The following is a 52,757-nucleotide window of genomic DNA, read 5'->3' as shown; positions in this document are numbered from 1 at the left end:
TCCACAGGAAGCCCGCAGGTCTTGATAAGCTGGATCACGACCGGGAGGCTGGGGATCGTCCCTTTATTCTCAATGTTGGCGAGATACCGCCACTCAATACCTACCATTTCCGCCAGCGCCTTACGCGCCAGACGCCGGGCTTTCCGCGCTGCCTTTACATCCGCGCCGAAAGTTTCAAAGCCGGGGCAATCTTCTACTTTCGCCATATAACATCACCCATTTACATTGTATAATTCATATTTGCCCAATGGAATGTTGCTATATGCAGGTAAATTAAACTTTATAATTCATGCACTTTGCTTATAAGTATCTGAAACTTCGATACTAAAGCAAACTGATCCGAGCCATTTTGAACATCCCATTTCCGTAGGAAGCACAAAAAGATTCTCTTTTAGGGGTCTTGAAAAAAATAGTCAACGTATTAGAATAGAGTTGACTGAAATAGTCAAAGGAGGTTTGAAAATTGTCTGCGGAAAAGTTTGAGGAATTACCGTCCGAAAAGAAAATGCGGATTATAAACGCAGGACTGGAATGTTTCGGGCAATACGGATATAAAAAGGCAAACACTGATTTGATTGTGGAAAAAGCAGGAATATCTAAAGGGCTGTTATTTTACTACTTCAAGAATAAAGAAGCGTTCTATCTTTACCTGTGCGATTTTTGTAGCAAAGTTTCATTAGAAGCAGTAGATGTAGCGAAAATGAGTGCCATAACTGATTTTTTCGATATGTTAGACTTCGGAATAAGAACCAAATTGAAAATATGGTCTGACTATCCTTATATGTATGATTTTTCGCTACGGATGGTTCTTTTTCAAGACGAAAAAGTTTCGGCTTCGGTTAATGATTATCTCGCTGAAAATTATAATGCCACATTCGATGAATACTTCAAGCACATTGACTTTTCGCTATTCAAAGAGGACATTGATCCGAAGTACATTTACAAAATGTTTTCGTGGTTATCCGAGGGTTATCTGTCTGAAAAGCATCGAACCAATCAACCGATTGTGTTTGATGAGGCTATTGCGGAATTTGAAAAATGGAAAGCAATGATTAAACAGATTAGTTATAAAGAGGAATACCTATGAAGATGATTGAAGCACACAACTTGACAAAAGATTATGGAAACCATAGAGGCATTTTTGATTTAAGTTTTACTGTTGATCAAGGAGAGGTTGTTGGATTTCTGGGATCAAACGGTGCGGGCAAAACAACGACCATAAGACATTTGATGGGTTTTATCCATCCCCAGCAGGGTATATCTAAAATATTTGATATGGATACGTTCTCTGCGGCAAAGCAAATACAGTCAAAGGTTGGCTATTTACCGGGAGAAATATCATTTTTGAATGATCGAATGACTGGCAATGAGTTCATCCGATTTATGATGGAAATAAAAGAGAATGTTTCCGCAGAACAGGTTCGACACCTCGTAGATTACTTTGAATTGGATACTCGTATCAAGATCAAAAAAATGTCAAAGGGGACAAAACAGAAATTAGGGTTAGTCGTTGCATTTATGCACAATCCATCTGTGTTAATCTTAGATGAACCGACCAGCGGATTAGACCCTATTATGCAAAATAAGTTTGTCGAGCTTATAAAATCAGAAAAAAGCAAAGGCAAAACGATATTTATGTCATCCCATATTTTTGAAGAAGTTGAAAATACTTGTGATAGAGTGCTGATGGTTAAGGATGGACACTTGATTGCCGATAAAGGTATCCAGAGTATTCGAGATACGAACAAAAAACATTACACGATTACCTTTGCAACCCCTGAACTTGCAAAGGCATTTACACAGGTTCATGCTGGCAGTACATTCGATGGAAATTACAAGGTATCTTTTCTGCTGGATAGCTCTGTCAATGATCTTGTGCATGAATTAGTACATTACGATGTGCAAGATATAGCAGTAAGAAACCAAACAATCGAAGAAGTATTTTTGCAGTATTATGGAGGAACTAAAGCATGATCCGCTCATTGATGAAGCAGGAAGTAAAAGCAAACTATAAATTATATATTGTTTTTTTGAGTATCATCGCAATGTATGCTGTCACATTGGTGGCAATGTATGATCCATCACTAAAGGACAGCCTGAAATCATTAGAGGAAAGTATGCCGGTTGTTCTTGCTGCATTCGGAATGCAGGATATGGGGACGACCTTGCTGGATTTCATCATTACATATCTGTATAAATTTGTTTTGATTGTTACACCGTTCATTTACAGTATCGTAATGTGCTATCGCCTACTTGCAAAGTATGTGGAAAATGGATCACTTGCCTATCTGCTAAATTCAAAGCATGGAAGAACGAAAATTGTTTTAACACAATGGGGCAATCTATTTTTGGGATTAGTCGTGATGATCTCATTCAATACAGGATTGATGATTGTATGCTGCTCCATGATGTTCAAAGGTGCGTTGGATATACCCCGGTTTTTAATACTCAATTTAGGCTTACTCGTCCTGCAATTATTTATTGCGGCGTTCTGCTTTATGTTTGCTTGCTTATTCACTGATGTAAAATATTCAATCGGCTGTGGGGCCGGGGTCATTTCGTTGTTCATCATTATGCAGATGTTTTTTTCCGTATATGATAGTGCCAAAATTCTTCTGTACTGCAATCCATTGAGTTTGTTCAACCCACAACAGCTTGTCAATGGAAATATTGTTTCGGTTATTAGTCTTGTGGTTTTGCTGGGATTAACTGCTATTTTCCTGATTATTGGATTGCTGGGATTTAGACGAAAAGATTTACCACTTTAAGAAAATATATCTATTTCCTGCCGGACGACGGCAAAAGAAAAAAAGCCGTCGTACAGCAGCCCTTTTCCCATGCCTGATTACATTACGGCGGCTTTGACAAAATCAAGGCCGCCGTTCTCTTTGCCCCTCAAACTGACGACGCCCTGACGCTGGCGGGATCGGCGGCCCACGGAGGGAGCCGCCATGAAGCAAAGAGCGTTTCGACAGAATACGACGGGGTATGTACCGTCAAAAAAAGCCCGTCCCCGGCAACGGGGACAAGCGGCCACGAATATGCACTATACCATGTAAATCAACTGCATATCGCTTCTGCTTTCGCCCGGTGGGTCTGCGACCTGCCGGGCGAAATTTGTTGTTTCCTGCGGCCCGCGCCACCGGCCAAAACTTTTTCAAAAAAATTTCCAAAAAGCGGCGTTTACCGGGTAGCTGACGGCCTTTCAAAAGTAACTTTGGCGGAAAGGGAGAGAACCACCGAAATCCCCCACAGAAAGGGGGTGAGAAGATGGATACGATCCCCCGCAATGACTTTATCCTGCGGAACCGCTATGACGCATTTTGCAAGGCGGTACTCCGCAATGAGGCCAAAGATTATCTGCATGAGATGGGACGGCAGCGCGACCGTGAAAAGTCGTTAGACGCCCTGACCCAGCAGGAATTGGACAAGCTCTCCACTGTGGATCAGTACCCCAGCGACAGCTACATTTTTTCGTCGCATGGATATGATTTGCTGATTAACAACGAGCTTGTGGCCGAGGCGTTCGCCAGCCTGCCGGAACAGGAACAAAGCATTTTGATTTTGCACTGTGTTCTGGAAATGGCCGACGGAGAAATCGGCAGCCTCATGGGAATGTCCCGCAGCGCCGTCCAGCGCCACAGGACAAGCACCCTGAAACAGTTGCGCGTGAAATTGATGGCGTTAATGCCGGGAGGGAGGTAACGCGGATGAAGCAGCCCACATTCAACGGCAGGGAGCTTCTGCCCCTTTCGGTGATAGAAGCCGCCCACGCTGGGGACGCAATGGCTATGGAACAAGTGCTGCGGTACTATGAGTGCTACATAAACAAGCTCTGTACCCGTACCTTGTACGACAGCAACGGCATCCCTTATGTGTGCGTGGACGAGTACATGAAGCGCCGTCTGGAAATCAAGCTCATTCATGCCATCGTCGTTGATTTGAAGTAACGACCCGGCCACGGAAACGGAAATCGCTTTTTACTCCCTTTCCACATTTCCGCCGACCCGCTGGCCGCAGGCTTGCACCTTGACAAATATGCCCGCAAGATAACGGCGGTGCATCATAGGGCAAAACGGACACATTCTGTCTGTGCCGAGCCGGGCGGCTGGTGCGCCATGAGGCTTTTCCCTACGGGAAAAGCGGAGCGAAAAACACAGGGCCGTAAAGCAAGTGTGGCAGCTTGCGGGCGACAACGTACAGGCGGGCGATACTCCCTTATAGCCACAGTCCGAGCGTTAAAAGCGTTGCAGGCAATGGGTAGGGCCGCGTGAGAACCACGCGGGGGTGAAAGTCCCGTGGAGCTGTGCCAGCAGCCGTCCGTTATGGCCCATTTTTGGCAACAAACAATGCCGTCCTCTTTCAGTTCGGAAAGGAGGACACTGTGATTAGTAGTGACGCGCTGGCCCGTATGCGTCAGCAAAATATAAAGGAGATCAACAAGGACGACCTTGTGGACATCCGTTCTGTTGTCGTTGATACGTCCTTGCCACCTGAACAGCGCATGATGGACTATCTGGAAAAAATCAAAAATCCCTACTGCTTTCGCTGTGGGGATGCGGTTGTTTCTATTCACTTTGCCGACAAGGGGAACAGTCTTGACAGCCTTCTCAAAAATTACTTTTTGGGGCTGAAAAGAAGCTGATTTTCCCGTCTTTTTATGCTATAATCATATTGTGATTATAGAGGATTGGAGGTATCGTGAAACGAGGCAGAAAATCTTCTAACAACACATTCACAGAGAACGGCAAAAAAATTTGGAAGTGCGGAAAATACAAACGGCTTTCCAAAGAGGACGGGCACGACGTAAGTTACAGCATTGAGAACCAAGACGCCATACTGGACTACTATCTGTCCCAGCACCCGGAAATCCAAGTGGTAGGCGACTATCAGGACGATGGCCGGACGGGAACCGACAGCGACCGGGAGGATTTTCAAAGGCTTTTGTCCGACATCTACGCAAAAAAAATTAACTGCGTAATCGTCAAAGACCTTTCCCGATTGTCCAGAAATGACTATGAATGCGGTCACTATTTGGAATATGTGTTCGTTTCTCTGGATGTTCGTTTTATCTCCGTAGAGCTTCCAGCACTGGACAGCTACCTGCGGCCCGAAGAAATCAGCAGCATTGCCACCAAGATGCAAAGCTACATGAACGACCAGCATTGCTACCAGACATCAATCAAAATCCGCAGCGTTTTGGATATGAAGCGCAGCCAAGGACAGTTTATCGGAGCTTTCGCCCCGTATGGGTATCTGAAAGACCCGAACGACTACCATAAGCTGATCGTCAATCCTGAAACCGCCCCTGTTGTGCAGGACATTTTCAGATGGTATGTATATGAGGGCATGAACAAAAACGCGATTGCAAAAAAATTGATTGATTTAGGTATTCCAAGCCCCACAGCCTATAAGCAACAGTTGGGATTGAACTATCACAATCCCCACGCGCAGACAGGCAAGGTCTATTGGAGCGACCGCACCATTGTGAATATGCTGAAAAACCCGACGTATTTAGGCCATATGGTACAAGGACGGCACCAAGTAAAAAGCTATAAGGTTCATACCATTGTCCCGATCCCGGAGGAAGATTGGTTCTGGGTGGAAAACACCCATGAGGCCATTATCGACCAAGAAACCTATGAACGGGCGCAGGAACTTTTGGAACGGAATGTGCGTACTTCCCCAAAAGCAAAAACGGTGTACCTGTTCTCCGGCTTTCTCCGCTGTGGAGATTGCAAGCGAGGCATGACGCGCCGGACTTCCAAGGGGTACACCTATTATAGTTGTAAAACGTACATTATGAAGAATAGAGGTTTATGCACCAGCCACACCATCCGGGATGAACTTGTGGAGCAGGTAGTCTTTGAAACCGTAAAAAAACAAATTGCCCTCTGTGAAACCCTTGCACAAATTATTGATGAAATCAACCAAGCCCCCGTAGTGCGTAATCAATCAACGAGGATCGAGAAGCAGCTTAAAACCAAAGAGCAGGAACTTCATAAGGTGACAAACCTTTGTGATAGCCTGTATATCGACTGGAAAAGCGGCGACTTGACGCGGGAGGAATACCACCGCATGAAAGCGAAGTTTGAAGAACAGGCCGAAGAAATCCGACAAACGATTGCTAATCTTCAAGAGGAACAGACCTTTGTTTCAAACGGTATTACTTCCGACGACCCGTACCTGCAAACTTTTTTGAAGTACAAGAACATCGACCATTTAGAGCGCGGTATTGTTGTTGCCTTGATTAAACAGATTAACATTTACGAGGGAAAACAAATTGATGTAGAATTTAACTTTGCAGACCAGCACCAACGGATTTTGGACTTTATCGAAGCGAACCATCCGAAGTTGAGTGTTGTCAGGACGGAGGCCGTCTAACCAGCGGCTTTCCTCTCCTGATTTTTCAGGCGCAAAGTTGTGTATAAAAGAACGAGGCTGTAGCCTCATCCAGTACCACAATGGGAGCATCCTTCAAAATAGCCCGGGCAAGGGCGACTCGCTGTGCTTCGCCGCCAGAGAGATAGGTTCCCTCTGTTCCGATCACGGTGTCCAGTCCCTGGGGCAGCTTTTCCAAAATGTCGCTGCATTGCGCGGCTTCCAAGGCAGCAAGAACCTGCTCTCGGCTGGCATTGGGGCGGGCTGCACGGACATTTTCTAAAATACTGGCCTTGAACAGTCGGTTATTCTGAAATACAAAAGCAACCTGATCCATCAACACATGCGGATCGATCTGGCGCACATCCACCCCGCCAACTTCCACAGTACCTTCGTCCACATCCCAAAACCGGGGGATCAGGCTGGCCGCTGTGGTCTTGCCGCCGCCCGAAGGGCCCACTAGAGCCACCGTCTCCCCTGGTTCGGCGGTAAAGGAAAGATGGGACAAGGCAGGGGTCTGCGCCCCGTCATAGGTAAAGCTCACGTCCCGAAACACTACTCGGTTGTCTTTGGGAGTCTGAGGTTTATCCGGCGCTGGCAAGGTAGGAGCGTCCATTACCGGCTGGATGCGGCCCAGGGCGGTATCAGCCAGCATCATGCCGGACGCAGCAAACATAATCCGGGCCAACGCCGTGGAAAGGATGGCTGAAAATACGGCATAGAAAGCAAAATTTGTTACAAAGCCCTCAAAATCACCAGTTGCCAGAGCCCCGGGCGCTAGAAATAGCACCACCGGCACCAAAAACAGAAAGGCCCCCTCAGTAACGGTTAGATTGATAGATTGCGGCACACGGCAGATATCACCCTGATAATGCTCCGCCTTGGTGCTGTAATCCTCAATGGCCTGCTGAAACGCTTTGAAGGAGTACACGGTCTGCTGAAAGATCTTGACCACTGGGATTCCCCGGACATACTCTGTGCCGGCTTTAGCCATCCGGTCTTGGGCCGCCTGGTATTCCGCCATCAGTCCAGCGTTTTTGCCACCCATCATGCTAAACATAGCTAGGATTGAGATCACCGCCGCCAGCAAACAAGCCACACCCATGCGCCAATCAAAAACCAACATCAGCGCCAGCATGGAAAGAAACAGAGTGAACGTACCCACGATATCCGCCAAATTGTGAGCCAGTAGGGTTTCTGTATCGGCAGCAGCGGCATCCAGTCGGCTGCGGATCAAACCAGACGCATTTGTGTCAAAATAACCTAACGGCGCCCTCATAACATGAGCCATACCCTGCTTGCGGATGTTGGCCGCCGTGCGAAATGCTGCTAAATGCGTACACATTAGGCCCAAAAAGTAGATCAGGATACCACCCACAGCGAAAGCAAAGGCTATCCAGCCGTAGCGTATGATGCTCTGAGCCTGTGTCCAGTCCGGAGATACTGCGATCAGATCCCTCGCTGCCAGCCAGATACAGATATAAGGTACCATACTGCACATCATGGATATCCCCGACAGCCCTAGTCCCAGAAAAGTAAGCCGTCTGTGGCTACCCGCATACCCTAGCAAGGCAGCCAAGGCATTTTGCTTTTTTTGCTTCATAAATATTCCTCCCTTTGGTTAGTTCATGCTAACTTGCAGTATAAAAGAAAGAGGGCAAAGCCCCTATCTTACTAAAAACCGATACAGCAGTTACTGGCCTATTAACTTCAGCCAGCCTGCAGTGTAAAAATCCCGCAGTTGATCCACATAGCACATGGCCCGCTCCTTGGGCATATCGTGGATAACAATCTCAAAGATGCCGTTGAACATCCCGCTAGCAATGATATGGCATAGTTGCTCGTCCAGTGTAGGACATACACGCCCCAAGCGGCGCAGTACCTCAATGTACTGAAGAGTATACTCCACCTCCACTTCCACCATGTTGTGAACAAAGCGCTCATAGCTGGTGCCTTCAGCCTTGCATAGCAACAACTTTACTGGCTCCCTGTGGTCGCAGATGTAGTCCACCATCCAATGGACACACTGACTGGATTCCAGCCCCATATGGTCCGGCTGCTCCTGCTCCGGCAACTCAGCAAAAGAAGTTTGAGCCTTCATAAACCGGCCCATCAGAGCGGCGGCGTGAGGCTCCACAATGGAGGCAAAAAGCGCCTCTTTGCTGGAAAAATAGCCATAGAACGCACCTGTGGTGACACCGGCCTGCTTCACAATCTGACGCAGGGAGGCCCCCAGAAATCCCTTCTCTGCAAACTCCTCCATAGCAACCTGTTGGATCCTCTCCAAGGTGGCAGTAGTTTTTTCTTCCATTTCTGCCCTCCGCATAACATCGTTATATAACACTGTTATCATAAATCACTCCTCTTGATTTGTCAAGAGGAGTCAATGGATTCCTTACTAAAATGGCCGTATCGCCCTGAAATCCCCTCCCGGCATGACAACAACATCTTGGAATAAATACATTTACCACTGGAAATATCTTACTCAACAGAGCCGGTATGAAACCTACATGGCAATACCTTGCAATTTTGTCTTACAAGGTGTATTCTATAGTTAGAATCACCTAACCGCTTAGCTGATCCTAACGCAGTTTGACCTTGCAGAATTGAGAAAGGATGAGAACCCATGTGGAAGTATACAATAGAAGTCAACGGAATGATGTGCGGAATGTGCGAGTCCCATGTCAACGATGCCGTACGCAAAGCTTGTCCGGTGAAAAAGGTTCGTTCTTCCCGTGCGAAATGTCAGACAGTGGTCATCTCTGAAGCAGAGCTGGACCCGGAGCTCATTGCAGCCGCTATCCGTGGTACGGGATATGATGTCGGCATGATCCAGAAGGAGCCCTTCCAAAAAAGATGGTTGTTCGGTTGATGCTCTGAGTAACAGGCCTCCCCAATTCCCGAATTCCCGGCGCGGAGGTCTTTCCCGATGGCTCTTTTGAGATTTTTGCATATCAGCAAAACGTACCAAGGGTCCTTTTTACCAGCAGCTTACTCCGACTGCACTTTTCTAAAATTATAGGCATTGCTTTCGATAGATATTGTGACAATGAGCAGCCTGGCTGCCACTACGCCCCAAGTATTGTACCAATATACAGTCAACCATTTTAGAGGGTCATAGATAATAGATATCTATCAAGTGTATAGCAAAACTCCCCAGAACCACCATGCAGCGGTTCTGGGGAGTTTTATAATCATAATCCAGCGACAATTCGCCAGACACAACAATATTTATTGTTCCATCGCAGCGTTTATGGCGGCAATGGCTCCATCAGACACAGCGGTAGCCACCTGACGAACCTGTTTGACTCGGATATCACCGGCAGCATAGACACCAGGAATGGCGGTCTCCATCTTGTCGTTGGTGGGGATGTATCCACCTTCCAAAGCCAGTTCTGTATAGAGTTCGGTGTTGGGGAGTATACCGGCATAGACAAAAATGCCGCAGCCGGGATCCTCTATCGTTTCGATGCTGCCATCCTGCTCGCTGGCAATCTCCAGCCGCTCCACCTGATCCTGCCCGTAAACGGCATGCAGGCGGGATGCCAGGCGCACCGAGATGTTGCCCACAGCGGCTACCTTTTGACGGAATTCCGCAATGCACCCCAACTGCTCTTCAAAGTGGACAATTGTCACCTGCTTTGCAAAACCAGCCAGATACAGGGCCTCTTTCACTGCACCATCGGCTCCACCCACCACATACACATTTTTTCCGGCATAGGCGGCGCCATCTCTGGCAGCATTCATGCCCATGCCCTTGCCGGCAAGCTCCTTCTCGCCGGGAATACCCAGTTTCCGCGGCGTGCCGCCGTTTGCCAAAATGATACGCTTGGCCTCATAGACGCCCCTGTCCGCGGTCACAGACTTAACCTCTCCCGTCAGCGCCACATGTACAGCCTCGGCCTGAACGATCTCCACCCCGGCCTGGAGCGCCTGCTTTTTCATCCGAGCCGCAAATGTAGCTCCAGTTTCCTGCTTCTCAATGGCAGTATAGTGCGTAACAGTGGAAACTTTGCCAATGATACCGCCCACCTGGGCTTTTTCCAGAATCAATGTACGCTTTCCACGACTAACTGCATAAATGCCTGCGCTGATACCCGCAGGGCCTGCTCCGATGATGATTATATCGTACATAGTCATATGCTTCCTTTCCATGTTACCGTCAAGAACAAACCAACAGCACGAAACCATTCTATGATCTGTTTCCGCGGGCTCCACCGTGGGTACAAATCCGTCCATTCGCCGAACATTCTCCCGGAGAACATGCTGCGGTGTGCTCAGATCATTGATCTCTGGTCGCGGATGGTCTGGGGATCTCGTTTCTATACGAGGCAGCAGTATCCAAAGAATTGGATTCCGGGGTGCTGGCCCGGTTTGATCTGGCGGAAACGCCTATGAGCGGAGCCTTCTACTTTGTGTGCCTAAAAGAGAACCTGTTTGCCGCCGATTGGATTCACTGGATGGAATGAGCTCCTGCCTTGGGGTGCGGCCTTCTATGGTATTATCCTAACTTCAATCCGATTAACAATCTTTGGTCTGAGGCAAAGGTTTTTTGCACAACTTCAAGTCAGATGCCTGGGCGAATTACCGAATACTATTCAAAATACTTTTTGCTTTTTGGACGGCATCCGATTGTTCAGGGCGGTCTCGTTCTTGTAAAAATTTGCTTTAATTCTGAATACTACTAAATCATTTTTCTAATTTCTAAATCGATTGCAAAAACGCGCCGCACAAATCGTGCGACGCGTTTTGTGCCTATGGCATCAGCAGCTCCAGCAGCTGCCGGATATTCTTCTTTCCGAAGGAGATCTTTTCCCCACTGTTAACCACCAGGCAGGGCACGCTCATCACTTGATATCGCTCCCTCAAATCGGGAAAGTGGTTCAAATCATATACTTGAGCGGAAATATCAGGATGAGCCGCAGCCAAACGCTGCGCCGCCGTCACCAGCTCCGGGCACATGGTACAGGAGAGGGACACCAGCACCTGAAGTTCCACCGGTTTCCGGATGGCCCGGATGGCCGCCTCAGTCTCCTCATCCAGAGCCTGGCCCGGTCCGGCCGCATTGTAGAGCCCCAGGACAAAGGAGGTAAACTCATGGCCTCCGGGCACGCCGTGAAAGGCCAGGCCTGTCCAGCTGCCGTCGGAGCGACAGATCAGGACACAGGGAAGATGCTCGACCTTGGACGGATCGCCCTGCTCCACCGACAGCTTGTCGCTCTGGGCAGCCAGCTCCTGCATATAGTGCTCCAGCTCGGCGGAGACAGGTGTTTCGTCCAAGCAGAGCCGCAGAATCAGGGAGGAAACCATCCGATCGAATACCGTGTGGAGCTGGGAGAGCATCTCCCCAGTAAACAGACCGTCTTTCGTCTGTGCCTGGGCCTCCGGTTCCGGTGTCCGGCTCTTGGGAGCCTGGGGCCGCAAACCGGTTTTCTGCTGCATGGCAGCGCACAGCCGCTCCAACTCGGTGGCAGCCAGAGCGCCGTCGCCCACAGCAGTAACCACCTGGCGCAGAGGCTTGACACACACATCACCAGCGGCATACAGACCATCCAATGTGGTCTTCTGGCTGCGGTCGGTAAGGATATATCCCTGTCCGTCCAGTTCAGCCAGACCACGGACCAGTTCGGTGGCCGGCTCATACCCAGCAAACACGAACACACCGAAGGTTTCCCCGTCCGCCGCCTGATGCTCCGTCTCCTGCCCGGTCTTGGTGTTGCGCATCCGGATGCTGCGCAGCGCAGTATCTCCGGAAACTTCCTCCACCACCGTATTGGTGAGAATGGTGATCTTCTCATGGTTCCGGGCAGCGTCCGCCGTGGCCTGGGCGCAGCTGAAGTCATCTCCCCGGATGAGGATGGTCACATGCCGGGCGTACTTGGTGAGAAACACGCTCTCCTCCGCTGCGGCAAAGCCGCCGCCCACCACAAAGACATCCTTTCCAGTGAAAAACTCTCCGTCGCAGGTGGCGCAGTAGGCCACGCCCCGGCCCCGGAACTGCTCCTCACCCCGGAATCCCACCATGCGGGGATGGGCGCCGGTGGCCAGCAACACGCCGAAGCAGCTCAGCGCCCCACGGCTGGTGCGGACGGTTTTCACATCGCCCTCCAGTTCCAGGCCGGTGACCTCTGCCAGCAGGAATTCCGCGCCGAAGCCTTCCGCCTGTCTGCGCATGGTCTCGGTCAGTTCAGCACCGCTGGTGCGCTCCACGCCGGGGTAGTTGACCACCTCCGAGGTAATGGTGATCTGTCCGCCGAAGCGTTCCTGTTCCACCACCACCACACGATAACGGGCACGGGCCAGGTAGAGGGCGGCAGTCAGTCCCGCCGGGCCTCCGCCGATGACCACCACATCATAGAGATGTTCCATCTGTTCCATAGCTTACAGCTGCCCCACCAGATCCAGGCTGGGCTTCAGGGTCTCGGCGCCGGGCTGCCACTTGGCGGGGCAAACCTCGTCCCCATGCTCCGCCACAAACTGGCAGGCCTGAACCTTCCGCAGCAGCTCGTCGGCATTACGGCCCACGTTGCCGGCGTTGACCTCGTAGGCCACAATCTTCCCCTCCGGGTTCACGATAAAGCTGCCACGCTCCGCCAAACCATCGGCTTCGATGTAGACCTCAAAATCCTTGGATAGGCAATGGGTAGGATCAGCCAGCATGGGATACCGGATCTTCTGAATACGCTCAGAGGCGTCATGCCAAGCTTTGTGGACAAAGTGGGTGTCGCAAGAGACTGCATAAATCTCGCAGCCCACCGCCTGGAATTTCTCGTAGAGGTTGGCCAGATCCTCCAGCTCTGTGGGGCAGACAAAGGTAAAGTCGGCAGGGTAGAAGAAAAATACGCCCCACTTGCCCAGAACATCCGATTTGCTAACGGCACGGAAGGTGTTGTTCTGATAGCACTGAACGGTAAAATCAGCAATTTCTTTCTGAATCAGGGACATAAGGCTTGCCTCCATTTATTATTTTGTTCGTTAGTTATAACTAACCTTGTGATGATTATACAGGACTCACAACCTGTCGTCAAGAGAAATTTTTGTAGTTGCCTATGGATCCCCCTGCCCTTTTTATTCTTACAACTTCAGATGGATCATTTTTACCATCCGCAAACGGTCTGAAAACAACATACTGATCCTTGTGGAAAATTGTAGGCCGTTTCTGGGGGTATGGCGATAGTAGGCTTCCTCAGCAAGAACCTCGACCCCGCCGCCGATTTTTTCGGCCAGCTCCACCGCTGAATTCACATAGAAGAACATCTCAGCATCCGCATGCCCCATCTGCTTCATATACTTCTTCCTCATCATGGTCATGCCGCTTTTGCTCACCGTGTCAAAAACAATCTCTATATCTCCAAACTGGCAGAGCATTCGGAACATTCCCAGGACTTTAGTATCTTGGAAATAGTGAAATAGACCGCCCGCAATGATCAAGAGGGGGGCATCTGGCACATCGGCTCGGACTCTCCTGATCCAATTCTCAGCAAAGGCATCACCAACAAGATAGACTTCTCTTTCTGCCTTTGGCAGCAGTTTTCGACGATATTCCATCACTTGTGGCAGATCCACAGCATACCAGAGTGTTCGTCCATTATCGCAACGATTATAGGTTGTTTCCAAACCGCATCCAATTTGGACAATCACACCATTTGGTTTGCGCGCCAGAAACGCCTGGATGAACCGATCCATATTGGCAGATCGAACAGCGGAGGCGATCAAGGTATACTGGCTCTGACTCTCCTGTTGCAGCACATTGGACGGCAGCTTTTCCTTCAGCTCAAGAGCCTTTTTATCATATAAGATTTGCGGGCAATGCTCACTGGCGTAGAGCCTGCCCAACATGGGGATAAATAGCGTATCTTCCACAACACCTAATTTGGGCATAGCGACTCCTCCTTCTTTTTAGGGATTCTTCCTGACAGCATATATAATGCAGCACAAGAAAATTCCATGGACAGAATTAAAAACTTCCTGTTTGAATCTTTCGTTGGGGTGTTAATCAGAGCGAGTTTTGATAAATTCGGTCACCAAGTCTATATAGTCCTCCAACCGCACCATCAGAGCCAAATGTCCACCGGTCAGCCTTTCAACTACTGTGGGGTTGGGCATCAGGTTAATTAGGTCATACTTACAGGCAGGGGTGAATGTTGTATCGTCTCTTGACAGAATCAACAGCACCCTACCTTCCCATGTAGCGAAATCATCCCGGGTCAAATCAAGGTAGTGCTTCGCGTCTATCAGAAAGTCGATCATATGCGCCTCATAAGGTTTAGTGAGCAGCTCCAGCATGGAATCGCACATTTCCTTTATTCCTGCCTTTTCCTCTGGCGTAAAGTCTTCCGTTGTGTTTTTCAGCACCATCCACTTCATAATCTGTTTAATGACGGAAAAAGGCAGGATAGACAGCCACTTTCTGAACTTCTGTTGGCCCTCAAGTATTCTCATCAGGTCCCGATACCCGGCCTCGCTCATGCTGCCGGATAGTGAACAGGTATTCGAGAGAACCAAACCCTCTACTACATCCGGGTGACGCTGAGCAATAATTTGAGCTACAACGCCGCCCAAGGACTGTCCCACCAACCAAACTTTTTCCCTCAGACTGTGTAGCAGTTCCACTACAGCATCAGCAAACTCGCCATTGTCCGCAAAGGGAATTTGATAATCAAAGGTCAAAACCGAAAAGTCTCTGGAAAATCGGTCAAAGTGCCGGTAAAACAGATCCGATAAGCCAATACCGCCAGTAAGCAGCACCAGAGTTGCTCTGGCTTCAGGATTTTTATAGTAACGATAGAGAAATGTTTTTCCACTACTGACTATAAAAGCATCCTCAGGATAAACCTGGCGAAATTCTGCAAGTGTCATAAAAATACTCCTTTCAGATCCGGACGAACAGAGATCCGAAATAGTTTGATTTCATTTAGAATCGTAAAAACGTTTGCTTACCCCCTATCTGTGGCAAGTATTTTAAATCCATTTTCTCCCCCTTTGCCGATGTTCATTTAAGCTCCCAGCGCCACAGTTGGTGTTAATTTCCCAGACAGCTTTTGATTTTCTCAACCACTAAGCCTCCGCGATGCAGATGCGGTATTAACCGTTCTAACCCCAGCAGGAATACCATGCCGAGCCAGAACTCAACAACTGCAGGTACAAAAGACCATCTTTCCATGTCAGATGTTTGTTCCATTGCAGGCAGCAGACTCCAGATGGAAGCCTCTGCTATCACCTCGCAAAGCCGATAAGTACACGCTATACCAGCCCACTTTAAATTATCTTTTATAAAAAAGCGCAGAACGCACCCAATGTCGTCCCCGCAAAAGGAATCAGCAGTCCTTGCCATAGTTCAATCAGCATAACCTACTCCAATCTAATCGTAAATGTATTCTGCAAAGTCTATCCGGACGATCTGTAGGTGCATGAGTTCATCGGCCATCTTTGCCAGCAGTCGGTGGATAGGCCGAACCGCTGGAGCATGAAGCGATTGATAGCCCAGCATATAGCCCCGACTGGAAACCAAAAAAAGCTGCGACCAAGGTTCCAACTCCTGTTTGGCGTTCTTTACGGAAAAATAGGCGCCCACATCTCGAATACCCGCCTGCTTCACCCAAGTTTTCAGCATCAGTCGAACTGCTGCTTGTCCGGCTGCATCAAAAACAAGTCGCCCTCCAGGGAATCGTTTTGCGATATCTATGGTCAAAGATTTAACTGCTTCTGTTGTAAAATAGTAAAAAACTCCGGAGGCAAATAGTACTGCCCCCTCCGCAGGGTCGGTGCAGACGGCTTCCATCCAGCTCGGATTTTTCAAATCAAAGGCCAGGTTTTTTTCTCTTTCTCCGGCAGGAAGCAGGCGATCCCGAATCTCAATGACTTCCGGCAGATCGATGTTCCAGATGCTGCAATGGCCATTGTCACAGATTCGCCCGGTATTGTCCAAACCGCATCCCAGATTGATGACTGCAGCTTTGGGATGGACTTTAAGATAGTTTCGCACCTCCCAGGCGAGGTCATTCTGGCGCATAGCAACCTCCAGAGCACCGAAGGTATGCATCAGGCTGTTTGAGTGCCGTTCCAACCGTGAAAAGTCACACTCTACTTCCTCTATCAGCATTGCCGCCGTTGTATCCTGATAAAGTTCGGGAAATCGTTGCGAGCAGAGCCGTCGGCCATACAGCGGGATAATGAGCGTTTCCTGAACAGAATTCTTCTCAATTTTGTATTTTTCCATACTCCCTCCTTAAAAATCGTGGTACTCTATATACGATTATAGTTAGTACTAGTTAACCGGTCAAGTCTTTTTCAATTCATTTTCACCCTGAATAACAGCCCTCCAAGACAACATAGTAAACATCCATAGCTCTCCATCTCTCCTGCTGTGTTAGAGATGCCTTAAAGAAACAAACTCTTCAGATGTTTTCCTCTTGACAATTTCTAATTCCAACTATATAATAATCGCATCGGTTAGTTATGCATAACTAACCGATGCGATTAGACAGCAATCGGCAGATGCTTTTCTGCGCTGTGATTAGCCGTAGTAGCGAGGGAAAACCGTCGAGGATTCATCACAGCTTGATGGTTCAAACTCTAAAAACAAAAAAAGAAAGGTTGTTATGTTCTATGCGTAAAGTTGCAGTTGTTTACTGGAGCAGCACTGGCAATACCGAAGCTATGGCTTCGGCCGTTGCTGAGGGTGCCAAAGAGAAGGGTGCAGAAGTATCCCTAGTTACGGCCGCCGCATTTTCTCCAGAACAGGTAAACGAATATGATGCTATCGCATTTGGCTGCCCCGCTATGGGAGCAGAGCAGCTGGAAGAGTGCGAGTTCGAGCCCATGTTCAGTGCCTGCGAAGGAAGGCTGAGCGGAAAGAACATCGCCTTGTTCGGCTCTTACGGTTGGGGCGATGGTGAATGGATGCGCAGCTGGGAGAGCCGCTGTCAGGATGACGGAGCCAATCTTATTTGCGATAGCGTAATTTGCAACGAATCTCCGGATGACGATATCCTGTCGGCCTGCCGCGCATTGGGCGCATCTCTGACATAAACATCCCAAATACACTGGTAAGAGTGTTTTCCTCCCCTATTTCAAGCACTCTTCAAAAAAGCGAACCGGTTGAATTCCTCCCATTTTCCGCCGGTTCGCTTTATGTTGTATTGATTCTCGTTAGAACAGTTTTTAAAACACATCTTGTTTGTTCTGTCCTATTTATCCTATGGGAGAGCAGATATGTTGTACGAGTACTTATCCAATCAAAAACATATTTCATGGAATTCCAGTCTGCCCGGCGTAAAAATTTGCCAGATTCATCTACAAGGTTGTTCCCAAGACAAGCGCTTGAAGCTCTCGGTTTTATCCAACACACATCATTTTGAAGCGTTCTTTTGCTCAGGCGGGCAACTGATTGTCGAATCCACAAGCACCTGTCCCATTATACTTCAAGCACAGGGAATATTCCTTCTTTCTGATGAATCCAAACTGTGCTCTATTCAGATTAGTCAGGATCTGCAAGGCGTTCTAATAGCCGTGAACCCCAGTGCTGCTCAATCCAGTCTGTCCTCCATCTGCCAGATCTTGGGGCTGAAACTGGACATCCATGCGATACGCAAAAAAATAACAAATCAAAATGGTTATGCCATTCTCACAGATATTCCCTGGGCTAAAGCGTTATTTGAGGATCTGAGACGTTTGCCACCGGATCATCGTGAGGGATACTGTGTGTTTAAAACGGTAGAGTTACTGTATTTATTTTGTGCGAACACTTCCACTGCCGGAGTTCTTTCTGAAACATCATCCAACGCCTATCCATCCCTCTCAATTTCTCAAGTAAGAGCTTATCTGGAAAGCCATTTGGAAGAAAAACATACTATTCCTTCTCTATGTCACCGTTTCTCCCTCTCCCCCACTTCTTTGAAAACTGGATTTCGCCGTATGTATGGGCAGCCTCTCCACCGCTGGCTGACACAGCAGCGGATTCATCGTGCGTGCGAACTTTTGCGTCAGTCAAATTTGCCCATCCTTACAGTCGCGCAAGCTGTAGGATACGACAGCGCCAGTCAGTTCAGCGTTGTATTCAAAAGATACTGCGGTATGACACCGGGCCAGTTCAAAAAAATGTCCGATTCCGGCGATCCGAGTCTTTTTTAATAAAGACAATTGCAACATCTGTCTGTATAATGATTAAAATACAGCCTGAAACTTGAGATGGGAGGCATTGCAGTGAAACAGCATCGATTTTGGGCTTGGGGTGCGCTCCTCTGTATGATCATGGTTATGATTACAGGTTACAAACGCAAATAAAGGAGGACATATATTGCAATGAACATTTACACAAAGTTGGCTTGTTTTGTAGGCGGGGCCCTTTTCGGATCTTTTGGCGTGAAGCTGTTGTCCAGCAAGGACGCCAAAAAGGCGTATGTACATGTGACAGCTGCCGGGCTCCGAATGAAGGATTCCGTGATGGAAACCGTTACTACCGTTCAGGAAAATGCCGCAGATATTCTGGCCTCGGCCAAAGATATGAACGAGGCCAGAGCAGCCTTGGAAGCAGAAGAGACTACTGCCGCCAGCCTTGAAAGCGACGAAACCTGATATATCCTGAGAGGGAGCTGCATGGGCGGCTCCCCTTTTTTGTAAAGGAGAACCGAATGAACGCAACCATATTGCATGAAAGCCGTGGCCGTATCCGGCTAAAACTGAGGCAAAAACGGATGACCCTCGCACAGGCGGATCTTCTGGAGGCCTGGCTTCAGGCAAAGCCATGGACTCGGCAAGTCTCTGTCCATGAACGTACCTGCTGTGTAATTCTTTATTACAGTGGCTCCCGGCAAACCGTCCTGGACGAACTCCGCCGTTTTTCCTGGTCGGACGCCAAGTTGTCACCCACACTTTCTGCACACAGTACCCGGGCATTAAATCGGGAGTTTGAAGAAAAGCTGGTGAGCAAAGTCTTGTGCAAAGCCGCATCCGCCTTGTTTCTCCCGCCGCCTGTACGAATTGTCCGGGTCTTGTGGCATATGATCCCTTTTGTAAAGCGCGGACTACTCTGCATCCTCCATCGAACAATAAAGGTCGATCTTCTGGATGCTTTTTCCATCTCCATTTCCGTGTGCCGCAGGGACTTCGGGACAGCAGGAATGGTCATGTTTCTTCTGGAAATAGGCGAGCTGCTGGAGGAGTGGACCCGAAAAAAATCGGTGGAAGACCTTGCACGGTGTATGTCTCTGAATGTTGATCGAGTGTGGGTACGAACTCCACAGGGTGAAATTCTGGTTCCGATCTCTCAAGTTCAGCCGGGAGATGCTGTGATTGTTCGTGCAGGGGGAATCATTCCAGCAGATGGATCGATACTGGAAGGTGAATGCACGGTCAACCAGTCCTCCCTCACCGGCGAATCAATCCCTGTACCAAAACATCCTGGAAGCATGGTCTATGCAGGAACTGTACTGGAAGAAGGCGAGTGCGTTCTGGAAGTAAAACAATCCTCCGGACAAAGCCGTTACGACCAGATCGTCCACATGATTGAACAGTCGGAGCAACTAAAATCCTCTGTTGAAAGCAAAGCAGCCAACCTTGCCGACAAACTCGTTCCCTATACATTTGCCGGCAGTATTCTTAATTTTATTCTCAGTCGGAATATTACTCGGGCTCTATCCGTGCTGATGGTGGATTTTTCCTGTGCTTTAAAATTAGCCATGCCGCTGGCGGTAATTTCCGCCATGCGCGAAGCTGGAAAATCCCATATCACCATAAAAGGCGGGAAATTTCTGGAAGCAGTGGCTGCTGCGGACACAATCGTTTTTGATAAGACGGGCACCTTGACCCACGCATGTCCAAAAGTCGTTCAGGTGATACCCTTTGGCGGGAAAACAGAGACCGAGATGCTGCGCCTGGCCGCTTGTCTGGAGGAGCATTTTCCCCATTCTATGGCCAATGCCGTTGTGGAAGAGGCAAAGATCCGCGGCTTGATTCATGAAGAATATCATTCCAAGGTGGAGTATCTAGTAGCACATGGGATTGCCAGTACTGTAAATGGTGAACGTGTCCTCATCGGTAGTGCCCATTTTATATTTGAAGATGAACATTGTGTGATTCCAGCTGGAGAGGCCGAACGTTTTGAAAATCTTCCTCCGGAGTATTCCCATCTATACCTGTCGATCGGCGGGCAGTTAGCTGCAGTAATCTGTATTTCTGATCCCTTGCGGGAAGAAGCCAAAAGCGTTCTTGCTGCGCTCCGCACACTGGGCATTACTAATCTTATCATGCTTACAGGAGACAGCCATCGCGCGGCTTCTACGATTGCTGCTCAGGTTGGAGTGGATGAATTCCGCTCCGAGGTGCTCCCTGCTGACAAAGCCGATTTTATCGCACATCTCCGGAAATCTGGCCATACGGTATTGATGGTTGGAGACGGTATCAACGATTCCCCTGCTCTATCGGAAGCAGATGCCGGCATCGCTATTAGCGATGGTGCAGCCATAGCCCGGGAAATCGCGGATATTACCATCGCCGCCGACAGTCTCTGGGAATTGGTGGAGTTGCGTCGAATTTCCTTGGAACTCATGACACGCATTCACTCCAACTACCGTTTTGTTATTGGTTTTAATGGCACCCTGATCGCTTTGGGTATGGCCGGCATAATCTCCCCCGCCACATCCGCGATGCTTCATAATCTTTCCACTTTGGCTGTCAGTCTGCGGAGTATGAGTTCATTGCCGAAAAATAAAAAACCAGTTCTTTTAATTCCTGGTAATATTAGCAAAAGTCTCTAATCCAGCCGTTTTCTTCTTAGATAATTCAACTTAAAAACTGCGCATTTCTACTCAGCCCTGGAGTTCTAAAACATTTCGGCATTCTGTTAGTTGTTGAGGTTCAGCTTACATATGGCGGGCTTCCGGATGAAAAATAGTTTCGGGGCCAGGGCGTGGTCTACTGTGCCAACTGTAACGGAAAACTTTTCACCAGGAAGGATGTCTTTGCAGTCTCCCGCCCCATATCATGACGAGTGTTCCTACAGCATTTGAAAAGCTGTAAGAACACTCGTTTTTATTATTTTTATCCAGCGATTTCAGCCGGGATGCAGCTAATGAACACTCTCTTCTGGGTATTGACGGTCACATCAGGAATTGGCAGGGGTAATATTTTAGAAAGCGTGCTTTCTCCCACATGGTTATAGTGGATGCGAAGCCTCTACTCCCACATACCGTTCATTTCTCTGCATTGTAAACCTCTACTTTCTCAACCAATCCGTTTAACATCCAGAGCGTAAGCTTGTATACTCAGGTATACTTTCACACCAAAGAGATGGATAAGTTCCTGTCTGCCATTTGCCAGAACAGAAACCAAATCGCCAAGCGGGTCAATGCTCCGCTTATCAGGCCGATATGGAAGAGTTCTGCTGGAAAAGCTGATTCAGATATGGCACTTACAAAGACACATCCTATTAAGTCAACGCTGAAAGAGGCCATTGACAACATCTGCAGTCCTAACAAGACGATCAGGAAACTATTAGTACCCTCATTTGGCTGTGACGCGAGACTTTTAACCTTTAATTTGAATGGACACACCGCCAAGCTATCGACCAAAATATACACCTGACTTAAGACTTTGAGCCTGTCGAGGTATCCGCCGAGGAAGCCGTGAGATCAGAATGCAACTGGCAAAATAAATATGGGCGGCAGGTACGAGTTTGTACTTGCCACCCATATTGATGCAATGTATCTTCTTTTCTTACAGCTCACCAAAACATATCAATAAGTACCCCCAGTCCTGCCTGGGCCGCCGCAAGGATGGGGCACATCAAAAACGTCCACTGGAGCAGGTGCTCCGGCAGAGCGTAACCTTTCATCCAAGCTTTGAACGCATAACTGGGGTGTCCCTCAGTTCCGGGAATGATAAACTGTTTTTTTGCTTTCTTTTGGATCAGCCAAAAATCCAGAAAGAACAGATCACAGAAATTAATCATTATCCATTGGATATACCCGGTCAGAGCCAGATGCCAAAATCCTGTTGTTCCGCCCTCCACAGCGCTGACAGCGCCATAAAGAAGAAGGGGCAGCAACTCCCCAAAACAGATCCAAAGCCAATAAAAACGTTTTTCCGATCTGATGGGCGGCTCTTTCGCCGCCTTGATGATGGCGGATGGATAACAGGGGAACATCAGCCGGGGGCGATATAGTGCCACCAAACCAGCAAACAGGTTAAAGTAAGCTGCCATAGCAAACCCGTCCAGAATGCTGCGCGTCCAGTTCATGGAAATCCTCCTATCTTTATAAGAAACTTCTCTGTTATTTATTGCCCAAACACCCCATATTCTCTCGAATCGCCAGCGCACAAAGACAGCGCTTTTTCGTATTTGAGTCGATGATAACTTTAGGAAAATCAGTTTCAGAGAGAAAAGCTGTCAGCCAGGTTTGATTGGAGCTACACATTCCATCAATTATCCACCTGTCCATCAATCCTTCCGGCTTGCAGCTATTGATGAAAAAACTCTAATATTCCATATCTGCTTTCAGAAGCCGAAATCAAGGTTAGTTAATACTAACTAAAATCATTATACATCCTGGCTCTCGGAAAATCAACATACAAGTTATGCACATTCCCACAGCACCTGCTGGGCTAATCCCCTGCTTATCCAAGCCTAATAACAAAAAAGAAGCGAGAGCGTCACCTTCGGTATTGACCGAAAGTGATATTCCCATATTGTTGGCCAGGGCCAGTACGACCTCCTGCTGACGAAATGAAAGTTTCAGCAGCTCCATCACCTGGTCATTGGTCAGCTCTCCCGGGCAGATCAGAAAACTTTCCAGCATTCCCCCGCGGGTGCAGAGACGATGGGTTCGGGCTTTGCGAGTCAACTCTGGTATCCGGTGCTCCAGCATTTTTTCCTGGTGCTGGTAGTAGCGTAGTTTCTGTTCGGCCTTTTCCTTTTGGTCTTTCATGCGGTCCAGCTTTTCGCTCATAAATCTCCATCTCCTTTATAAATGATGAAATTGGCAGAATGTTCCACACAATTTTCTATCAAAACGATTTTCATTATGCTGCATTCATTCTGCCGGGCTTATGAAAAGGCAGGCATTTTTCTTGCTTTCATCATCCTGCAAACAGATGATTAAGCACTACTGGGTATTAATATCAAAAAAGTCTTTATTTGAGTCCAGAATTCATTGAAGATCAAAGGATCATTCGGATTGCAATTACTGTATGAATATGCTATGATTACGTTGAAAACCATTTGCGTTTCAACTGATCAAACAGGGAGTGTGTGAACAGCTATGAAGCGTTTGCAGGATATTGCAGATCAAGTCGGTGTAAGCCGGACAACAGTGTCCAATGTGCTGCACGGCAACACCAAAAAAGTTTCCAAGGAGATGATCCGGAAAATTTCGGAAATTCTGAACCAGGAGGGCTATGTCCCGGATACATCTTCCCGTGGCCTAACCCGCAAAGGATCCTGCATCATTGGACTGGTGCTGGGCTACAGCTGTGTCCACGGAATTCCTGCTCTGCGCGATACATTTGTGGCAGAACTTCTGTCTGGTGTAGAAGAGACAGCCCATCGAAACGGATATTACGTCATGCTGATCGATGGCCAGGACAAAAATACGGACCAGGTGGCAGAGATTGCCTCCCGATGGAATGTGGATGGTCTTGTCGTCCTGGGACTTGACGAAAAGAAATACAAGGAGCTGCGCAGGCAGCTCAACAAATATATGGTCTTGATTGACACCTATCCCGAGGCAGAGTATCACTACGTCAACGTGGGGATCGATGATTTCGGCGGCGGTGCCATGATTGCAAAGTATCTGCTGGACAACGGGTACACCCAGGCCATCTTTGCCGCCGAGTGTGATGTCGGCGGAGACCATTACCGCTGGAAAGGATTTCAGCATCAGATGCGCTCTGCCGGGATTGACTGCGGAGAAGAGCGCCATATTCTTCTCCCCGAGGATATTTCTCTGCGCCGTGTCATGTACGGCCACTATTTGGATCGCTTTGTCCAGGCCGGGGCTGTGGCCCTGGCCTCTGACTATGATGCGGCGGAAGTGATGAATTATCTGCAGGACCACGGCATACAGGTGCCGGAGCAGGTATCCGTCACCGGGTTTGACGACTGCATCTATGCAGAGCTCCTGCGTCCCCCTCTGACGACGGTGCGTCAGAATGTCCCGGCCAAAGCGGAGGCAGCTGTGGAACTGCTGGTGCGTCTGATCCGGCAGGAGCCGGTTGCGTGTAAAAACTACGTTCAGCCGGTCGCGCTGATCCGCCGCGACTCGGTGCGCGAATCAACCCCCAGCGCCGCGCCCCAGTCAAAAGATCTGCACAAAACCCACAAATAATTCTTGTGGTATTTATCAGTTTCGTAGGAAACGTCGCGCAAAACCCTTTTCAAATCCTCTTCGGTTTCGTATAATGAGCTCGTCAAAAAGACACGCTGCGCAGCCTGTCAGAACGAGACATATACAAACTGGAAGGGGATTTGTTTTTTGGGTCCCGGATGGGGCAGACAAAAAACAAATTCCTGAAAATCTGGCTGAACATCGTGGAGGGTTTTATCATGAGAAAGATTTCGCGCAGATCGTTTTTGTAGGCTGCCACCGCTGCCTGCGCACTCACCGCACTGACCGCCTGCGGAGGCGGCAATGAATCCGCCGCTGTTTCTGTGGCCAAGGACGAAAACGGAGCCTATGTGGACACCCTGACCATCACCCTGGGCCGTTTTGCAGAACCTTCCGCCGCTGCCCTGTTCCCTGAAGGGCAGACTTTTGAAGACAACGCCTACACCCGTTACATTGAATCCAAGCTCAACGTGGATCTGGTGGACAGCTTTGAAGCATCCGGCGACGCTTACACCAACCAGCTGGCCACCTGCATCGCCTCGGGCGAACTGCCCGACATCCTGACCGTCAACAGCTATGACACCTTTGTCCAGGATGAACTTCTTTGCTGCCGTTCCCAAAGAGCTTGAGGAAGCCGCCTTCATTGACGGCGCCAACCCGCTCCAGGTTCTAACCAAGATCTTCATCCCCATTTCCAAGCCGGTTCTGGCCACCGTATCCCTGTTCAGCATTGTGGGCAGCTGGAACGACTTCTACAGCGGCCTGATCTACATGTCCAAAGCCACCTATTACCCCCTGATGACCTATATCCAGAGCCTGCAGATCAACGTGGAAGATCTGATCAAGCAGGGCAATCTGTCTGCCGTGGTGGATTCCGCCGCCCTGGGAAACACCAACCTCAATGCAGCCAAGATCGTTGTTGCAGTTATCCCGCTGCTGCTGATCTATCCCCTGCTGCAGCGGTACTTCGTTTCCGGCATTGTGGTGGGCTCGGTCAAGGGCTAATTTATATTCTTTCAGAGCGCTCTGGAGACGGGGCGCTCTGTCTGACAAAACAACCACTCAGTCACTTTTATTTGGGAGAACGGTATGATTCAAAAGTATCTCTATGGTATCCCCTTTGACACCGAATCGGTGGTCGCACCAATCCCTGCAAGCCAGGGCGAACCCCCTGTGGGAACGGTCAAAACCAGCGAGACCGGCTTCTGCTTTGCCTGCCCCCTGGCGGAGTGCGACCGGGTCTACGGCCTGGGCGAAGCCAACCGCGGCATCAATAAGCGGAGCTTTGTCTACGTCAGCGACAATGTGGACGACGGCCTCCACACCGAAAGCAAACAGCGGATGTACGCCGCCCACAACTTCATCGTGATCTCGGGCCGGCAGAATCTGGGTCTGTTCTTCGACTACCCCGCCCGGATCCGGTTTGACATCGGCTTCACCCGCAGGGATTGGCTGGAAGTCACCTGTGACCTGGCCGACCTGGCCCTTTACGTCATCACCGGTGACAGCGCCTATGATGTGGTCAAGCAGTTCCGGGCCGTCATCGGCCGCAGCTACATCCCGCCCAAGTTTGCCTTCGGCTTTGGCCAGAGCCGCTACGGCTACAAGACCCGGGCCGACTTTGAAGAGGTGGTGGCCAAACACCGCCAGGCCCGCATCCCCCTGGACATGGTGTACATGGACATCGACTACATGGACCACTACAAGGACTTCACCGTCAACCCCGAGGAGTTCCCCGATTTCCCCGGCTTTGTATCCAAGATGAAAGAGCAGGGCGTCCGGCTGGTGCCCATCATCGACGCCGGCGTCAAGGAGGAAGCAGGCTATTCGGTCTGCGACGAGGGCAAGGAAAAGGGCTACTTCTGCAAGCGGGCCGACGGAACCGATTTTGAGGGAACCGTCTGGCCGGGGTGGAGCCACTTCCCCGACGTGCTCAACCCCGAGGCCCGGGCCTGGTTCGGCAGCCAGTACAAGGCCCTGACCGACTGCGGCATCGAGGGCTTCTGGAACGACATGAACGAGCCCGCCATCTTCTACTCCCGGGAGGGGTTGGCCGAGCGGCTGGATCATCCGCCGGTTCCCCATGAAGACGGCACCATCGATCAGTTTGGCCAGGCCATCGGCTGGCTCAATCTGTCCAATGCGCCGGAAGACTACGCCCACTTTTATCACAAGGTGGACGGCAAAATGGTCCGCCACGACCAGGTCCACAACCTCTACGGCTACAACATGACCCGGGCCGCCTCGGAGGGGCTGGCCCGCATTGCCCCGGGCAAGCGGTTCCTGCTGTTCTCCCGGTCCTCCTGCATCGGGATGCACCGGTACGGCGGCGTCTGGACCGGCGACAACCACTCCTGGTGGAGCCACCTGCTGCTGAACCTCAAGATGCTGCCCTCCCTCAATATGTGCGGTTTCCTGTATGTGGGGGCCGACCTGGGCGGCTTCAACGCCGACACCAGCCGGGATCTGCTGCTGCGGTGGCTGGCCCTGGGGGTGTTTACCCCGCTGATGCGGAACCACTCGGGCAGCGACACCCGCCGGCAGGAGTTCTACCAGTTTGAAGGCCCCGAGGATTTCCGCAGCGTCATCGAGACCCGCTACCGGCTGATCCCCTACCTATACAGCGAATACATGAAGGCGGCCCTGAACGGCGATATGATGTTCAGGCCCCTGGCCTTTGTCTACCCCGAGGACGAAATCGCCGCCCAGACCGAGGACCAGCTGATGCTGGGCGACCAGGTGATGATCGCCCCGGTTTACACCCAGAACGCCATCGGACGGATGGTCTACCTGCCCGAGGAGATGCTGTTTGTCAAGTTCGGCCCCGAGGGCCGCATCACACAGGAAGTGCTGCCCGCCGGCACCCACTTTGTGAAGGTGGCCCTGAATGAGGTGCCCCTCTTCATCCGCAAGGGCGCCTGCATCCCGGTGGCGGACGCCGCCCAGACGGTGGCCGAAATCGACCCCGCCACCATCCGGATGATCGGCTGGCCCGGGGCCAGCTATGACCGCTACGATGACGACGGGGTCACCATCCCCGCAGAATAAGGAGGCTTTGCCATGGACCGCAAATGGTGGAAAGAAAGCATCGTATACCAAATCTACCCCAGCAGCTTCCAGGACTCGGACGGGGACGGCATCGGGGACCTGAACGGCATCCGTTCCCGGCTGGATTACCTGAAGGATCTGGGGGTCAATGTGCTGTGGCTGTGCCCCATCATGGATTCCCCCATGGATGACAACGGCTACGACATCTCCAACTACCGGGCCATCAACCCCCGGTTTGGCACCATGGAGGACTTCGACGCCCTGCTGGCCGAGGCCCATCAGCGGGGCATCCGGATTGTGATGGATTTGGTGGTGAACCACACCTCGGACGAGCACCCCTGGTTCATCGAGAGCCGCAAGTCGGTGGATAACCCCTACCGAGACTACTATATCTGGAAGCCGGGCAAAGACGGCCACGAGCCCAACAACTGGGGCGCTTGCTTCGGCGGCTCGGCCTGGAAATACGACCCCCAGACCGATATGTATTACCTGCACCTGTTCTCCCCCAAGCAGCCCGACCTGAACTGGGAGAACCCCAAAGTCCGGGACGAAGTGTTCAACATGATGACCTGGTGGTTTGACAAGGGGATCGACGGGTTCCGGATGGACGTCATCAGTCAGATTTCCAAGGACCAGCGCTTTCCGGATGGCGAGAAACACGGACTGTATGGCAATGGCGGTCCCTACTATGTCAATGGGCCCCGCATCCATGAATTTTTGCAGGAGATGAACCGGCGGGTTCTCTCGAAATACGACATCATGACGGTGGGCGAGACCCCCGGCGCCACGGTGGAAAACGCCCCCCAGTATGCGGGGCTGGACGGCAAGGAGCTGAACATGGTCTTCCAGTTTGAGCACGTCGGCATTGGGGACGGGCCCCTGGGCAAGTGGACCACCAAGCGCTACGACTTTATGCAGCTCAAGAAAATTCTCAGTCACTGGCAGACTGGCCTGGACGGCAAAGCCTGGAACAGCCTGTTCTGGGGCAATCACGATCAGCCCCGGGCTGCATCCCGCTGGGGCGATGACTCGCCCCTCTCCGCCAAGATGCTGGCCACCTGCCTGCTGAGCCTGCAGGGTACTCCCTACATCTATGAGGGCGATGAACTGGGGATGACCAACGCCTATTTCAAAGATCTCAGCCAGTACCGGGATATCGAAAGTCTCAACGCCTTCAAGGAGCTGACCGGCGCAGGCTTGATTTCTGCAGACGAAATGATGGCGTGCCTGGCCCTGCGCAGCCGGGACAACGCCCGCACCCCGGTGCAGTGGGACGACTCTCCCAACGCCGGCTTCACCGCCGGTACCCCCTGGATCCAGGTGAACCCCAACTACACCGCCATCAACGCCGCCGCCGAGGAAAAAGACCCGGACTCGGTGCTCAACTACTACAAGAAGATGATCGCCCTGCGCAAAGCCCATCTGGGGCTGGTGTACGGCTCCTTCCAGCTGCTAGCGGAGGAGGATCCCCAGATTTTCGCCTACCGGCGCACCCTGGCCGAGACCGGCGAGGACTACCTGATTGCCTGCAATTTCTCGGATCAGGAAGCGGCCTTTGCCATTCCCGCCGACTTTGCCGGGGCCCGGTGCCTGATCGACAATTACCCCGGCAGCGCCCCCGACGGCGCCGTGACCATGCGCCCCTTCGAGGCCTTTGTGCTCCAGAAGTAAACCAGGTGATACCCTATGAATGACTTTTTCGACCTGGATGCCCCTCTGTTCCGTTTCTTAACCCGGGTTGCGGATATGGTGATTCTCAGCCTGCTGTGGCTAATAGGAAGCCTGCCGCTGTTTACCTTGGGCATTTCCAGCACAGCCCTCTATTATGCAGTGAACAAGTCCCTAATTGAGGACCGGGGAACGGTCAGCGAGGAATTTTTCCGGGCCTACCGCCGGAGCTTCCGACAGGCAACTTTGAGCTTTCTTGCTCTGGCAGTGCCGGAGAGCATCCTGCTGGCTGACTGCTTTATGACCCATTACCTCAAGGGGCAACAGGCAGCGACGGGTAATCTCTGGATCATTTTTACGGTGCTGAGTACCTGTGGGCTGGCCTGGATGATCTACAACGCAGCCTATGTGGCAAGATTCGACGACCCGGTCAAAAAGACGGTGTTGCAGTCCGGTGCCATGGCATTGCTCCATTTTGACAAAAGTCTGCTGCTTTTGGTGGTGCTGGCTGCGTTCGGCCTACTGACAGCATTCTGCCCGCCGCTGATCCTTCTGGCACCTGCCGGATATGCGCTGTTTGCCCGGTGGGTCCTTGAGAAAAAGGTGTTCTATCAATATCTTCCCGATATAGACGATGGCATAGACAAGGAGAACAAAGACTGTTCCCATCAGGATTGACCTTTCCTCCAATTTGACTATTCTTTTCTACCAAAGGCAGGGGGCCTGACAGATGATCTGTCAGGCCCCCTGCCAATTATTGATGGGGCCAAAAGTTGTATACCGGGCAGCTCACCCTGTGGTGCCCATTTTCTTCATCCCTCTTGCAAGCACAGAAACCGCGATGCAAAGGAGGCCAAAACATCATGGCGGAATATCGTTTAAAACCGGGCAGGCTAGGCCGGAAAGTCCTGGACACCTACCAAAAAACCGAGCAGGCGTTTGCCGAGAAATTTTTGCAAGAGGACCCGGACAGCCCCTCGGGCTACCGTTTAAAGACGGGGAAAACCGGAGAGCAGGCTGTCCGCGCCTACGCCAAAATCCAGCAGGGGGCTGTGGGCGCCTACAAAAAGGTGGAGAACGCCTTTGTAGACCGCTTCCTCGAAAAAACCGAAGAAGCCCACCCGGAAGATCCAACCCACATCCAAGAGAACTGACCGGAGGAAAATGAGATGAAAAAGAGTAATTTTGCGGCTATGATTTTAGGGACCATCGGCATCGTGTTCTTTGCCCTGGGGATGTGCATGGCGCTGATCGAAGACTGGGGGCTGTTCCGCCAGGGCATCGTCTGCGGCGTGGTTGGCCTGGCGGTTTTGCTGGCCGCCCTGCTCATCTGGCGCCGGATGGAGGGCAAGCCGCCCATCCATCTGAGCGTTAAAACCGTGGAAACGATCCTGGTCGCCGTGATCGGCGCGCTTTTTCTGGGGATCGGAATGTGCATGACCATGGTGTTTGGCCAGATGGTCTCGGGCATTGTAATCGGTCTGGTGGGCATTGCAGGCCTGCTGATGCTGATTCCTCTGACCAAAGGGTTTAAGGACTAATCCGTTTCCTCGGCGATACATCGTATTTCAATCGGAACGAAAAAGGAGAAAGAAACCATGAACGCAAAACAGACCATCCATTTCCCCGCAGATTACGCTCTCATGACGAAGGAGGAGCTGGCCGGCACCACCGGCGGCACCGCTGCCGAGACAGCCGTCAAGGCCGTTGTGGCTGTAGGCGGCGCCGCCATCCTTCTGGTGGCAGGCAGCCTTGCAGCCCGCGGGATCCTGAGCATCTTCGGGGGCAAAGGGGGCCTGGCCTCGGTCATTGAGGCCTCGGTCCGCGCCGGCCAGGAGTTCATTGAAGGGGCTCTGAGCTCCGGCCAGGACATTTTAAACGCCCTGATGGGCCGGTGATTCCTCCGGGCCAAGCCGCCCTATATTCAATTTACCCATAAAAAAGGCAGTGCTCCCCCCACCGGGGAGGCACTGCTTTTTTGGTCCTGGGAACCCTTTTACCAGAATTTCTTCTTTTTCATGAGATAAAGAGACAACAGCATAATCAAGGCGCTGATGCAGATCATCGCCGGGTAGCCATATTTCCAGGTCAGCTCCGGCATGCCGGAGAAGTTCATCCCATACCACCCTGCCAGGAGGGAAAGGGGGAGGAAAATCGTCGTGACAATGGTCAGGATCTTCATGATCTGATTCTGCTGGAGGTCCATTTCGGCCTGGAACATCTCCCGCAGCTGCAAACCATATTCCCGGAGCGCCTTGGCCTCCCCCAGCAGGCGGCTGATCCGCTTTTCCACCCGATGGAACAGCTGGGTCTCCTGATCGGAAAACACCCCGCTCTCCTCCAGTTCGCAGACCAGCTCTTCCATCTGGGTATAGTACTTGATCCAGCGGGAAATCTCTTTCCGCAGGCCCATCATCTTTGCATTAAAGCTGTCCAGCTGGCCCGCCGAAACCTGCTCCTCGATTTGAGAGAGCCGGTCTTCCAGGCTTTCCAGATGGCGCAGGTCCTTTTCCACCAGCAGTTCCAACAGCGCATAGAAAAAGCTGCCGGCGCTGTAATCTCTCTGGGGGTTTTCTTTCCGCAGGTGCTGCACCATGGAGTGCACCGTCCCGGTATCATCGCACAGAACCACCAGCTCCCGGGCCAGCAGGTACCCAAACGCGATGGTCTCCCCGTTTTTGGCCTTTCGGGGGGTTACGATGGTCCCGTTGAGAAATTCCCTTCTCGCCTCCGCCTTGCAGACCCGGGCGTCCCGGGCCAGGGGGGTATGGCAGATCCGTTCCTCCCGGTTGGCCTGGGCGGCCTTGTGGGAAAGTTCCTCCGAGGTAAAAAGAAGCAGTGCGCCGGGGGCTTCCCCTGCCGGCGCCTCCCCCGGGGCCAGTGCCGCGTGCAGATCCCATTGAACCATTTTGGATTTCCTCCATTTTTCCCGCCAGGCCCCTTGCTCTGCGCCCTTCATCCGCCCCTGTTCCGGGAGGCGGCGAACACCGCAGAGCCGAAGGGCCAAAAGGTGTTTTATTTTATCATGCAGCAAACCCGGGGAAATGTCAAATCAAACGCTCCCCCGCTCAAAGGTCGGCGTCCGGGGCCTGGCCGTCGTGGGCCAGCCACCGGCACCCGGTCATTTCCATCCGGGTAAACCGGGCCGTAAAAGAGGAATCCTCCGGGCTGCAGGCGTAGATCCCGAAGGCGATCTCCCCCTGCCCCTCCCAGAGGTGGCAGATCCGGATCTGCCGGTAGGTGACCCCGTCTTCCGAGCACTCGATCCGGAAATCGTCTTCCCTCCGGCTCAGGCGATACCACATGGTTTTAATGCCCGCGTCAATCTCGGTGGTGGCCCAGTCCGAATAGCCGTGGTTGGTCACCACGCTGCCCAGGTGCTGGAACTGGTCGTTTTCGTACTCCACCGAACCCTTGATCCAGTTTTCGCTGTCCAGGTAAACCACAACGCCGCACTGGTCGAACCGGTGATGGCTGCCGCCAAACTCGGTCTTGACCACAAACGAAAAGAACGGCTCGCTGGTTTTCATCTGGAGCACCGGCGCGTTGTCGTTGCGGAAATGATAATAGGTGCGCTGCCACAAATCCGTGTGGGGTTTTGTGGTGATCTCGATCTCCTCCGGGGTGATCCGGCAGTGTTCCGGCTCTCTGGTCCATTGCAGTTTTGAAATATCCCATTTCATGGCGTTTGTTCCTCCCAGGGTAAAGCTATCCTGCCCCTATTTTACCGCTTTGTGCCCCAAATGTACACAGGTCCGCCCCTGGACCGAGTGCCTCATAACGTAGAAAGCCCCGGGCCCCGGCAGAAATGCCGCAGGCCCGGAGCTTTTTTTGTTTGGGTGAAATAGAATTCTGCCCGGGTTTTATTCAAACTGGGAGGCGTAGAGTTTATAATAGACGCCCTTTTGGGCCATCAACTGGGCGTGGGTCCCCTGCTCCATCACGTCCCCGTGTTCCATCACCAGAATCTTGTCGGCGTTCTGGATGGTGGAAAGCCGGTGGGCGATGACAAAGGAGGTTTTGCCCCGCATCAATTCCTGCATGGCTTTTTGGACCTTCTGCTCGGTGTTGGTGTCCACGTTGCTGGTGGCCTCGTCCAGGATCAGCATCTGGGTGTCGTAGAGCATGGCCCGGGCGATGGTCAAAAGCTGTTTCTGGCCTTTGCTGATGTTGCCGCCGTCCTCGCTGATGATGGTGTCGTAGCCGTCGGGCAGCTGCATGATATAGTCGTGGATCCGGGCGGCCTTGGCGGCGGCGATGACTTCCTCCCGGGTGGCCCCCTCCTTGCCGTAGGCGATGTTCTCGAAGATGGTCCCCCGGAAGACCCAGGTATCCTGCAAGACCATGGCGTAGGCCCGGCGGAGGGAGCTGCGGGTCAGCTGGTGGAGCTCCTTGCCGTCCACCCGGATCTCGCCGGAATCCACGTCATAGAACCGCATCAGCAGGTTGATGATGGTGGTTTTGCCCGCGCCGGTGTGGCCCACAATGGCGATGGTCTGGCCGGGCTCGGCTTTCAGGCTCAGGTCGTGGAGCACCGTCCGCCCCGGCAGATACCCAAAGCTCACGTGCCGGGCCTCCACCTCCCCTTTCACATCGGTGAGGGCCTGGGCGCCGGGCAGGTCGGCGGTCTCCTCGGGCTGGTCCAGCAGGGCGAAGATCCGCTCCGCCGCCGCCAGGGCCGAATAGATCTCGTTGATGATGTTGGCGATCTCGTTGATGGGGCCGCTGAACTTGCGGGAGTAGAGAACGAAGGCCGAGATCTGTTCCATCCCCGCCAGGCCGAACATATAGAGGATGGCCCCCAGCAGGCCGATGAGGGAAAGCCCCAGGTTGTTGATCATGTTGACGGTGGGGCCGGTGGTCATGCCCAGGGTGTCGGCGGCGCAGTAGGCGTCGGCGGCCTCGTGATTGATGCCGCTGAACTCGGCGCAGACGTCGTTCTCATAGGCATAGGCCAGGATGGTTTTCTGGCCCGAGAACATCTCCTCCACATAGCCGTTCATCTTGCCGTAGGCCGCGCTCCGCTGGGAATAAAGGGGCCTCGTCCGCTTGCCCATGTACCGGGTGAACCCCACCGCCAGGGGCACCGTGACAAAGAGGCAGAGGGTCATGGGGGGCGAGATGATGCACATCATCAAAAGGGAGCCCACCACCGTTACAACGCTGGTCATAATCTGGACCAGGTCGGAGGAAAGGCTGGTGGTTACCACGTCGATGTCGTAGGAGACCCTGCTGATGATGTCGCCCGCCTGGTTGCGGTCGAAGTAGCTCACCGGCAGCACCATCAGCTTGTGGAACACGTCCCGGCGCATCCGGTTGGCCACCCGGCGGCCCATGAGCATCATCCCCTGGTTGACCAGGAAGGACATGATGTTGCTGAACAGATAGGCGGCCAGCATCCATTTGGCGTAGTGGGCCACGGTGGCAAAATCCACCTGGCCCTGCCCCACCGCTGCGCCGATGGCTTTGCCCGCAAAGGAGGGGCCCAGCAGGTTGCCGACGTTGCTGGCAAAGGTGCAGACCAGCAGCACCAGCACCAGATACCGATAATCCACCATATAGCGCAGGGTGCGGGTCAGGGTGCCCCGGGCGTCCCGGGGTTTTTCTGCTTTTACGCGGGGTCCTCTCGGCGGCATTCCAATCTCCTCCTTTCCTCAGGCCAGGGCGCCCATCTGGGCCTGGTAGATCTCCCGGTAGGCCGGGCAGCTCTCCAGCAGCTCTTGATGGGTGCCGTATCCGATGCAGCGGCCGCTCTCCAGTACCAGAATGTGGGTCATATTCTGGATGGAGCTGACCCGCTGGGCGATCATAATGGTGGTGGAGTCCTGATACCGCTCAAAGATGGCTTTCCGCAGGGCGGCGTCGGTCTTATAGTCCAGCGCCGAAGAGGAGTCGTCCAGCACCAGGATCTCGGGGTGTCCCGCCAGGGCCCGGGAGATCAGCAGCCGCTGCTTCTGCCCGCCCGAGAGGTTGCCCCCCTTGATGTCGGCCTGGTAGTCCAGCCCCTCTTCCAGAGAGTCCACATATTCAGCGGCCACGGCGTCCTCCACCGCCCGCATCAGGTCGGCGTCGTTCAGCGCCCGGCCAAACCGGATGTTCTCCCGCAGGGTATTGTAAAAGACCATGTCGTTCTGGAACACCACCCCGAACTTGCGCCGGAGCTCGTCTTTTTCATAGCTGCGCACGTCCCGGCCGTCCACAAAGACGCCGCCCTTTTCCACATCGTAGAACCGCATCAGCAGGTTGATGATGGTGGTCTTGCCGCAGCCGGTGGGCCCAATGATCCCCAGGCTCTCCCCTTTCTTGAGGGCAAAGCTGATGTCGTAGAGGCACTGTTCCCGCCGGCTTTCTTCCACCGAGCCCTCGGCGCCGTCGTGGTAGCTGAAGGTCACGTGCTCAAACCGGATGAACTCGTCTCCGGCGGGCTTTTTGGCCTCTTCGGGGGGCAGAACCTTCTGGTCGATGGGGGCAGCCAGCACCTGGCCGATCCGGTTGGCCGAAGCGGAGGCCTTGCTGATCATCATAAAGATCCGGTTGATCCCCATGACCCCCTGCATCACCATATTAAAATAGGTCAAAAAGGCCAGGATCACCCCGGGCTTGATCTGGCCGTTGTTCACCCGGGCGGCGCCGATCCAGACCACCAGGGTCAGGCCGATGTTCAGGCACATCTGCATCAGGGGGCCGGGGATGGCCATAATCACGCTGGCCTTGATGTCGGCCCGGGTCATGGCATCGTTGGCCGCCCCAAACCGGCCCTTCTCGTATTCGGTTTTGGAGAGGGCTTTTACCACCCGGATGCCGGTGATATCCTCCCGCATGATCCGGACCACGTCGTCCAGTTTTTCCTGCACCTTGCGGTAGAGAGGGATGCCATACCGGGAGACCGCCAGAATCACCACGATCAGCACCGGCACAATGACGCAGAGAATCCCCGAGAGGACCGGGTCCATGGCCATGGTGACCCCGATGCCCCCCAACAGCAGGATGGGCATCCGGATGCACATGGTCTGAAGAGACTGGACGCAGGACTGGACGTTATAGCTGTCGCTGGTCATCCGGCTGATGAGGCTGGGCAGGCCGAACCGGTCGAACTGGGCCCCCGAGAGGTTGGCCGTCCGGGTGAACAGGTCCTGCCGGATGTCATAGGAGACGTTGTGGGCGTTGTCCACCGCGATCCGGTTGGCCGCAATGTTCAGCTGGCGGGTGGCCAGGGCGGTGAGGATCATCAGCCCGCCCCAGAGCACCGCCTGGCCCAGCTGGCCCAGGGGCACCACCTCGTCGATCAAATGCTCCAGGATATAGGGGATCATCAGCTCGGTCACCGCCCCCAGCAGCTTGATCCCCATGGACTGGGCAATCCGGGCCGAATACTTTTTCATATACCGCAAAATCAGTTCCACAAACTTCCCCCCAGGGTTTTGCCCGCCCCGCAGCGGGCTTTTTTCGTTTCATCCAATAAAAAAGATAATACCGCAGCATTTGAGAAAGTCAAGTAACCTTCATTTTTTCTCGGCCGGGGCCGGGTTCCTCCCCTCTCCCTGGGCCGGGCCAGGTTTTCTGGGCCGCGGCGAGAAAGGCTTTGACCAGGGGGCGGCCCTTTACCGTCTTATAGTAAAGCCCAAAGGAAACCGGCTGGCTCCCTTTCAGGGGGATCTGGCAGAGCCCCGGGAGGTCGGGCACCAGCAGATCCGGCAGCACCGACACCCCATAGCCCGACGCCGTCAGGACAGCCATGGCGTCCACCGTGTCGCAGAAATAAATTTCAAAGGGCGGGCGATCCCCCAGCAGAGCCTGGTGCTGGAGATGGACGGCGGGCGGCACCTGGGAGGGCGCCGGCAAAACCAGCGGCACCTTCCGCAGATCCTCGGGCGAAACCTCGGCCCGGCCCGCCAGCGGGTGATCCCCGGCGCAGAGGCAGACCATGGAAGAACGGGTCAGCTCTTTATAAAGGAAAGAAGACGCAGCCCGGCTGGCCAACGCCGACGACTTCATCCGCCGTCTGCCCAACGGCTACAACACCCTGCTCACCGGCGACGGCGCCAACCTCAGCCAGGGCCAGCGGCAGCTGCTGGCCATCGCCCGGGCGGCGGTGGCCGACCCGCCGGTGCTGATCCTGGACGAGGCCACCAGCTCCATTGACACCCGGACCGAGACCCTGGTCCAGGCGGGCATGGACGCCCTGATGACCGGGCGGACCACCTTCGTCATCGCCCACCGGCTCTCCACCGTCAAGAACTCCGACTGCATCATGGTCCTGGAACAGGGCCGGATCATCGAGCGGGGCAGCCACGACGAGCTGATCGCCAAGAAGGGCCGGTACTACCAGCTCTACACCGGCAACGCCATCGGGGCCTGAGACCCCCCATCCCATAACAGAAACCCCGCCGCATCGACATTTGATGCGACGGGGGTTTGTTCGCGCCGTACGCTGCGCGGGAACCGAAAGGTGGGATGCCGCGGCAGTCGCAGCCCCTGCGAACTCCCAAGGGTTTGGGGCCCGTATAAAACCTGCGTCGCGGCGTCGCTTTCATTCCCCATTGCTCATTGTTCCGTGCGGGTTTAACGATCTGGCCCTTTGGTGCGGGGGGCGGCAGAGGCCGGGCGCTGGCCCTGACGCACCTGGCGGCGGTACTCGTTGGGGCTGATCCCCTCCGCCTTGCGGAAACACTGGGAAAAATAGCTGGGGGAGGAAAATCCCAATAGCTCACTCACCTGGGCCAGGGTGTGGCCGGTGTTGCCCAGAAGATACTTGCTCTCCTCGATCCTCCGGCGGCTCAGGTAGGTGATGGGCGACACCCCGTACTCTTTCTGAAAGGTATGGGCCAGATAATACTTATTGATGTGGGCCAGATCCGCCAGCTTGTCCAGGGTGATGTTCTCCCGGTAGTTGACGTCGATATACCGCTTGATCTCGGCGCACTCCCGGTTTTCGGACCGAGTATCCGTCTTTTGGATCTGGAGGGAGAGGGTGGAGCTGCGCACCAGCCAGATCAGCAGCACCTCCAGCAGGTCCTGGCAGACCGTCTCGTAGCCGTCCAGACTGTGGTCCGCCTCGGCCAGCAGCATATGGAGCAGGGAGCACAGCCGCTCCCGCTGTTCCCGGCAGTTCAGGATGGCATAGGGGGCGTCCGCTTTGCCGAAAAGAAGCTCGATGCCCGAAATTCCCAGCACCACATATTCCAGGGGGGCGGCGTTCAGGCTCAGCTCGGTGTGCTCCACCTGGGGGTTGACGATCACCAGATCGTCGGGCTGGACCGGGTAATGATGGCCGCTGATGTAGAACTGTCCCTCCCCGCTGAGGCAGTAAAACAGCTCGGTGCAGGAATGGGTGTGGGCGGTGCTGTTCCAGTCGCCGCCGAATCGGCTCTTGCTGATGTACAAAAGCCGAAAGGTCTCCCGCGGGGCGGGGGCATAGCTGATGTCAAAACGGTCGGTGCTCATGGGGGTACCTCCTGCTGGATTTTAACCTTCCAGTGCATTTTTCTAAAAAGATTGCGCAAGATTTATAAAATATAAAGCAAGATTTCAACCCGTGTTTGTTCCGTTTTCGGGTGGGCAGCCCTGGAATCTGGTTTTATTATAGGGATTGGAGCGGCGTTTTGCAAGGGCTTTTTCCTGCCGGGATGGGCAAAAAAATTTCCTTAATCTGTAATTATTTTGTAAATACTCCCCTTCTGCGGGTAGAAAACGTTTTCTTTTTATCAAAAACCGCGATCGTAGGACAATCGGTTTAACTTACAGCAAGATTTATAAAAAACGGAACAAGAAAGCGCTTGTGGGCAGAGCAAAAATCTTCTATATTGGGTTCAGAGATCGGGCGGAACCGGCTGAGCCTGTGCAGCCGCCCGCCCCTGCAAGGTACAGGAACTTTCATCTTGGGAGGATACATTATGAAACGCATTTCTCGTCGCAACTTTATCAAGATCGTGGGCGCCGGCGCCGCTGCCCTGGGCCTGGCCGCCTGCGGCGGCAGCGCCTCCAGCACCACCGCTGCTTCGGGCGCCGCCTCCTCCGGCGCCGCCGCGGCCACCACCATCAAGGTCGCCGCCATCGAGACCGCCTACGGCTCCGAGATGTGGAAGAAGGTCGCCGAGGCCTTCACCGAGCAGACCGGCATCGCCGTCGAGCTGACCACCGACAAGAACCTGGAAGACGTGATCGGCCCCTCCATGCAGGGCGGCGATTACCCCGACGTGATCCACCTGGCCACCGGCCGCGAGGCTGCCCTGACCGAGCAGTTCATCAAGGGCAACCTGATCGCCGACATCACCGACGTGCTGAGCATGACCGTCCCCGGCGAGAGCGTCAAGGTCAGCGACAAGATCGCCGGCGGCTTCACCGACACCAGCCTGACCAACCCCTACAACGACGGCAAGACCTATCTGGCCCCCATGTTCTACAGCCCCTGCGGCCTGTTCTACAACGCCGCTTTCCTGGCGGAGAACGGCTGGGAAGTCCCCCAGACCTGGGACGAGATGTGGGAGCTGGGCGACGCCGCTCTGGCTGCCGGCACCTACCTGTTTACTTACCCCACCACCGGCTACTTTGACGCATTCTTCTACGCTCTGATGTACGTCGCCGGCGGCCCCGAGTTCTTCGAGAAAGCCACCCACTACGCCGAGGGCATCTGGGACACCCCCGAGGCTCAGACCTGCTTCGACATCGTCGCCAAGCTGGCCACCTACACCAACCCCATCACCCCTGCCCAGGCCAACGACCAGGACTTCACCCAGAACCAGCAGCTGGTGCTGGACAACAAGGCCCTGTTCATGCCCAACGGCACCTGGATCGTGGGCGAGATGGCCGAGGCTCCCCGCGCCGAGGGCTTCGAGTGGGGCATGACCGCCCTGCCCGCTGTCAAGGAGGGCGGCGACCGGTACAGCTACACCTGGTTTGAGCAGGCCTGGATCCCCTCCGGCGCCGAGCACATCGACGCCGCCAAGCAGTTCGTGGCTTTCCTGTACAGCGACGTGGCCTGCGAGCTCTTCGCTGAGTCCGGCGCCATCCAGCCCGTTCTGGGCATCGCCGACAGCCTGGAAGGCGACAACCAGCTGTTCTACTCCATCTACGACAACGGCGCCAAGGCAGCCATGGGCAACTTCGCCGCCTTCACCGCCATCCCCGGCATCGAGGTCCGCACCGTCTTCTTTGACCCCGTCAACTCTCTGGTCTCCGGCAGCATCACCGAGCAGGATTGGATCGACGGCATCAAGTCGGCCAGCGACCAGATGCGCGCCAATCTGGTGGAGTAATCTACCCTCCCCTGCAAGAATGACTTGCCCAGCGGAGGCGGTTAAACCGCCTCCGCTTTTACTTTGAAAGGAGCGGTTCCCTTTATGAAGTCCAATAAGCGCCGCAGCCGCTTTCTGGTGCTGTGCGTCGCGCCGGCGACGATCCTGTTTTTCATCTTCATGATCCTGCCCACCCTGAACGTCTTCCGGATGTCGCTGTACGAGCGGGGAGCCTACTCCCCCGAAGAAACCTTCGTGGGGCTGAAAAACTTCCAGCAGCTGATCCACGACGCCCAGTTCATCCGCTCGATGCAGAACATGATTCTGCTGGTGGTGGTGGTCACCATCGTCACTTTCGCCTTTGCGCTGGTGTTCGCGGCCATCCTCACCCGGGAAAAAATCAAGGGCCAGAACTTCTTCCGCGTGGTGTTCTACATCCCCAACATCCTCTCGGTGGTCGTTATCTCGGGCATCTTCTCGGCCATCTACAAGCCCGAAAACGGTATGCTGAACAGCATCATCGGCCTGTTCCGGGATATGACCAACCCCATCCTCTGGAAGGGTGAGAGCCTGGTCATCCCCTCCCTGATCATCGCCATGGTCTGGCAGGCCGTGGGCTACTATATGGTGATGTACATGGCCTCCATGGCCTCGGTGCCCGCCAGCCTGTACGAGAGCGCCAACTTGGACGGCGCCGGCCGGCTGACCCAGTTCTTCCAGATCACCATCCCCCTGATCTGGACCAACATCCGCACCACTTTGACCTTCTTCATCATCTCCACCATCAACATGGCTTTCCTGTTCGTCACTGCCATGACCAGCGGCGGCCCCAACGGCGCGTCGGACGTGGCCCTGAACTACATGTACAGCCAGAAGAACGCTGGTCTGTACGGTTACAGCATGGCCATCGGCGTGGTGATCTTCCTGTTCTCGTTTGCCCTGTCCGCCTGTGTCAACAAGGCCACCAGCCGTGAGCCCCTGGAATTTTAAGGAGAAACCCCTATGGAACACACTCAGGAACAAAAGACCCCCCGCTCGGCCGAGGGGCTGTACAAATTCTTTATCTACCTGGTCCTGATCCTGCTGGCGGTGACCATCCTGGTGCCGGTGGCCTGGGTCTTTATGGCCTCCATCAAACAGAACTCCGAGTTCTACGGCAACCCCTGGTCCCTGCCCATGGGATTCTACTGGCAGAACTTCGTCAACGCATGGAACGGCGCCAAGATGGGCCAGTATATGCTCAACTCGGTGATGGTTACCGCCCTGGCCCTGGCGCTTTTGCTGGTGATCGCCCTGCCCGCCGCCTACTGCCTGTCCCGGTTCCACTTCCGGGGCAGCGGGCTGCTGAACACCCTGTTCATGGCGGGCCTGTTCATCAACGTCAACTACATTGTGGTGCCCATCTTCCTGATGCTGCGGGACGGCGACACCTGGCTGAAGAATGTCTTCGGCTCGGGTTTCCTCTTGAACAACCTGGTGGTGCTGGCGGTGGTCTACGCCGCCACGGCCCTTCCCTTCACCATCTATCTGCTGTCGGGCTACTTCGCCACCCTGCCCCATGATTTCGAGGAGGCCGCCTACATCGACGGCGCGGGTTACTTCTCCGCCATGGTCAAGATCATCTTCCCTATGGCGAAACCCTCCATCATCACCATCATCCTGTTCAACTTCCTCTCTTTCTGGAACGAGTACATCATCTCCATGACCCTGATGAGCTCCACCAGCGCACCCCGCACCCTGCCGGTGGGCCTTTTGAACCTGATGCAGGCCCAGCAGAGCGCCGCCCAGTACGGCACCATGTACGCCGGTCTGGTGCTGGTGATGCTGCCCACCCTGATCCTCTACATCTGCGTACAGAAACAGCTGACCCAGGGCATGACCGTGGGCGGCCTGAAGGGCTAAAGGAGGCGACACCATGGAATTTTGGAAAGAACATCCCGTTCTGCGCATCGTGCTGATTGCGGTGCTGTTTGTCCTGGCGATGGTGCTGGTGGTCAACGGCTGGCAGATGACCGGCCAGCTGGCGGGTCTGGGGATTATGGTCCTGGGCGTGGCGCTGCTGCTGGCGGCCCTCTACATCTATAACCGGCCCTTCCAGAGCAGATAACCCTCACCGGAAATACGGAAAAGAATAAAGGAGCAAACCATGAACGATACACAGAAAAAAGGGCGCGTAACCATCCCCACCGACCTGGATGTAGTGCCCGAAACCCTGGAAATCCTGAAAAAATGGGGTGCAGACGCCATCCGTGACTGCGACGGCACCGATTTCCCCCAGCAGCTGCGGGACGCCGACGCCAAGATTTACTCCACCTACTACACCACCCGCAAGGACAACGCCTGGGCCAAAGCCAACCCCGACGAGATCCAGCAGTGCTACATCATGACCGGCTTTTACACCGCCCATGGCGACACCGTCACCATCCCCCTGATGAAGGGGATCAGCCCCGAGCTGATGGAGGTGAACACCCGGGACGACATCACCCGCTGGTGGGAGGTCATGGACCGCACCACCGGCCAGCCGGTGCCCCCCAGCCAGTGGAGCTACGCCGACGGCAGCGTCACCGTCCAGGCGGTGCCTTTCCACGAGTACACCGTGAGTTTTCTGGCCTACCTGATCTGGGACCCCGTCCACATGTACAACGCCACCACCAACGGCTGGACCAACTTTGAGCACCAGATCACCTTCGACGTCCGCCAGCCCAAGACCCACAAGTACTCCATGGAGCGGCTGCGCAAGTTCATCCAGGAGCACCCCTACGTCAACGTCATCCGGTACACCACCTTCTTCCACCAGTTCACCCTCATCTTCGATGAGCTGAAGCGGGAGAAGTACGTGGACTGGTACGGCTACTCCGCCTCGGTGAGCCCCTACATTCTGGAGCAGTTCGAGCGGGAAGTGGGCTACAAGTTCCGCCCCGAGTACATCATCGACCAGGGCTACTACAACAACCAGTACCGGGTGCCCAGCAAGGAGTATAAAGACTTCCAGGCTTTCCAGCGCCGGGAGGTGGCAAAGCTGGCCAAAGAGATGGTGGAGATCACCCACGAGTGCGGCTGCGAAGCCATGATGTTCCTGGGCGACCACTGGATCGGCACCGAGCCCTTTATGCCCGAGTTCAAGTCCATCGGCCTGGACGCCGTGGTGGGCAGCGTGGGCAACGGCTCCACCCTGCGGCTGATCTCGGACATCGAGGGGGTCAAGTACACCGAGGGCCGATTCCTGCCCTACTTCTTCCCCGACACCTTCCACGAGGGGGGCGACCCGGTCCGTGAGGCCAAGGAAAACTGGGTCACCGCACGGCGGGCCATCCTGCGCAAACCCATTGACCGGATCGGCTACGGCGGCTACCTGAAACTGGCCCTCCAGTTCCCCGAGTTCATCGACTACGTCCAGAGCGTCTGCGACGAGTTCCGGGAGCTGTACGACAACATCAAGGGCACCACCCCCTACTGTTTCAAGCGGGTAGCGGTGCTGAACTGCTGGGGCAAGATGCGGGCCTGGGGCTGCCACATGGTCCACCACGCCCTCTACTATAAGAAGAATTACAGCTACGCCGGGGTCATCGAGGCGTTGAGCGGCGCCCCCTTCGATGTCCAGTTCATCAGCTTTGAGGACATCAAGGCCGACCCCCATCTGCTGGAAAAGATCGACGTCCTGATCAACGTGGGCGACGCCGACACCGCCCACACCGGCGGCCGCTGGTGGGAGGACCCCGAGATCGCCGCAGCGGTCAAGAAATTCGTCTGGAACGGCGGCGGCCTGATCGGCGTGGGCGAGCCCTCCGGCCACCAGTACCAGGGCCGGTTCCTCCAGCTGGCCGGGGTTCTGGGCGTGGAGAAAGAGACCGGCTGCACCCTCAACTACGACAAGTACAACTGGGACGAGCACCGGGACCACTTCATCCTGGCGGACTGCCCCAATCAGGACATGGACTTCGGCGAGGGCCAGAAGAGCATCTACGCCCTGGAGGACGCCCAGGTGCTGATCCAGCGGGACAAGGAGGTCCAGCTGGCGGCCCACGACTTCGGCCAGGGCCGGGCGGTCTACATCAGCGGCCTGCCCTACAGCTTCGTCAACAGCCGCGCCCTCTACCGGGCCATCCTCTGGAGCAGCCACAGCGAGGACCAGCTCCACACCTGGTTCAGCTCCAACTACAATGTGGAGGTCCACGCCTATGTGGCCAACCACAAATACTGCGTGGTGAACAACACCTACCAGCCCCAGGACACCACCGTTTACACCACCGACGGCCACAGCTTCGACCTCCATCTGGAAGCCAACGAGATCAAGTGGTACGAGATCGGCTAAACTTGCGTTTCACATTTCTCTCTTTTCTCTCTCACACAGGGCTGACCCAAATCAGCCCGAACCCTCCGGCGCCAAAGGGCGCAAAAAGGGATGTCAGACACAGTCTGGCATCCCTTTTCTTTTTGCTTATTCACTCCTCGGTTTCGGGGTCGGGCTGGCCTTCTTTCAACACCAGACGGCCCGCCTGCTGGATGTACTGGGCGGGGGTGACCCCCTCGTACTTTTTAAACACCACGCTGAAATACTGCTGGGAGTTGAACCCGGCTCTCCGGGCCAGGTCCTTAATCAGCACCCGCCCCTGGGCCTCGTCGATCCAGCGCTTGGCGGCGTCGATCCGGTACTGGTTCACCAGCTCGTTGAACCCGGTATTCCGCTCGTTTTTCAGGGTGCGGCAGATGTAGCTCTCGCTGCAATCCAGCTGCTGGCGGGCCGCCGTCAAGGAGTAGGCCGGGTCCAGGCAGTTCCGGCGGATGTTCTCCAGGATTTTGTCCAGCATATTCCCGCTGCTCTTGGCGGCGTAGAGCTCCCGCAGGGTCTCCACAAACTCCACCCGGTCGATGGGTTTCAGCAGGTAGTTGTGGACCCCCAATTTCCAGGCGGATTTCACATAGTCAAAGGTATCGTAGCCGCTCACCACCACAAAAGCCACCCCCTGCTGCCGGTTCTGGCGGATCAGTTCCAGGCCGGTCATGTGGGGCATATTGATGTCCACAAAGGCAATGTCGATCTTGTCCGTTTCCAGGATCTTCCGCCCCTGCTGGCCGTCCTCCGCCTCATAAAGAGCATCGTAGAAAAATCCGTATTTGTCCAGCCGTTTCCGGATTCCGGCCCGGATCATCGGTTCGTCATCCACGATCAGGATATTCATGGCACTCCTCCTGTTTCAATCGGATCTCCACCTGGACTTGCCCTCCGCCATAGTCCACAAAGAGGCACTGGCGGCCATAGCGCAGCCGCAGGCGCTGGTTGACGTTGTACAGCCCGTTGCTCCCCGGCAGTTTCTGCCCGGTTTCCAGGGCCCGGGCCAGCTCGTCCAGCCGGGCGGTGTCCGGCTCCGGGCAGGGGTTTTCCACCCGGATCAGGAGCCAGCCCTCTTCCTCCGTCAGCCGGACGGTGATGGTGCCACCCTGGGGCAGCAGCTTAATACCGTGGTAGAGGGCGTTTTCCACCACCGGCTGCAAAATAAACTTAAGAACGGTGTACTCCCCGGGGCGAAGCTCGGCCTGAATCTTGAGATGCAGCCGCTCCCCGTACCGCAGTTTTTGGAGCTGCACATAGGTGCGGACCAGTTCCAGCTCATGGTCCAGGGGCACCAGCTGGGCCCCATCCGCCAAAGAGAGCCGGAAGTACCGGCCCAACAGCCCCAAAGCGTCCCCGATCCGGTCGTCCTCATAGTCCAGGGCCATCACCTGGATGGTCTCTAACGTGTTATAAAGGAAATGGGGTTTGATCTGTTCCAGAAGGGCCTGATAGTCGCTCTCCATCCGGCTCTTCTGCTCGGCCTGGACCGTCTCCAGCAGGGCCGCGATCCGCTGGCGGAGGGTGTTGTACCCCGCGAGAATCCCGGCGGTCTCGGCGCTGTGGGCGTCGATCTCAAGGGGTTTCGGGTCGGTGAGATCGGTGGCCGCCATGTCCCGGGCGATGGCTTCCAGGGGGCGGAGCTCCGCCTCCACCCGCCGGGTGAGGGCCCGGTTCAACCCCTGATACATCAGCCCGAACCCCGCCAGCAGAAAGCCCCCCAGCAGGTAGAAGATGGCGTCCACATAGAGGGGGCTGACCCCGATTTCCAGCTGCCAGCCGGGGTGGACCGGTACTTGGGCCAGGTAGGTGCGGGCCTGCCAGGGCAGCGGCCCGGTCTCAAGGTCGGTCTGGCCGCCGGGGCCGATCAGCCGGGTGACGGCGGGGAAGGGCGTGCTGCCCTCCATCACTTCCACCACATACTGCGCCCCGATGGCCGCACTGAAAAACCGCCCGTCCTCGAGGGGCATCAGCACAATGACGATGGGCTCGTTGTCCTCCCGGGAGAAAAGGACCTCGGAGAGGACATAGGGCTCCCGGCTGACCAGGGCCTTTTGGTAGTAGTCCCGCTCCCGGATGGAAAAGCTGGCCCCGCTGGTGGTGTGGACCACCCCCTCCTCGTCCACCAGGCCCAGGGAGGCATAGACCCCCAGCATCCGGCCGTAGGTGTCGAAGGCGTCGAGGTTCTCCCGGGTGCTGCCCTGGGGCTGGTAGACCTGGCGCAGCAGGGCAAGCTCCTTCAGCCGCCGGTTGAGGAAGTAGTCGATGGCCCCGGCCTTGGTCTGGGCTACGGCGGTGAACAGGGTGTCGATCCGAGGGCGGACCATCAGCATGGTCACCGCAAAGCAGAGGCCGATCAGCACCACCATGGCCGCAAAAATCACGGCCCGCACATTTTTCAGGATTTTGTCCGACAGCTTCTGCATCCTGGTTTCTCCTTTTTCCGGCGTTTTTTCTATCATATCATATTCCCCGCCGGTTTTGACCCAGGAGTTTTAAGAAAAACGGCCCGGCTTCAAAATATTGAACAGCCTGCCGTTTTTTTGAAAATGCCAAAATCATCGTTTGTGATATAATTAACAGCAAAGGAGGAAATACCGACATGAAAAAATTATCTGCATGGATTCTCACCGCTGCAATGCTGCTGTCCCTGGCGGCCTGCGGCAAGGCACCCGCAAGCTCTGTGGCCGCCTCCAGCACCAGCGCCAGCGCCGCGGCTCTTGCGGACGGTACTTATACCGGCGAAGCCAACGGCAACAACGGCCCCATCGCCGTGGAAGTCACCGTCAAGGACGGCAAACTGGCCGGCGTGACCGTGACCGACAGCATCGAGACCAAGGGTCTGGGTGACACCGCCATGGAGACTCTGATCGAGACCATGGTCAGCCACAACACCACCAACGTGGACGCCGTCGCAGGCGCCACCAATTCCAGCAACGGCCTGAAAGAGGCCGTCCAGAAGGCTCTGCGGGAAGCCGGCGCTGACGACGCCTACTTTGCCGCCGAGTCCAGCGCCGCGGCTTCGTCCGAGGAGCTGGAAGACAGCTACACCTACGACGTTGTGATCGTGGGCGCAGGCGGCGCCGGCCTGGTGGCCGCTGTGGAGGCTGTCCAGTCGGGCGCCAGCGTGGCTGTGCTGGAAAAGACCCCTGCCACCGGCGGCAACACCCTGGTGTCCGGCGGCGGCCTGAACGTCCCCGGCAGCCGTCAGCAGATCGCCATGGGCATCGAGGACTCGGTGGAGTCCTTCTATGAGGACACCCTCAAGGGCGGCGACAACCTGGCCGACCCCGCGCTGGTCCGTGTGATGGCCGAGAACGCTCTGGCCGACGCCGACTGGCTGATGGACGAGATCCACGTGGAGTTCATGACCGACCGCGTCCAGCAGTTCGGCGGCCACTCGGTCCCCCGCGCTCTGATCCCCATTGGCAACAAGGGCGTGGAGATGATCTCCAAGCTCCAGGCCGAGGCCGAGAAGAAGGGCGTTGAGATCTTCTACAACACCCGCGGCACCGAGCTGGTGGTGACCAACGGCCGCGTCACCGCCGTCAAGGCCGAGAACAACGGCAAAACCGTCGTCTTTAACGCCTCCAAGGGCGTGATCCTGACCACCGGCGGCTTCGCCTCCGATGTGGAGATGCGCAAGCAGTACAACCCCAACTACGACGAGCGGTTCATGACCACCGCCACCCAGGCCAGCACCGGCGACGGCATCAAGATGGCCCAGGCCATCGGCGCCGGTGTCCGGGACATGGAGTGGATCCAGGTCTACCCCACCTGCAACCCCCTGACCGGCATCATTTCTTATGTGGCCAACTCCCGCTTTGACGGCGCCATCCTGGTGAACAACCAGGGCCAGCGCTTCATCGACGAGATGGGCCGCCGGGACGTGATCTCCAACGCCATCCTGGACCAGCCCGACGGCTACGCCTACCTGCTCTGGGGCCAGGAAGTGGAGACCGTGGGCAACATGACCCAGGAGCACAGCAAGGAGTTCGAGCAGTGGCAGAAGGATGACCTGCTGTATGTGGCCGAGTCCATCGAGGACGCAGCCAAGCACTACGGCATCGACCCCGCCGCCCTGAAAGCCACCGTGGACGCCTACAATGCTTCCATCGCCGACGGCGTGGACGAGGACTTTAACCGCGGCGGCGCCCTGCGCACTCTGGCTGAGGGCCCCTTCTACATCCAGAAGGTGATCCCCAGCGCCCACCACACCATGGGCGGCCTGACCATCAACACCGACGCCCAGGTTCTGGACACCGACGGCAACCCCATCCCCGGCCTGTACGCAGCCGGCGAGGTGACCGGCGGCATCCACGGCACCAACCGTCTGGGCGGCAACGCCATCACCGACCTGGTGGTCTTTGGCCGGATCGCTGGCCGGAACGTGGTGGCCTGATTCCCCCGCTAAGCTCTAAAACCGCAGCCGCCCTCCCGGCAAGTTTTGCCCGGGAGGGCTTTTTTCGTGGCACATCCCCTAAGACCAACCGAGGCAGACCCCCGAAAAAGGGGTCTGCCCTTTTTATTTTGCGGGGCTGGGGGCTCTTTTTAAGAGACTGCTCCGCCGGGGGGCCGGGGTTCGGGACGAATTTTTCTCACAAAAAGCCTCGTATTATCTTTGTTTTTATGAATCGGATAGATTTTTCTGTTTTATTTTGAAAATAATGGTTGACAAAGAGCAGAACCTCTGCTATAATAACCAACGTCGCCAGGGGGAACACCCCAGAGACAAGGCCACAGAAAACCAAATATGGGGGTATAGCTCAGCTGGGAGCGCGGTTCATGCGTGCAGCGACACCTCCGTCAAAATTGAATCATCACATTTATTTGGGGGTATAGCTCAGCTGGGAGAGCGCTTGAATGGCATTCAAGAGGTCAGCGGTTCGATCCCGCTTATCTCCACCAAAAGAAATCCGTTTCCGAAAGGAAGCGGATTTTTTTCTTTTACGTGGCTACTTCTATCATATCCAGCCCCAGATCAAACTGGGTAAAGTCGATGTTGAAATCAACATGCAGTTTGTAGCCCCGATAGACTTCGATCCGACGGATCAGGCAGTTGACAATCATTTTCTTTGTCTCCAGGTCAGCTGTGTCATATATCTCCGCCCAGGAGATCACATTGTTGTACTGTTTTTCTAAAGATCGAAGAAGGCTCTGCCCTTCTTCATAAGCAGCCTGAGCATCCTCAAACTGTTTTTGCAGCTTGGCGCATTTTGCTTCCGACTCAGAGATCATCGTTCCCAGCAGTTCTTTTGGAAAGGCGCTTTCTCCGCGCAGAGCCTTGATGATCTCTGCTTTCAGCATATCCAGCTCATTGGCGGCCTTGGTGTAATCCGCCCGGACACTTTGGAGCAAGTTTTTCCGCTCTGCCATCTTTTCCTGGTAACGGATGCCGACAATCTCGCTTCTGGGGACCGCCTTCATCTTTGCAAAGATCTGACGCACCAGTTTGTCGATGATGCCGTCCAGAATGTGGGCTGTATAGCCTGTCTGGCCATTGCAGTCCGTTTGCTTGCGGGTTTTGCCGTAACAGATATACCGTATCCTTTTGACCACACGGTGGGGATCTTCTTTACAGGGATAGGATTTACCGTTGGTGGTCAGGGACAGCCTTGCCCCACAGTGTCCACAGAATACATTGCCAGACAGAAGCGACTGCCCCCCGATGTTACGGGGAACGGTACGCTCTGCTTCATTGGCACGGTTGGTACGAATCCGTTGGACGGCTTCAAACAGTTCCGGCTCAATGATTTGCAAATGGGGCAACTCCTGGGAACGGCTTTCGCCGCACCGCAGGACCCCCGTATAAGTCAGATTACAGACGATGCCGCGGATACTGGCGTGGTGCCACATCTTCCCTGTTCTGGCCCGATAACCCAGATTGTTCAGGTAAGTAGCGATGCGCTGTGCCCCATAGCCCGAATGGACATATTTGTCAAAGATAATCCGAACCACAGCGGCCTCGGCCTCATTGACCACCAGTTCGTACAGTTCATGTTTGCGCTTGTTGAAGTGGCCGCTTTTTACCAGGTCATAACCATACGGGGCAAGCCCGCCCTTGAATCCGCCCGCCTCGACGAGCTGTCCCAGGGCGGTCTTGGTACGGATCGAGGTCTTTTCGCTCTCTCCGTCTGCCTGCCAGAACCGTATGTAATTGGTAAGTTTATCTGTATGGCTGTCAAAACGCTGCTCCCCTTCCTGGGTACTCCACACTTTGATTCCATTCTTAACGAACCATTCCACCACGAATGGTGTCTCATCTGCAATACGGCCAATCCGGTCAAACATGAAGACCAGCAGGATATCAAACTTCTTCTGCTTGGCCAGATTCTTGATGATTTGCAGCTTGTCCCGGTTTTCCGCCCGGACTTTGTGGCCGGAGACACCTTCCTCCTGCTCCTCATGAACAATCACCCAGCCCATCCTTTCACAGAAGGCATGGCAGGCTTTCCGCTGCATGGGAATGTCGGCCTGGTTTTTATCGTTGTGGTCCACCTGCTTATCAGTGGATACGCGATACAATGTGCAAACTCTATTTTCCATGATCTTTCTTCCTTTCATTTTGTTATACGGTCAAAAGGAAGATGCATCAATACGAATCCTATGCAGTTTTCAAGGTGCACAGTGATAATCACCGTCTTGATTGTATCGCCGTTTTGAGACCGTTGCAAGGATGTCGCCAGAGGCAGTTCTGGAGGTGTTATTCACAAAGGATGCCATCAGAATCTGCTTCAGGTGATGGGTGATGGTTCTATTTGGTGTATCCGCAAAGGTGGCCAGGACTTCATATCCATCCACCCGAAGGGAAAGAGACTTTCCAGACATTTTCTCTGCATTCCTCCTCTCAGCTCATCCCCAGGCTGATCTTTATGGCCGTCTCGATCTGCTTCATCTCTTCTTCACTGGTCTGACCGGCGAACCGCTGTACGCGGCGCTTGTCAATGGTGAAGATTTGTTCCAGCTGTACGATAGACGGAACTTTCAGTCCCGGGTTGTGGTCCAGCAGGACGTGGGTGGGCAGGTGACGCTTTTTGTCCACCCTGGATGTAAGGGTGGCAATAATGAGTGTGGGCGAATGTTTATTACCCGCGTCATTTTGCAGCACCACTACCGGCCTCTCTCCGCCCTGCTCGGAGCCAACATTGGGGTCCATGTTGGCGTAGTAGATGTCACCCCGGCTGTATCGCCAGTTCTTGGGAATCATAGGCTATGCACCCCCTTGTGCTTCATTATGTAAGAAGCCGTCTGTTAATTTACAGGCGGCTTCTGTGTAAAAAGGGGGATTAGAATGGCAGGTTAGAACTTCATGGGCAGCACGTTCTTCTTGCTGCTGCCGTTGTAGATGCAGAAGACCTGGTAGAGGTACTTCTTATACCCGGCCATGTTGACACCCATGGCTCGCCCCTCCCGGTAGATGGTCAGGGGGTCGGTCTTGTGCAGGCGGGTGACCAGACGCCGGGGGTCATATTCATTTCGGTACAGCTCGATGAAGCGGATCACGCTCTGGATCGTTTCGGCCCGCAGGGACTCAGGATCACCTTGCCAGGCGGCCACGACCAGGGAAAGTGCTTCTTTATAAAGGTCGGCTCCCACCCGTTTGAATTCTTCAAAAGCGGTTCCAATGCAGCCGATCCGTAACTTTCCGCGCCGCTGTGCGTAATCCAAATTCAAGCCAACCGATTCAGTGGCCTTGAGGAAGGCCATGCACTCCGGGTCGCCGCCGTAGATCATAGCCCGCATCCGGTCGCCCGGTGTCAGCTTGGCGGATTC

General features: G+C 54.3%; 51 protein-coding genes, 1 tRNA gene and 1 pseudogene. 30 read left to right on the top strand and 23 right to left on the bottom strand.

Translation table 11 applies throughout. From position 1 onward, the window contains the following. A partial coding sequence (locus JCM17207_RS01465) for a helix-turn-helix domain-containing protein (RefSeq protein ID WP_238315732.1) occupies window positions 1-206 on the bottom strand: 206 nt, incomplete at its 3' end. A gap of 257 nt (window positions 207-463) precedes the next feature. On the opposite strand from JCM17207_RS01465, the gene JCM17207_RS01460 reads away from it, so the two are divergent. The 7 genes from JCM17207_RS01460 to JCM17207_RS01430 all read left to right on the top strand — a co-directional run bounded on the left by JCM17207_RS01460 (window position 464) and on the right by JCM17207_RS01430 (window position 6,384). Next, entirely contained in the window at window positions 464-1,087 is a 624-nt protein-coding gene (locus JCM17207_RS01460; protein WP_238315724.1) for a TetR/AcrR family transcriptional regulator, read from the top strand. Next, window positions 1,084-1,974 (top strand): ABC transporter ATP-binding protein, encoded by an 891-nt coding sequence (locus tag JCM17207_RS01455; protein WP_238315722.1) that lies wholly within the window; start codon window positions 1,084-1,086, stop codon window positions 1,972-1,974. The genes JCM17207_RS01460 and JCM17207_RS01455 overlap by 4 nt, the downstream gene beginning before the upstream one ends. Next, window positions 1,971-2,768, top strand: coding sequence for an ABC transporter permease subunit (locus tag JCM17207_RS01450; protein ID WP_238315721.1), 798 nt, complete (start codon window positions 1,971-1,973; stop codon window positions 2,766-2,768). Before JCM17207_RS01455 ends, JCM17207_RS01450 begins: the two co-directional genes overlap by 4 nt. A gap of 502 nt (window positions 2,769-3,270) precedes the next feature. Further along, the gene (locus JCM17207_RS01445; protein WP_144364362.1) at window positions 3,271-3,705 is read left to right on the top strand and encodes a sigma-70 family RNA polymerase sigma factor; all 435 of its coding nucleotides are present in this window, start codon (window positions 3,271-3,273) and stop codon (window positions 3,703-3,705) included. A gap of 5 nt (window positions 3,706-3,710) precedes the next feature. Beyond that, window positions 3,711-3,950, top strand: coding sequence for a helix-turn-helix domain-containing protein (locus JCM17207_RS01440; RefSeq protein ID WP_238315713.1), 240 nt, complete (start codon window positions 3,711-3,713; stop codon window positions 3,948-3,950). A 434-nt stretch (window positions 3,951-4,384) separates the two neighbouring features. Then, entirely contained in the window at window positions 4,385-4,645 is a 261-nt protein-coding gene (locus JCM17207_RS01435; RefSeq protein ID WP_238315711.1) for a DUF6870 family protein, read from the top strand. Window positions 4,646-4,701: 56 nt separating this feature from the next. Beyond that, complete coding sequence (locus tag JCM17207_RS01430) at window positions 4,702-6,384, top strand: recombinase family protein (protein ID WP_238315709.1); 1,683 nt, start codon at window positions 4,702-4,704, stop codon at window positions 6,382-6,384. A 25-nt stretch (window positions 6,385-6,409) separates the two neighbouring features. Here JCM17207_RS01430 and JCM17207_RS01425 read toward each other — a convergent pair whose 3' ends face one another. Next, window positions 6,410-7,984: an ABC transporter ATP-binding protein gene (locus tag JCM17207_RS01425; protein ID WP_238315708.1), complete on the bottom strand. Its 1,575-nt coding sequence runs from the start codon at window positions 7,982-7,984 to the stop codon at window positions 6,410-6,412. A 90-nt stretch (window positions 7,985-8,074) separates the two neighbouring features. Continuing rightward, a complete protein-coding gene (locus JCM17207_RS01420; protein ID WP_087385831.1) occupies window positions 8,075-8,692 on the bottom strand; it encodes a TetR/AcrR family transcriptional regulator in 618 nt (205 codons plus the stop codon). Between the two features lie 315 nt (window positions 8,693-9,007). Between JCM17207_RS01420 and JCM17207_RS01415 the strand changes: the two genes are divergently transcribed. Next, window positions 9,008-9,253, top strand: a complete 246-nt coding sequence (locus tag JCM17207_RS01415; RefSeq protein WP_087249656.1) for a heavy-metal-associated domain-containing protein — start codon at window positions 9,008-9,010, stop codon at window positions 9,251-9,253. 359 nt (window positions 9,254-9,612) lie between these two features. On the opposite strand, the gene JCM17207_RS01410 is transcribed toward JCM17207_RS01415, so the two are convergent. From JCM17207_RS01410 to JCM17207_RS01385, 6 genes are all read right to left on the bottom strand, one after another. Further along, complete coding sequence (locus JCM17207_RS01410; protein WP_238315707.1) at window positions 9,613-10,515, bottom strand: NAD(P)/FAD-dependent oxidoreductase; 903 nt, start codon at window positions 10,513-10,515, stop codon at window positions 9,613-9,615. Window positions 10,516-11,136: 621 nt separating this feature from the next. Next, entirely contained in the window at window positions 11,137-12,759 is a 1,623-nt protein-coding gene (locus JCM17207_RS01405; RefSeq protein WP_238315698.1) for an FAD-dependent oxidoreductase, read from the bottom strand. Window positions 12,760-12,762: 3 nt separating this feature from the next. Continuing rightward, complete coding sequence (gene ahpC, locus JCM17207_RS01400) at window positions 12,763-13,326, bottom strand: alkyl hydroperoxide reductase subunit C (RefSeq protein WP_087385835.1); 564 nt, start codon at window positions 13,324-13,326, stop codon at window positions 12,763-12,765. Between the two features lie 129 nt (window positions 13,327-13,455). Then, window positions 13,456-14,262, bottom strand: coding sequence for a class I SAM-dependent methyltransferase (locus JCM17207_RS01395; protein ID WP_238315688.1), 807 nt, complete (start codon window positions 14,260-14,262; stop codon window positions 13,456-13,458). Window positions 14,263-14,373: 111 nt separating this feature from the next. Next, entirely contained in the window at window positions 14,374-15,240 is an 867-nt protein-coding gene (locus tag JCM17207_RS01390) for an alpha/beta fold hydrolase (RefSeq protein WP_238315686.1), read from the bottom strand. A 502-nt stretch (window positions 15,241-15,742) separates the two neighbouring features. Beyond that, the gene (locus JCM17207_RS01385) at window positions 15,743-16,600 is read right to left on the bottom strand and encodes a class I SAM-dependent methyltransferase (protein WP_238315684.1); all 858 of its coding nucleotides are present in this window, start codon (window positions 16,598-16,600) and stop codon (window positions 15,743-15,745) included. 389 nt (window positions 16,601-16,989) lie between these two features. Here JCM17207_RS01385 and JCM17207_RS01380 point away from each other — a divergent pair, with 389 nt between their 5' ends. The 5 genes from JCM17207_RS01380 (at window position 16,990) to JCM17207_RS01365 (ending at window position 21,137) form a co-directional block, all read left to right on the top strand. Continuing rightward, on the top strand, window positions 16,990-17,412 hold the full coding sequence (locus JCM17207_RS01380; protein WP_238315736.1) for a flavodoxin: 423 nt from the start codon (window positions 16,990-16,992) through the stop codon (window positions 17,410-17,412). A gap of 183 nt (window positions 17,413-17,595) precedes the next feature. After that, entirely contained in the window at window positions 17,596-18,513 is a 918-nt protein-coding gene (locus JCM17207_RS01375; protein ID WP_238315683.1) for a helix-turn-helix domain-containing protein, read from the top strand. 57 nt (window positions 18,514-18,570) lie between these two features. Continuing rightward, window positions 18,571-18,666 (top strand): DUF6219 family protein, encoded by a 96-nt coding sequence (locus JCM17207_RS13930; protein WP_507762592.1) that lies wholly within the window; start codon window positions 18,571-18,573, stop codon window positions 18,664-18,666. A gap of 18 nt (window positions 18,667-18,684) precedes the next feature. Continuing rightward, window positions 18,685-18,957 (top strand): DUF6110 family protein, encoded by a 273-nt coding sequence (locus JCM17207_RS01370; RefSeq protein ID WP_087248792.1) that lies wholly within the window; start codon window positions 18,685-18,687, stop codon window positions 18,955-18,957. A 56-nt stretch (window positions 18,958-19,013) separates the two neighbouring features. Beyond that, the gene (locus JCM17207_RS01365; RefSeq protein WP_238315681.1) at window positions 19,014-21,137 is read left to right on the top strand and encodes a heavy metal translocating P-type ATPase; all 2,124 of its coding nucleotides are present in this window, start codon (window positions 19,014-19,016) and stop codon (window positions 21,135-21,137) included. Between the two features lie 965 nt (window positions 21,138-22,102). Here the strand turns inward: JCM17207_RS01365 and JCM17207_RS01360 are convergent. Both JCM17207_RS01360 and JCM17207_RS13915 read right to left on the bottom strand, forming a co-directional pair. Continuing rightward, a complete protein-coding gene (locus JCM17207_RS01360) occupies window positions 22,103-22,618 on the bottom strand; it encodes a hypothetical protein (protein WP_238315679.1) in 516 nt (171 codons plus the stop codon). Window positions 22,619-22,895: 277 nt separating this feature from the next. Continuing rightward, window positions 22,896-23,327 carry a DUF3847 domain-containing protein gene (locus tag JCM17207_RS13915; protein ID WP_444979630.1) on the bottom strand — a complete coding sequence of 144 codons (432 nt, stop codon included), beginning with the start codon at window positions 23,325-23,327 and terminating at the stop codon, window positions 22,896-22,898. A gap of 312 nt (window positions 23,328-23,639) precedes the next feature. On the opposite strand from JCM17207_RS13915, the gene JCM17207_RS01350 reads away from it, so the two are divergent. From JCM17207_RS01350 to JCM17207_RS01310, 9 genes are all read left to right on the top strand, one after another. Further along, complete coding sequence (locus JCM17207_RS01350) at window positions 23,640-24,704, top strand: LacI family DNA-binding transcriptional regulator (protein WP_238315678.1); 1,065 nt, start codon at window positions 23,640-23,642, stop codon at window positions 24,702-24,704. Window positions 24,705-25,027: 323 nt separating this feature from the next. Next, entirely contained in the window at window positions 25,028-25,333 is a 306-nt protein-coding gene (locus JCM17207_RS01345; RefSeq protein ID WP_238315676.1) for a hypothetical protein, read from the top strand. After that, window positions 25,299-25,709 (top strand): ABC transporter permease subunit, encoded by a 411-nt coding sequence (locus tag JCM17207_RS01340; RefSeq protein WP_238315674.1) that lies wholly within the window; start codon window positions 25,299-25,301, stop codon window positions 25,707-25,709. The genes JCM17207_RS01345 and JCM17207_RS01340 overlap by 35 nt, the downstream gene beginning before the upstream one ends. A gap of 84 nt (window positions 25,710-25,793) precedes the next feature. Next, window positions 25,794-27,752 carry a glycoside hydrolase family 31 protein gene (locus JCM17207_RS01335; RefSeq protein WP_238315672.1) on the top strand — a complete coding sequence of 653 codons (1,959 nt, stop codon included), beginning with the start codon at window positions 25,794-25,796 and terminating at the stop codon, window positions 27,750-27,752. Window positions 27,753-27,764: 12 nt separating this feature from the next. Then, entirely contained in the window at window positions 27,765-29,423 is a 1,659-nt protein-coding gene (locus JCM17207_RS01330) for a glycoside hydrolase family 13 protein (protein ID WP_238315670.1), read from the top strand. A 15-nt stretch (window positions 29,424-29,438) separates the two neighbouring features. Then, window positions 29,439-30,098, top strand: coding sequence for a DUF624 domain-containing protein (locus tag JCM17207_RS01325; RefSeq protein ID WP_191426612.1), 660 nt, complete (start codon window positions 29,439-29,441; stop codon window positions 30,096-30,098). A 185-nt stretch (window positions 30,099-30,283) separates the two neighbouring features. Further along, the gene (locus JCM17207_RS01320; RefSeq protein ID WP_238315668.1) at window positions 30,284-30,574 is read left to right on the top strand and encodes a hypothetical protein; all 291 of its coding nucleotides are present in this window, start codon (window positions 30,284-30,286) and stop codon (window positions 30,572-30,574) included. A 15-nt stretch (window positions 30,575-30,589) separates the two neighbouring features. Continuing rightward, entirely contained in the window at window positions 30,590-30,961 is a 372-nt protein-coding gene (locus JCM17207_RS01315; protein WP_238315666.1) for a hypothetical protein, read from the top strand. A 57-nt stretch (window positions 30,962-31,018) separates the two neighbouring features. After that, on the top strand, window positions 31,019-31,318 hold the full coding sequence (locus tag JCM17207_RS01310; protein WP_238315664.1) for a hypothetical protein: 300 nt from the start codon (window positions 31,019-31,021) through the stop codon (window positions 31,316-31,318). A 98-nt stretch (window positions 31,319-31,416) separates the two neighbouring features. Here the strand turns inward: JCM17207_RS01310 and JCM17207_RS01305 are convergent, their stop codons facing one another. From JCM17207_RS01305 to JCM17207_RS01285, 5 genes are all read right to left on the bottom strand, one after another. Further along, entirely contained in the window at window positions 31,417-32,328 is a 912-nt protein-coding gene (locus tag JCM17207_RS01305; RefSeq protein WP_238315662.1) for a magnesium transporter CorA family protein, read from the bottom strand. A gap of 160 nt (window positions 32,329-32,488) precedes the next feature. Continuing rightward, a complete protein-coding gene (locus tag JCM17207_RS01300; RefSeq protein WP_238315660.1) occupies window positions 32,489-33,103 on the bottom strand; it encodes a DUF1349 domain-containing protein in 615 nt (204 codons plus the stop codon). A 180-nt stretch (window positions 33,104-33,283) separates the two neighbouring features. Then, complete coding sequence (locus tag JCM17207_RS01295; RefSeq protein ID WP_238315657.1) at window positions 33,284-35,056, bottom strand: ABC transporter ATP-binding protein; 1,773 nt, start codon at window positions 35,054-35,056, stop codon at window positions 33,284-33,286. An 18-nt stretch (window positions 35,057-35,074) separates the two neighbouring features. Then, the gene (locus JCM17207_RS01290; protein ID WP_238315656.1) at window positions 35,075-36,823 is read right to left on the bottom strand and encodes an ABC transporter ATP-binding protein; all 1,749 of its coding nucleotides are present in this window, start codon (window positions 36,821-36,823) and stop codon (window positions 35,075-35,077) included. Between the two features lie 88 nt (window positions 36,824-36,911). Then, window positions 36,912-37,346 carry a LysR family transcriptional regulator substrate-binding protein gene (locus JCM17207_RS01285; RefSeq protein WP_238315734.1) on the bottom strand — a complete coding sequence of 145 codons (435 nt, stop codon included), beginning with the start codon at window positions 37,344-37,346 and terminating at the stop codon, window positions 36,912-36,914. Between the two features lie 37 nt (window positions 37,347-37,383). Between JCM17207_RS01285 and JCM17207_RS01280 the strand changes: the two are divergent. Beyond that, a pseudogene (locus JCM17207_RS01280) lies at window positions 37,384-37,779 on the top strand (ATP-binding cassette domain-containing protein); the annotation flags it as partial. A 203-nt stretch (window positions 37,780-37,982) separates the two neighbouring features. Here JCM17207_RS01280 and JCM17207_RS01275 read toward each other — a convergent pair. Beyond that, a complete protein-coding gene (locus JCM17207_RS01275) occupies window positions 37,983-38,864 on the bottom strand; it encodes an AraC family transcriptional regulator (protein WP_238315654.1) in 882 nt (293 codons plus the stop codon). Between the two features lie 449 nt (window positions 38,865-39,313). Here JCM17207_RS01275 and JCM17207_RS01270 point away from each other — a divergent pair, with 449 nt between their 5' ends. From JCM17207_RS01270 to gnpA, 5 genes are all read left to right on the top strand, one after another. Next, window positions 39,314-40,675: a carbohydrate ABC transporter substrate-binding protein gene (locus JCM17207_RS01270; RefSeq protein ID WP_238315652.1), complete on the top strand. Its 1,362-nt coding sequence runs from the start codon at window positions 39,314-39,316 to the stop codon at window positions 40,673-40,675. Window positions 40,676-40,759: 84 nt separating this feature from the next. Then, window positions 40,760-41,644, top strand: a complete 885-nt coding sequence (locus JCM17207_RS01265; RefSeq protein ID WP_238315651.1) for a carbohydrate ABC transporter permease — start codon at window positions 40,760-40,762, stop codon at window positions 41,642-41,644. A 12-nt stretch (window positions 41,645-41,656) separates the two neighbouring features. Continuing rightward, complete coding sequence (locus JCM17207_RS01260) at window positions 41,657-42,556, top strand: carbohydrate ABC transporter permease (RefSeq protein ID WP_238315650.1); 900 nt, start codon at window positions 41,657-41,659, stop codon at window positions 42,554-42,556. Between the two features lie 13 nt (window positions 42,557-42,569). Beyond that, window positions 42,570-42,761, top strand: coding sequence for a DUF6903 family protein (locus tag JCM17207_RS01255; RefSeq protein ID WP_238315648.1), 192 nt, complete (start codon window positions 42,570-42,572; stop codon window positions 42,759-42,761). A 39-nt stretch (window positions 42,762-42,800) separates the two neighbouring features. Further along, window positions 42,801-44,966 carry a 1,3-beta-galactosyl-N-acetylhexosamine phosphorylase gene (gene gnpA, locus JCM17207_RS01250; RefSeq protein WP_238315646.1) on the top strand — a complete coding sequence of 722 codons (2,166 nt, stop codon included), beginning with the start codon at window positions 42,801-42,803 and terminating at the stop codon, window positions 44,964-44,966. A gap of 130 nt (window positions 44,967-45,096) precedes the next feature. Here the strand turns inward: gnpA and JCM17207_RS01245 are convergent, their stop codons facing one another. Together JCM17207_RS01245 and JCM17207_RS01240 are read right to left on the bottom strand one after the other, a co-directional pair. Beyond that, window positions 45,097-45,834 carry a response regulator transcription factor gene (locus JCM17207_RS01245; protein ID WP_238315644.1) on the bottom strand — a complete coding sequence of 246 codons (738 nt, stop codon included), beginning with the start codon at window positions 45,832-45,834 and terminating at the stop codon, window positions 45,097-45,099. Then, a complete protein-coding gene (locus JCM17207_RS01240) occupies window positions 45,812-47,410 on the bottom strand; it encodes a histidine kinase (protein ID WP_238315638.1) in 1,599 nt (532 codons plus the stop codon). The genes JCM17207_RS01245 and JCM17207_RS01240 overlap by 23 nt, the downstream gene beginning before the upstream one ends. A 176-nt stretch (window positions 47,411-47,586) precedes the next feature. Here JCM17207_RS01240 and JCM17207_RS01235 point away from each other — a divergent pair, with 176 nt between their 5' ends. Further along, window positions 47,587-49,386 carry a flavocytochrome c gene (locus JCM17207_RS01235; protein ID WP_238315632.1) on the top strand — a complete coding sequence of 600 codons (1,800 nt, stop codon included), beginning with the start codon at window positions 47,587-47,589 and terminating at the stop codon, window positions 49,384-49,386. A 430-nt stretch (window positions 49,387-49,816) separates the two neighbouring features. Further along, a tRNA-Ala gene (locus JCM17207_RS01230) sits at window positions 49,817-49,892 on the top strand. 39 nt (window positions 49,893-49,931) lie between these two features. Here the strand turns inward: JCM17207_RS01230 and JCM17207_RS01225 are convergent. The 4 genes from JCM17207_RS01225 to JCM17207_RS01210 all read right to left on the bottom strand — a co-directional run. Then, the gene (locus JCM17207_RS01225; protein WP_238315627.1) at window positions 49,932-51,530 is read right to left on the bottom strand and encodes a recombinase family protein; all 1,599 of its coding nucleotides are present in this window, start codon (window positions 51,528-51,530) and stop codon (window positions 49,932-49,934) included. 69 nt (window positions 51,531-51,599) lie between these two features. Beyond that, on the bottom strand, window positions 51,600-51,812 hold the full coding sequence (locus tag JCM17207_RS01220; RefSeq protein WP_087365495.1) for a hypothetical protein: 213 nt from the start codon (window positions 51,810-51,812) through the stop codon (window positions 51,600-51,602). Window positions 51,813-51,831: 19 nt separating this feature from the next. Then, complete coding sequence (locus JCM17207_RS01215; RefSeq protein WP_087246604.1) at window positions 51,832-52,191, bottom strand: type II toxin-antitoxin system PemK/MazF family toxin; 360 nt, start codon at window positions 52,189-52,191, stop codon at window positions 51,832-51,834. 92 nt (window positions 52,192-52,283) lie between these two features. After that, window positions 52,284-52,757, bottom strand: a 474-nt coding sequence (locus JCM17207_RS01210) for a DUF6551 family protein (protein ID WP_373871902.1), incomplete at its 5' end; no start/stop codon positions are given.

The organism is Faecalibacterium gallinarum (genome assembly GCF_022180365.1).
GTDB classification, from domain to species: domain Bacteria; phylum Bacillota; class Clostridia; order Oscillospirales; family Ruminococcaceae; genus Faecalibacterium; species Faecalibacterium gallinarum.
Note: the sequence above shows the minus strand (reverse complement) of the source record. Positions and strands in the feature narration are given on the sequence as shown.

What these genes read in the sequence shown, in the direction of transcription:
- JCM17207_RS13915 (WP_444979630.1), bottom strand. Translation starts at nt 23,327, where the DNA reads ATGAGCGAAAAGCTGGACCGCATGAAAGACCAAAAGGAAAAGGCCGAA.
- JCM17207_RS01350 (WP_238315678.1), top strand. Translation starts at nt 23,640, where the DNA reads ATGAAGCGTTTGCAGGATATTGCAGATCAAGTCGGTGTAAGCCGGACA.
- JCM17207_RS01285 (WP_238315734.1), bottom strand. Translation starts at nt 37,346, where the DNA reads ATGGTCTGCCTCTGCGCCGGGGATCACCCGCTGGCGGGCCGGGCCGAG.
- JCM17207_RS01415 (WP_087249656.1), top strand. Translation starts at nt 9,008, where the DNA reads ATGTGGAAGTATACAATAGAAGTCAACGGAATGATGTGCGGAATGTGC.
- JCM17207_RS01365 (WP_238315681.1), top strand. Translation starts at nt 19,014, where the DNA reads ATGAACGCAACCATATTGCATGAAAGCCGTGGCCGTATCCGGCTAAAA.
- JCM17207_RS01420 (WP_087385831.1), bottom strand. Translation starts at nt 8,692, where the DNA reads ATGGAAGAAAAAACTACTGCCACCTTGGAGAGGATCCAACAGGTTGCT.
- JCM17207_RS01440 (WP_238315713.1), top strand. Translation starts at nt 3,711, where the DNA reads ATGAAGCAGCCCACATTCAACGGCAGGGAGCTTCTGCCCCTTTCGGTG.
- JCM17207_RS01260 (WP_238315650.1), top strand. Translation starts at nt 41,657, where the DNA reads ATGGAACACACTCAGGAACAAAAGACCCCCCGCTCGGCCGAGGGGCTG.
- JCM17207_RS01270 (WP_238315652.1), top strand. Translation starts at nt 39,314, where the DNA reads ATGAAACGCATTTCTCGTCGCAACTTTATCAAGATCGTGGGCGCCGGC.
- JCM17207_RS01320 (WP_238315668.1), top strand. Translation starts at nt 30,284, where the DNA reads ATGGCGGAATATCGTTTAAAACCGGGCAGGCTAGGCCGGAAAGTCCTG.
- ahpC (WP_087385835.1), bottom strand. Translation starts at nt 13,326, where the DNA reads ATGTCCCTGATTCAGAAAGAAATTGCTGATTTTACCGTTCAGTGCTAT.
- JCM17207_RS01215 (WP_087246604.1), bottom strand. Translation starts at nt 52,191, where the DNA reads ATGATTCCCAAGAACTGGCGATACAGCCGGGGTGACATCTACTACGCC.
- JCM17207_RS01325 (WP_191426612.1), top strand. Translation starts at nt 29,439, where the DNA reads ATGAATGACTTTTTCGACCTGGATGCCCCTCTGTTCCGTTTCTTAACC.
- JCM17207_RS01455 (WP_238315722.1), top strand. Translation starts at nt 1,084, where the DNA reads ATGAAGATGATTGAAGCACACAACTTGACAAAAGATTATGGAAACCAT.
- JCM17207_RS01375 (WP_238315683.1), top strand. Translation starts at nt 17,596, where the DNA reads ATGTTGTACGAGTACTTATCCAATCAAAAACATATTTCATGGAATTCC.
- JCM17207_RS01385 (WP_238315684.1), bottom strand. Translation starts at nt 16,600, where the DNA reads ATGGAAAAATACAAAATTGAGAAGAATTCTGTTCAGGAAACGCTCATT.
- JCM17207_RS01245 (WP_238315644.1), bottom strand. Translation starts at nt 45,834, where the DNA reads ATGAATATCCTGATCGTGGATGACGAACCGATGATCCGGGCCGGAATC.
- JCM17207_RS01315 (WP_238315666.1), top strand. Translation starts at nt 30,590, where the DNA reads ATGAAAAAGAGTAATTTTGCGGCTATGATTTTAGGGACCATCGGCATC.
- JCM17207_RS01390 (WP_238315686.1), bottom strand. Translation starts at nt 15,240, where the DNA reads ATGACACTTGCAGAATTTCGCCAGGTTTATCCTGAGGATGCTTTTATA.
- gnpA (WP_238315646.1), top strand. Translation starts at nt 42,801, where the DNA reads ATGAACGATACACAGAAAAAAGGGCGCGTAACCATCCCCACCGACCTG.
- JCM17207_RS01265 (WP_238315651.1), top strand. Translation starts at nt 40,760, where the DNA reads ATGAAGTCCAATAAGCGCCGCAGCCGCTTTCTGGTGCTGTGCGTCGCG.
- JCM17207_RS01405 (WP_238315698.1), bottom strand. Translation starts at nt 12,759, where the DNA reads ATGGAACAGATGGAACATCTCTATGATGTGGTGGTCATCGGCGGAGGC.
- JCM17207_RS01235 (WP_238315632.1), top strand. Translation starts at nt 47,587, where the DNA reads ATGAAAAAATTATCTGCATGGATTCTCACCGCTGCAATGCTGCTGTCC.
- JCM17207_RS01380 (WP_238315736.1), top strand. Translation starts at nt 16,990, where the DNA reads ATGCGTAAAGTTGCAGTTGTTTACTGGAGCAGCACTGGCAATACCGAA.
- JCM17207_RS01445 (WP_144364362.1), top strand. Translation starts at nt 3,271, where the DNA reads ATGGATACGATCCCCCGCAATGACTTTATCCTGCGGAACCGCTATGAC.
- JCM17207_RS01330 (WP_238315670.1), top strand. Translation starts at nt 27,765, where the DNA reads ATGGACCGCAAATGGTGGAAAGAAAGCATCGTATACCAAATCTACCCC.
- JCM17207_RS01220 (WP_087365495.1), bottom strand. Translation starts at nt 51,812, where the DNA reads ATGTCTGGAAAGTCTCTTTCCCTTCGGGTGGATGGATATGAAGTCCTG.
- JCM17207_RS01360 (WP_238315679.1), bottom strand. Translation starts at nt 22,618, where the DNA reads ATGAACTGGACGCGCAGCATTCTGGACGGGTTTGCTATGGCAGCTTAC.
- JCM17207_RS01300 (WP_238315660.1), bottom strand. Translation starts at nt 33,103, where the DNA reads ATGAAATGGGATATTTCAAAACTGCAATGGACCAGAGAGCCGGAACAC.
- JCM17207_RS01310 (WP_238315664.1), top strand. Translation starts at nt 31,019, where the DNA reads ATGAACGCAAAACAGACCATCCATTTCCCCGCAGATTACGCTCTCATG.
- JCM17207_RS01410 (WP_238315707.1), bottom strand. Translation starts at nt 10,515, where the DNA reads ATGTACGATATAATCATCATCGGAGCAGGCCCTGCGGGTATCAGCGCA.
- JCM17207_RS01340 (WP_238315674.1), top strand. Translation starts at nt 25,299, where the DNA reads ATGAACTTCTTTGCTGCCGTTCCCAAAGAGCTTGAGGAAGCCGCCTTC.
- JCM17207_RS01370 (WP_087248792.1), top strand. Translation starts at nt 18,685, where the DNA reads ATGAACATTTACACAAAGTTGGCTTGTTTTGTAGGCGGGGCCCTTTTC.
- JCM17207_RS01395 (WP_238315688.1), bottom strand. Translation starts at nt 14,262, where the DNA reads ATGCCCAAATTAGGTGTTGTGGAAGATACGCTATTTATCCCCATGTTG.
- JCM17207_RS01240 (WP_238315638.1), bottom strand. Translation starts at nt 47,410, where the DNA reads ATGCAGAAGCTGTCGGACAAAATCCTGAAAAATGTGCGGGCCGTGATT.
- JCM17207_RS01425 (WP_238315708.1), bottom strand. Translation starts at nt 7,984, where the DNA reads ATGAAGCAAAAAAAGCAAAATGCCTTGGCTGCCTTGCTAGGGTATGCG.
- JCM17207_RS01295 (WP_238315657.1), bottom strand. Translation starts at nt 35,056, where the DNA reads ATGCCGCCGAGAGGACCCCGCGTAAAAGCAGAAAAACCCCGGGACGCC.
- JCM17207_RS01255 (WP_238315648.1), top strand. Translation starts at nt 42,570, where the DNA reads ATGGAATTTTGGAAAGAACATCCCGTTCTGCGCATCGTGCTGATTGCG.
- JCM17207_RS01335 (WP_238315672.1), top strand. Translation starts at nt 25,794, where the DNA reads ATGATTCAAAAGTATCTCTATGGTATCCCCTTTGACACCGAATCGGTG.
- JCM17207_RS01305 (WP_238315662.1), bottom strand. Translation starts at nt 32,328, where the DNA reads ATGGTTCAATGGGATCTGCACGCGGCACTGGCCCCGGGGGAGGCGCCG.
- JCM17207_RS01275 (WP_238315654.1), bottom strand. Translation starts at nt 38,864, where the DNA reads ATGAGCACCGACCGTTTTGACATCAGCTATGCCCCCGCCCCGCGGGAG.
- JCM17207_RS01450 (WP_238315721.1), top strand. Translation starts at nt 1,971, where the DNA reads ATGATCCGCTCATTGATGAAGCAGGAAGTAAAAGCAAACTATAAATTA.
- JCM17207_RS13930 (WP_507762592.1), top strand. Translation starts at nt 18,571, where the DNA reads ATGGGAGGCATTGCAGTGAAACAGCATCGATTTTGGGCTTGGGGTGCG.
- JCM17207_RS01225 (WP_238315627.1), bottom strand. Translation starts at nt 51,530, where the DNA reads ATGGAAAATAGAGTTTGCACATTGTATCGCGTATCCACTGATAAGCAG.